This window comes from Pseudomonas sp. HD6515 (assembly GCF_024971855.1).
Lineage (GTDB): Bacteria > Pseudomonadota > Gammaproteobacteria > Pseudomonadales > Pseudomonadaceae > Aquipseudomonas > Aquipseudomonas alloputida.
Map to the genome: position 1 here is coordinate 4,767,393 of NZ_CP079827.1, position 57,671 is coordinate 4,825,063.

Here is a 57,671-nt window from a genome sequence, read left to right on the forward strand (position 1 = left end):
GGCTTTCTTCCTGAGGCACTTCCTCGAAGTATTTCAGGATGCCGCCCTTAAGATGATAGACCGACTCGAAGCCTTCACCGAGCATGTAGCTGGAGGCTTTTTCGCAACGGATGCCGCCGGTGCAGAACATGGCGACCTTCTTGTGCTTGCTCGGGTCGAAATTGGCCTTGATGTACTCCGGGAACTCACGGAACGTTTCGGTCTTCGGGTCGATGGCGCCCTTGAACGTACCGATGGCCACTTCGTAGTCGTTGCGGGTGTCGATCAACAGCACTTCCGGGTCGCTGATCAGGGCGTTCCAGTCCTTGGGCTCGACATAGGTACCAACGGCCTGGTTGGGGTCTACGCCCGGCACGCCGAGGGTGACGATCTCTTTCTTGAGCTTGACCTTGGTGCGGTAGAACGGCTGTTCGTCGCAGTACGACTCTTTATGGTCGACATCGACAAGGCGCGGGTCGTTGCGCAGCCAGGCCAGCAGACCATCGATGCCTTCGCGGGTGGCCGATACGGTGCCGTTGATGCCCTCGTGGGCCAGCAGCAGGGTGCCTTTGACGTTGTTGTCGAGCATGGTCTTGAGCAGCGGCTCACGCAGCTCGACGTAGTCTTCCAGGGTGACGAACTTGTACAGCGCCGCGACGACGATGGCTTGAGACATGTAACGGAATCTCCAGGTGGTTGCCCTCGTAAGGGGCGGACCGGGTTTGACGGTATAGAAAAGCATGGGGGCGCTTTGCGCCCCTTTCGCGACACAAGGCCGCTCCCACAGGGGACCGCGTAACCTGATGGCTAGTGCGGTTTTTGTGGGAGCGGCCTTGTGTCGCGAAAGGGCCGCAAAGCGGCCCCCGGATTTTGCAGGATTCTACCAGAACAACAGAAAGGTTTCAGTGCCCGCCGCCGGCGCACACCGGCGAGGCCGGTGCAACGCCGACCTTGGCCCACTCTTCGGCGGTGTAGGTGTGGATGGCCAGGGCGTGAATCTCGCCCATCAGCTCACCCATGGTGGCGTACACCTTCTGGTGGCGCTTGACGCTGTTCAACCCGGCGAACTGCTCGCTGACGATCACGGCCTTGTAGTGGGTCTCCTGACCACGACTGTGCATGTGACTTTCGTTGAGCACTTGCAGGTATTGCGGCGCCAGCGCGGCCAGTTGCTGTTCGATACGTTGTTGCATGATCATTGCGGCGTACTCACTTCTTCGCGGGTGCGGCGGCCTTGCCTGCGTTCGGGTCCAGCTCTTTGGTCATGTCTTCCAGCAGCTTGTTCACCACCGGTACTGCGGGCTCCAGGCTCTGCTGGGTCAGCTGTGCCGACTGCTGAGTGACCTTGGGCATTTCACGCAGCACTTTCTTGCCCAGCGGCGATTCGTAGAACTTGACCAGGTCTTTCAGCTCCTGCTCGGTGAAGGTCTGGGTGTACAGGTCGACCATCTTCGGCTTCAGCTTGTTCCAGCCGATGGCATTGTCCAGGGCGGCATTGGCCTTGGCCTGGTAGCTTTCGAGTACGGGCTGCTTGGCGGCCGGGGCCTTGGTCTGGGCGAAACGCTGGGCGAACATCTGCTGCACTTGCATGTACACCGGGGTGCCCAGCTTGTCGGCGTTGGCCAGGGTCAGGAATTTCTCGGCAGCAGCGTTGTGGCTGGCGGTGGCAGCGAGTACCTGGCCGCTGGCGCAAACCAGGGCAACGGCGGCACAAAGGACACGGAGACGGGTCATTGCATTTCCTTCAAAGAGAGGGAGGCGGGCACCTCAGAGTAGAGCATTCTGCGCCGTGGTGGCGATGTGCTCAAGTGGCACGACGAGCGACGGAACCGCTCGGTCGAATCAGGGCCTAAACTGCGATTTCGAACTACACAGGAGTGAGTACAGAATGAGCCGTATCGAGACAGACAGCCTGGGCCCGGTCGAAGTTCCGGAGGACGCCTACTGGGGTGCGCAGACCCAGCGTTCGCTGATCAACTTCGCCATTGGCAAGGAACGCATGCCCCTCGCGGTGTTGCACGCCCTGGCACTGATCAAGAAGGCCGCGGCGCGCGTCAACGACCGCAATGGCGACCTGCCGGCCGACATCGCCCGGCTGATCGAACAGGCCGCCGATGAAGTGCTGGATGGCCAGCACGACGATCAGTTCCCGCTCGTCGTCTGGCAGACGGGCAGTGGCACCCAGAGCAACATGAACGTCAACGAGGTGATTGCCGGACGCGCCAACGAACTGGCCGGCAAAGGCCGTGGCGGCAAGGCGCCGGTGCACCCCAATGACCACGTCAACCGCTCGCAGAGCTCCAACGACTGCTTCCCCACCGCCATGCACATTGCGGCAGCCCAGGCGGTGCAGGAAAAGCTGCTGCCGGCCGTGACCGAACTGTCTTCAGGGCTGGCCGAGCTGTCGATGCGTCACCACCAGCTGGTAAAAACCGGTCGCACACACATGATGGACGCCACGCCGATCACCTTCGGCCAGGAAGTGTCGGCCTTCGTCGCCCAGCTCGATTACGCCCAGCGCGCCATCCGCGCCACCCTGCCGGCGGTGTGCGAACTGGCCCAGGGCGGCACTGCCGTGGGTACCGGGCTGAACGCCCCGCAGGGGTTTGCCGAGGCCATCGCTGCCGAGCTGGCGGCGCTGTCCGGCCTGCCGTTCATCACCGCGCCGAACAAGTTCGCCGCCCTCGCCGGCCACGAGCCGCTGACCAGCCTGGCGGGCGCCCTGAAAACCCTGGCCGTGGCCTTGATGAAAATTGCCAACGACCTGCGCCTGCTGGGTTCCGGCCCGCGCGCCGGGCTGGCCGAGGTGCGCCTGCCGGCCAACGAGCCCGGCAGCTCGATCATGCCGGGCAAGGTCAACCCCACCCAGTGCGAGGCGCTGTCGATGCTGGCCTGCCAGGTGCTGGGCAACGACGCGGCCATTGGCTTTGCCGCCAGCCAGGGGCATTTGCAGCTGAACGTGTTCAAGCCGGTGATCATTCATAACCTGCTGCAATCCATCGAGTTGCTGGCGGATGGTTGCCGCAACTTCCAGCAGCATTGCGTGGCGGGTATCGAGCCGGATGCCGAGCAGATGGCCGCGCACCTGGAGCGCGGGTTGATGCTGGTGACGGCGCTGAACCCGCATATTGGCTATGACAAGGCGGCGGAAATTGCCAAAAAGGCTTACAGCGAGGGCAAGACCTTGCGCGAGGCGGCCTTGGCGTTGAAGTACCTGACCAATGAGCAGTTCGACCAGTGGGTGCGGCCGGAGAACATGCTGGCGCCGGGCGGCAAGGGCTGACTGCTCTGTAGCCTGTACCGGCCCTTTCGCGGGTGAACCCGCTCCTACGACGAGCGGCGATCCATGGTAGGAGCGGGTTCACCCGCGAAAGGGCCGGTACAGGCAATCGACAGACCTAGTGTGGTGTTTTGCAAATACGGCCAATAACTCGCGAGCGATTTTTGCGCTCAAGCAAGGCGTCGCGACGAGTCGTAGCCCAGCCACGGCGAGGAGCGACAACGCCGCATGAGCGCAAAAAGCGCCGCGCGTTATGGTCGTTATTTGTGAAACACCACACTAGGCCAACCGCGCCCGGCGCGCCCGCCACCCGGCCACCAGCGACGGCCCCAGCGCCACCAGCGCCGAACCGAACACCACCGTGACCGCCCCCAAATAGCCAAGGGCATTGATGTCCTCGGCATGCACATACTCAGGCCACACCCATGCTGCCAGCGCTACCGCAACAAAGGTCACCAGCGGGGTCAGCGCCAACGTGGCACTTACCCGCGACGCCTCCCAGTGCGCCAGCGCTTCGGCGAACGCGCCATAAGCCACCAGGGTGTTCAGGCAACAGGCCAGCAGCAGCCAGCCTTGCACCGGGGTCAGTTGCAAGGCCTCCAGCGGGTGCACCCAAGGTGTCAGCAACGCAGCGCAGCTGAGGTAGATCACCATCATCACCTGCTGCGAGTGCCACACGGTCAGCAACTGCTTTTGGCTCAGGGCGTAGAACACCCAGATGCTGGTCGCCAGCAAGATGGTCAACACGCCGGTGGTGTAGGTACCCAGTGAAGTCAGTAGCTCTTCCAGGCGCTGGTTGAAGAACAGGCCAAACCCTGCCAGCAGCACCAACAGGCCCATGCCCTGCCCCACACTGAAGCGCTCGCGGAACACGAACACGCTGGCCACCAGCAACAGCACCGGGCCGATCTGTACCACCAGTTGTGCGGTGCCTGGGCTAAGCAGTTTGAGACCGATCAGGTAGAGCACGTAGTTGCCCATCAGGCCGAGCACGGCCACCAGCACCAGGCCCTTGCCCTTGGGCGCCAGTTTACGCATGGACGGCAAACGCCGCTGAGCCGCCAGCCAGGCGAACAGCAGGCTGCCGGAAACCAGCAGGCGGTACCAGGTGACAGTGATCGGGTCGACCACTTGCAATACCTGCTTGAGCTTGATCGGCAAGATGCCCCAGAGCAGCGCCGTCAGAAGTGCCAGGAACAGCCCATAGCCCCAGCGGCCAGAAGTGGTGTGCATAAAATCCTCGATCAAGCCCGTGGTGGGGGTTGTTGAATTCTACGGGGTTGGAGGACGGGGACGGTGGAGAGTGCCGAGAAAAGAATTCATCAGGTCATTCTTTTGGGGCATGGCTGGGGGGAGGTGTTGCCTGTGCTGGCCCTTTCGCGGGTAAACCCGCTCCTACGGGAGGGTGAGCTGCGCCCCGGTGTTGGATTTTTTGTCCAACATCCGGGGCGCAGCTCAGCGCGCGATCCCTTGTAGGAGCGGGTTTACCCGCGAAAGGGCCAGCACAGGCAACATCACCGTCGGCTATTTTTTTTGCTTGGCAAACGCCGCTTCCAGCGCCTGGTTGATGGTGCGCACCACCTTCACCCGCGCCCAGCGCTTGTCATTGGCCTCCACCAGCGTCCAAGGGGCAATCTCGCTGCTGGTGCGGTCGACCATGTCGCCCACCGCCTGGGAGTATTCGTCCCACTTGTCGCGGTTGCGCCAGTCATCCTCGGTGATCTTGTAGCGTTTGAACGGAATTTGCTCACGCTCTTCGAAGCGCTCCAGTTGGGTCTGCTGGTCGATCGCCAGCCAGAACTTGACCACCACCACGCCGGCATCCACCAACTGCTCTTCAAAGTCGTTGATCTCGCTGTAGGCACGCATCCAGTCAGCGGGGCTGCAGAAGCCTTCCACCCGCTCCACCAGCACCCGGCCATACCAGGAACGGTCGAAGATGGTGAACTTGCTCCGTGCCGGGATGTGCCGCCAGAACCGCCACAGGTACGGCTGGGCGCGCTCTTCTTCGGTAGGCGCAGCAATCGGCACGATACGGTACTGCCGCGGGTCCAGCGCCGCCGCCACGCGGCGGATGGCGCCCCCCTTGCCGGCGGCGTCGTTGCCTTCGAACACCGCCACCAGGGCATGCCGGCGCATGCGCTTGTCACGCAGCAGGCCGGCCAGACGGGCCTGTTCGGTGATCAACTGTTCCTGATAGTCGGCCTTGTCCAGGCGCAAGGTCATGTCCAGGGCGCCAAGCAGGCTGCGGTCGTCGATGCTGTGGCCCAGCGGGGCCACGTTGCCCTGGTGCTTGCCCTTGGGATTATTGGCCAGCGCGGCTTGCAGGCTTTCCAGCAGAATGCGCCCCACCGCCAGGCTGCGGTAATTCGGGTCTACCCCTTCGATGATGTGCCATGGCGCATAGTCGCGGCTGGTGCGGCGCAGCACGCGCTCACCAAAGCGCACGAAGCGGTCGTAGGTTTGCGACTGCTGCCAATCCAGCGGGCTGATCTTCCAGCTGTGCAGCGGGTCGTCCTTGAGCGATTTCAGCCGTGCCTTCATCTGCTTCTTGGACAGGTGGAACCAGAACTTGATGATCAGCGCACCTTCATCGCAAAGCATCTGCTCCAGGCGCTCGGCACCGGTAATGGCCTGATCGAGCACGGCATCCTTGAACACCCCGTGCACCCGCCCCTGCAGCATCTGGCTGTACCAGTTGCCAAAGAACACACCCATCCGCCCCTTGGGTGGCAAGGCCCGCCAATAGCGCCAGGCGGGTGGGCGGGCCAGCTCTTCGTCGGTCTGCTGGTCGAAGGTGAGCACATCGATCATGCGCGGGTCCATCCACTCGTTGAGCAGTTTTACCGTCTCACCCTTGCCGGCGCCTTCAATGCCGTTGATCAGCACGATCACCGGAAACCGCGCCTGCTGCTTGAGTTCGTACTGGGCTTCGAGCAGGGCCTCGCGTAAAGCGGGTACCTCGGCGTCGTAAGCCTCCTTGTCGATGCTGTGGCCGATTTCGGCAGATTCGAACATGCACTGGCTCCTTCAATGGATAAGCAAGACTAGCGGATTTCATTTCGGCCTGTATTGACCTCTTCACCAATGAACGCGCTCCCACAGCTCAGCCGGATGGCATAAAATCCCGCCATCCGCTGCAACCGAGCCCACCATGCCCACCCTCCTCCAGCACGCCCAGATCGACTGGGACGACCAGGGCCGCCCCCATTCGCGGCACTATGACGACGTCTATTTCGCAGTCAACGAAGGCATCGAAGAAACCAAGCACGTGTTCCTCGGACAGACCCGCCTGGCCGAACGTTTTGCCAACCTGGCGCCGCACGCCTGCACGGTGATCGGCGAAACCGGTTTTGGCACCGGCATGAATTTTTTCTGCGCCTGGCAGCTGTTCGACCAGCACGCACACAGCGACGCGCGCCTGCACTTCGTCAGCGTCGAAAAGTACCCCCTCGACCACGCCGACATGGCCCGCGCAGTGCGCCTGTGGCCTGAACTGGCCGCCTATACCGAGCCGCTGCTGGAGCAATACGTGGCGGTGCACCCGGGCTTTCAGCAGTTCACCTTCGCCGGTGGCAGGGTCACCCTGACCCTGTTGATAGGCGATGTGCTGGAACAGCTGCCGCAACTCGATGCGCAGATCGATGTGTGGTTCCTCGACGGCTTCGCCCCCGCCAAGAACCCCGACATGTGGACCCCGGAGCTGTTTGCGCAACTGGCGCGGCTATCGCATCCGGGCACGGTGCTGGGCACCTTCACCACCACCGGCTGGGTACGCCGCAGCCTGGTGGAAGCCGGCTTCGCCATGAAGAAGGTGCCAGGCATCGGCAAGAAGTGGGAGGTGATGAGCGGCGCCTACGTCGGCCTCCGGCCCGGCCCATGCGCGCCTTGGTACGCGCGCCCCGCGGTGACACAGGGGCCGCACGAGGCGCTGGTGATCGGTGCCGGACTTGCCGGCAGCAGCAGCGCCGCCAGCCTGGCCCGGCGCGGCTGGCAGGTAACCGTGCTGGAGCGCCACGAAGCCCCGGCCCAGGAAGCGTCAGGCAACCCGCAAGGGGTGCTGTACCTCAAGCTGTCTGCCCATGGCACCGCGCTGTCGCAGATGATCCTGTCCGGGTTCGGCTACACCCGGCGTCAGCTGCAGCGCTTGCAGCGTGGCCGTGACTGGGATGCCTGCGGGGTGCTGCAACTGGCCTTCGACAGCAAGGAGGCCGAACGCCAGGGCAAGCTGGCTGCCGCCTTCGACCATGGCTTGCTGCACTGCCTGGCGCGCGCCGAGGCCGAAGCCATCGCCGGTGTGGCGTTGCCTGGCGGCGGGTTGTTCTACCCCGAAGGTGGCTGGGTGCACCCGCCAGCGCTGTGCCAACAGCAGTTGCAGCAACCTGGTATTCGCGTGGTGACCCACCAGGACGTGCTCGAACTGCGCAAAGTGGATGAGCATTGGCAAGCCTGGGCTGGCGACCAGCTGTTAGCCCGCGCTCCAGTGGTGGTCCTGGCCGGTGCGGCGGATGTGCTGCGCTTCGAACCTTGCGCGCAGTTACCACTCAAGCGCATCCGTGGGCAGATCACCCGCTTGCCGGCCACCGCCAGCAGCCAGGCGCTGCGCACCGTGGTGTGCGCGGAGGGCTATGTGGCACCGCCGCGCGAGGGTGAACATACACTGGGCGCCAGTTTTGACTTCCACAGCGAAGACCTTGCACCGACGGTGGCCGAGCACCAGGGCAACCTGGCGCTGCTGGACGAAATTTCCGTCGATCTGGCGCAACGGCTGGCTGTGGCTGAACTGGACCCCGAGCAATTGCAGGGACGTGCTGCGTTCCGTTGCACCAGCCCGGATTACCTGCCGATCGTCGGGCCCATTGCCGACGCGCAGGCGTTTACCGAAGCCTATGCAGTACTGGGCCGGGATGTGCGGCAAGTACCGGATGTGCCCTGCCCTTGGCTGGGCGGGTTGTATGTGAACAGCGGGCATGGCTCACGCGGGCTGATCACGGCGCCGTTGAGTGGCGAGCTGGTGGCGGCCTGGGTATGTGGGGAACCGCTGCCATTGCCGCGGGCGGTGGCGGAGGCTTGCCATCCGAACCGGTTTGGATTGCGCCGGTTGATCCGGGGGAAATGATGGCATCGGGTTGCCTGCCCGGCGTCATATAACCAAACATTCTAAAACTCTCGAAAAGCACATAGGTCAGTTCCTTAAGGTGCCCTAATCCGGGGCATCACCTCCCCAACGGAAAAACCGGTAAGGACTTATGTGCGGATTAGCAGGAGAGTTACGTTTCACCCCCATCGACCAAGCCCCTCGCCCAGCCGACCTGGCTGCGGTAGAGCGCATTACCCATCACCTGGCCCCGCGAGGCCCGGATGCCTGGGGCTTCCATAGCCAGGGGCCGATTGCCCTTGGCCACCGGCGGTTGAAGATCATGGACCTGTCGGACGGCTCGGCGCAGCCGATGGTCGACAACACCCTGGGCCTGTCGCTGGCCTTCAACGGCGCCATCTACAACTTCCCCGAACTGCGCGAGGAACTGCAGGCGCTGGGCTACAGCTTCTGGTCCGATGGCGACACCGAGGTGCTGCTCAAGGGCTACCACGCCTGGGGCGCGGCGCTGCTGCCCAAGCTCAACGGCATGTTTGCCCTGGCCATCTGGGAGCGCGACAACCAGCGCCTGTTCCTGGCCCGCGACCGCCTGGGCGTCAAACCCCTGTACCTGTCGCGCAACGGCGAGCGCCTGCGCTTTGCCTCGACCCTGCCGGCACTGCTCAAGGGCGGCGACATCGACCCGATGCTCGACCCGGTGGCCCTCAACCACTACCTGAACTTCCACGCCGTGGTACCGGCACCGCGCACCCTGCTGGCCAATGTGCAGAAGCTGGAGCCCGGCACCTGGATGCGCATCGACCGCCATGGCGAAGTGGAACGCCAGACCTGGTGGCAGCTGAAGTACGGCCCCAACCCGGACGAGCGTGAACTGGACCTGGAAGGCTGGACCACCCGCGTACTCGACGCCACCCGCGACGCCGTAGCCATCCGCCAGCGGGCAGCCGTCGATGTGGGTGTGTTGCTGTCCGGCGGCGTCGATTCCAGCCTGCTGGTCGGCTTGCTGCGCGAAGTGGGCGTTGACGACCTGTCGACCTTCTCCATCGGCTTTGAAGATGCCGGCGGCGAGCGCGGCGACGAGTTCCAGTATTCGGACCTGATCGCCAAACACTACGGCACCCATCACCACCAGTTGCGCATTGCCGAACACGAAATCATCGACCAACTGCCGGCCGCCTTCCGCGCCATGAGCGAGCCGATGGTCAGCCACGACTGCATCGCGTTCTACCTGCTGTCGCGGGAAGTGGCCAAACACTGCAAAGGCGTACAGAGCGGCCAGGGTGCCGATGAGCTGTTCGCCGGTTACCACTGGTACCCGCAGGTGGACGGCGCCGACGATGCCTATGCGGCCTACCGTGACGCCTTCTTCGACCGCAGCCACGCCGAATACCGCGACACCGTGCAGGCCCCCTGGCTGCTGGAAACCGACGCCGCCGGCGACTTCGTGCGCGAACACTTCGCGCGCCCCGGCGCACCGGCTGCCGTGGACAAGGCCCTGCGCCTGGACAGCACCGTGATGCTGGTCGACGACCCGGTCAAGCGGGTGGACAACATGACCATGGCCTGGGGCCTGGAGGCGCGGACGCCGTTCCTCGATTACCGCCTGGTGGAACTGTCGGCACGCATTCCCGCACGTTTCAAGCTGCCCGACGGCGGCAAGCAGGTGCTCAAGCAGGCAGCGCGACGGGTGATCCCGCATGAGGTGATCGACCGCAAGAAGGGTTACTTCCCGGTACCGGGCCTGAAGCATCTGGAAGGTGCCACCTTGGGCTGGGTACGCGAACTGTTGACCGACCCCAGCCAGGACCGAGGGTTGTTCAACCCGGCCATGCTCGACCGCCTGCTGAGCAACCCACACGGCCAGCTGACGCCATTGCGCGGCTCCAAGCTGTGGCAACTGGCGGCGCTGAACCTGTGGCTGAGCGAACAAGGAATCTGACCGATGAAAGCCCATGAAATCGCTTATGGTCAGCGCCTGCTGCGCGGCCAGGCGCCGTCCTACGAGCGCCTGCAGGCGCGCCTGGCCGGCGACGGCAGCCAGCCACACGACCAGCCGCGTGCCGTGCACTGCGGCTGGGGCCGGCTGTTGATAGGCCACACCTACCCCGACCCGGCTTCCTTGGCCGAGGATCTGCTCGACGAGCACCCGGGCGAACGCGACATCGCCCTGTACGTGGCCGCACCGCAGCAGGTGCTGGCCCAGGCCCCCCAGCAGCTGTTCCTCGACCCGTCCGACACCCTGCGCCTGTGGTTCACCGACTACCGCCCGGCGCAGCGTGTATTTCGCGGTTTCCGCGTGCGCCGGGCACAGAACCCCGCCGACTGGCAGGCGATCAACACGCTGTACCAGGCGCGCGGGATGCTCCCCGTCGACGCCGAGCTGCTTACCCCCCGGCACTTGGGTGGCCCGGTGTATTGGCTGGCCGAGGACGAAGACAGCGGCGCGATTATCGGCAGCGTCATGGGCCTGAACCACACCAAGGCGTTCGATGACCCCGAGCATGGCAGCAGCCTGTGGTGCCTGGCGGTGGACCCACACTGCACCCGCCCCGGCGTGGGTGAAGTGCTGGTGCGCCACCTGATCGAACACTTCATGAGCCGTGGCCTGGCTTACCTGGACCTGTCAGTGCTGCACGACAACCGCCAGGCCAAGCGCCTTTACCAGAAACTGGGTTTTCGCAACCTGCCCACCTTCGCAGTCAAGCGCAAGAACGGTATCAACGAGCAACTGTTCCTCGGGCCTGGCCCGCAAGCCGACCTCAACCCCTACGCTCGCATCATCGTCGACGAGGCGCTACGCCGGGGCATCGAAGTACAGGTCGATGACGCCGCTGGCGGCCTGTTCACCCTGAGCCTGGGCGGGCGGCGCATTCGCTGCCGGGAATCGCTCAGCGACCTGACCAGTGCCGTGACCATGACCCTGTGCCAGGACAAACGCCTGACCCAGCACGCCCTGCACAACGCCGGGCTGCAGGTGCCCGCTCAACAGCTGGCGGGCAATGCCGATGACAACCTGGCGTTTCTCGAAGAGCATGGCGCGGTGGTGGTCAAGCCGGTCGATGGCGAGCAAGGCCAGGGCGTGGCGGTGAACCTGACCTGCATCGACGACATCACCCGCGCCGTGGCACACGCCCGCCAGTTCGACAGCCGCGTGCTGCTGGAAAGCTTCCATGCCGGGTTCGACCTGCGCATCGTGGTGATCGGCTACGAGGTGGTGGCCGCGGCCATCCGCCACCCAGCGCAGGTGCTGGGCGACGGTAAGCACAGTGTGCGCCAGTTGATCGAAGCCCAGAGCCGTCGCCGCCAGGCCGCCACCGGTGGCGAAAGCCGCATTCCGCTGGACGACGAAACCGAGCGCACCTTGCGCGCAGCGGGCGTTGGCTATGACGACGTGTTGCCGGCCGGCCAGCGCCTGGCCGTGCGGCGCACGGCCAACCTGCACACCGGCGGCACCCTGGAAGACGTCACCGATCGCCTGCACCCGGTGCTGGCCGATGCTGCCGTGCGGGCGGCACGGGCACTGGAAATTCCGGTGGTTGGGCTGGACTTCATGGTGCGCGATGCCGGGCAGCCGGAGTACGTGATCATCGAGGCCAACGAACGTGCTGGCCTGGCCAACCATGAACCGCAGCCCACGGCCGAGCGTTTTATCGACCTGCTGTTTCCCCATAGCCGGCCGTTGGCCTGACAACTGCTCGGCTTTTTGTGGGAGCGGCCTTGTGTCGCGAATGGGGTGCGAAGCGCCCCTAGGATCTCAGCTTCGCTGCCGATATTGCCGGGGCCGCTTTGCGGCCCTTTCGCGACACAAGGCCGCTCCCACAAAGTGGACTGCCCCCCAAAAGTTGGACAGTTTTAAGCTGCAGCCTGAGCCCTGTACTCCACAGGGCTCAGGCCATTGAGCCTCAGCTTGATGCGATCATGGTTGTAGTAGTGAATGTACTCATCCAGACCCGCTCTCAGCTCATCAATGCTCTCGAAACGCTTCAGGTAGAAAAACTCAGACTTGAGCGTGCCGAAGAAGCTTTCCATGGCCGCGTTGTCCAGGCAATTGCCTTTTCGAGACATGCTCTGCTTTACCCCACATTCGCTTAGCTTACGGCGGTATTGCGCCTGCTGGTAATGCCATCCCTGATCCGAATGCAGCACGAGCTTCGGTTTCTCTCCCAGGCAATCGAGCGCTTTGCCAAGCATGTTCCCAACCAGGCTATAGCACGGGCGGCTGGCCATTTCGTAGGCCACGATTTCGCCGTTGTACAAATCCATCACGGGCGACAGATAGAGCTTCTGTTGAGCTACTTTGAACTCGGTTACGTCAGTCACCCACTTTTGGTTTGGGCGTTGAGCGATAAAATTTCGCTCCAGTACATTCGCTGCCACTTTACCGACGGTACCTCGATAGGAGCGATATTTCTTGGGGCGCACTACTGATTTCAATCCCTGCTCAGCCATCAGCCGTTCAATGACCTTCTTGTTCACCCGCTTTTCCTTCCTGATTACGAGTGCGATACGGCGATAACCATAAAGCCCTTTCTGCTCGTGGTAGACGCGATGCACCAATGCCTTGAGCTCAGCATGCCGATCTGGCTTCTGCTGAGCTTTGAGCTGGTAGTAGAAGGTGCTGCGCGCCAGCTCGACCAACTGAAGGAGGTCAGGCAAAGGAAACCTGCGCTTGAGTTTGGAAACGATCAGGACTTTTTCCCGCGTGTTCGTTCCTTTTCCTCGCGCAGAGCCTTGAGCTCCTTTAGGACAGCATTCTCCATGCGCAGGTACTCAAGTTCAGCCATCAGCTGATCTCGAGACTTCTGATCATCATTGGTATCGGTGGGTTTGGCAGGCTTGATCTTCTTCGACACGTCGATTGGCTTTCTTGGCTTGATGGCAGTAGAGGGTGCAGGACTGCCACTGTAGTACTGCCGCTGCCAAATGCCTATCTGAGAAGACTGCCCAAGACCAAAGTGGGCAGCGGTCTGGCGCAGCGAAAGCCGATGCTCGTGCATATAGCTAAGCACCTGCTGTTTGAAATCACTGGTATAGCGCCGCCCATGCGAGCCTGGACCAATGCCATTATTGGCCTGATAACTGGCCACCCAGCGTCGAAGCAGGCTGAAATCGATACCTAAGTGTTGAGCCACCTTTCGGAAACCGTTGCTGCCATCCAGGTAGGCTGTGATCGCTGTGAGCTTGAATTGCTCGGTGTACTTACCCATAGATCCCCCAAGGGTTGGATTGGTGTCCAACTTCTTGGGGGCAGTCCAAAGACTGCGAAATTTTAACCCGACCGGAGGCCTGGACATGTCCGAACGACTCCCTGAACCCGATCTCGACTACCTCAAACGCGTGCTGCTGGAAATGCTCGCCATCCCCAGCCCCACCGGCTTCACCGACACCATCGTGCGCTACGTGGCCGAACGCCTGGATGAGTTGGGCATCCCCTTCGAGCTGACCCGCCGCGGCACCATCCGCGCCACGCTGAAGGGCCGGCAGACCTCGCCCGACCGCGCCGTCTCTGCCCACCTGGATACCATCGGCGCCAGCGTGCGCCAATTGCAGGACAATGGCCGCCTGGCCTTGGCGCCCGTCGGCTGCTGGTCCAGCCGCTTTGCCGAAGGTAGCCGGGTCAGCGTATTCACCGACACCGGCGTATTCCGTGGCAGCGTGCTGCCGCTGATGGCCAGCGGGCATGCCTTCAATACCGCCATCGATCAGATGCCGGTGAGCTGGGAGCATGTGGAAGTGCGTCTGGATGCCTACTGCGCCACCCGCGCCGACTGTGAGGCACTGGGTATCAGCATTGGTGACTTCGTAGCCTTCGACCCATTGCCCGAGTTCACCGAAAGCGGCCACATCAGCGCCCGTCACCTGGACGACAAGGCTGGCGTAGCCGCATTGCTGGCGGCATTGAAGGCCGTGGTGGAAAGCGGTCGCCAGCCACTGATCGACTGCCACCCGCTGTTCACCATCACCGAGGAAACCGGCTCGGGCGCAGCTGGCGCCCTGCCCTGGGACGTCAGCGAGTTCGTCGGCATCGACATCGCCCCGGTGGCGCCTGGGCAAGCTTCCAGCGAGCATGCGGTCAGTGTGGCGATGCAGGACTCGTCGGGGCCTTACGACTACCACCTGTCCCGGCACCTGCTGAAACTGGCCGGCGACCATGACTTGCCGGTGCGGCGCGACCTGTTCCGCTACTACTTCAGCGATGCCCATTCGGCGGTGACTGCCGGGCACGATATTCGTACCGCGCTGGTGGCGTTCGGTTGCGATGCCACCCATGGTTACGAACGCACGCATATCGACAGCCTGGCGGCGCTGAGCCGGTTGTTGTCGGCGTACCTGCTGAGCCCGCCTGTGTTTGCCAGTGATTCGCAGCCGGCCAATGCATCGTTGGAACGCTTCAGCCACCAGCTGGAGCACGATGCGCAGATGGAGAGCGACACGCGGGTGCCAGCAGTGGACAGCCTGGTGGGTAACAAGGGCTGAGGGCTTCGGGGCCGCCATGCGGCCCCAAATTCCCCAAGGTTTCGCGTAGCATGCCTGCACCAATACCAAGACGCCGCCCACCATGCTGATCCCCTACGACCAACTGCAAGCTGAAACCCTGACCCGCCTGATCGAGGACTTCGTTACCCGCGACGGCACCGACAATGGCGACGACACCCCGCTGGAAACCCGTGTGCTGCGGGTACGCCAGGCATTGGCCAAGGGGCAGGCGTTCATATTGTTCGACCTGGAGAGCCAGCAGTGCCAGTTGCTGGCCAAGCACGATGTGCCCCGCGAATTGCTCGACTAGCAGGCTCGGCCCCCTTCGCGGGCAAGACTGCGTAGGGATGCTGATGGCAACATCAGGCCTCGCCTTGCTTGGCCTCCTTTATGCGCTTGTACACCTCGGCCCGGTGCACCGGCACCGAGCGCGGGGCGTCCACGCCAAAACGCACCACGCCCTCCCGGACATCCGCCACCATGATGCGGATGTTATCGCCAATCACGATGATTTCCCCCACCTCACGCCCGATTACCAACATGTGCCGATCCTCCTGCCAAATGGAAAACCGGAGACTGCCTGCCAGGCATTCGGCTACTCAATAGTTCCCCTGCAATTCAGAAGAGCCCTACATTTCAGAGTAACTTCTCCTACAGACCATTCCTCTTGAATGGGGCTGAGCGCGCATTTTCACGAGCATATCGGCCTTGTGCTGCGAAGAGGCCGGTACACGCGATACACCAATGGAATCTTTCGCAAGCGGCGCCGGTCCGATTTAACAAGAGGCCTGCAATTCGAGGCCCTTGCCCCTCAACCACGCAAGGACTCCACCATGACCACGATCCTTATCATCATCCTGATTCTGCTGCTGATCGGTGGCTTACCGGTCTTCCCCCACTCGCGTAGTTGGGGCTATGGCCCATCCGGCATTATTGGCGTGGTATTGGTGATTCTGCTGGTCTTGCTGTTGCTCGGGATGATATGACCCGATGCGGACAGCCACTTCAGGCAACTGCTGAAGGCGCATGGCAGGCGGGTAGCAACACCCGCTTGTCATCCTAAAGGTCCGCATCGAACACGATCGTCACCACGGCCTGATACTCGGTACCAGGCAACATATCCTGATCCGGGGCGTGGCCGCGAGGGTACACATGAAAATGCAACTGCCCTTGGCTACCGGTCACACCTTCAGGCGGGACTTCCAGGCTGATTGCGTTCCCAGCCCCGCCAAAGGCCATTGCCTGCCGGTAGAGCGAGCGACCGTTGTAGGTAACACCTGGCAAGGTCATTGCCATCGACAGCGGTATGCCATGGCCTTTGGCCGACCGTAGATTGCACGTGCTTCCCAACCCGGTGCTGCACAGGGCCCAAACTTTGAATGGCCCGCTGGCAGTCAGGCTGAACGCCACGTCCTTTTCCAGTCTGTCTGCATTGCCCTGCCCTCGGCGGCCTTGTCCACGGGCCTGAGGCGGTTCCAGCGCCACCTGCTCGGAACCCGGCTCGAAACGCACCTCAAGGTCATGCACCACCTCAAGTGTAACGTTGATCGCGACTGAATCTGCGCTGAGCCCGGAGACCGTTCGGCTCGAGCCAAGGCCTATATCCCTGTCAGGGCCTACCGAATAGACCACCCGCCCGCGGTATACGCCCGACTTCAAGCTCGCCGGCAAAGGCGTCTTCAGCCGATAACCCAGCGTAAGGTGGCTGACATGGTACGTGCCTGCATTCGCTGCGTTGAGGTCGGCCCAACACCCACTGCTGGCCACCGACCACAGAAACAATCGATGCGCCGCGCTCGCCAACGCAACCTGGCAACCACTCGAGTCCAGGCCCGAGCGCGCCGCAAGCGTGGGCGCCCCATCGTCCGAACTCACTGTGCCGCCCAGGTGGGTAATGGCAAAGTCCATGCTGACCTGCTCACCGGTCTGATCACGGACCATCAGCAGCGGCGTCGGCTGAACAGGTGCCGAGAGGTAGAAACCGTCGGCGCCTTCGCCATCGACTGTTTTGGAATATTCAACATTCACATCCAGCAAGCTCTGCAGTGGATCAGCACAAAGCTGCGGCAGCTGGGTGCAAACAGGGGACGACCGCGGTGCCAGGTTTTCGAACTGCCTGGTGTCGCCGCGATAACGCAGGTCAAGCGTGATCTCGGCAGCCTGCGCCCACGATGCGCCAAAGCCGCCGACCAGCAGCGCCAGCATTGCACATTTACCAGCCATGCCTGGACCTCTCACCCTGCTTTCAAATCGATGGCTTTGCGCGCATCGCCTTCCACCAGCTCGAAGCGGTATTCGACACCGGTTTTTTCGATGAACTCGCGCGTACGCCCAGGGCGAATATGGTGCTTGGCCGGGTGATCACAGTCGTCGTCGCCCCGCACACAGGTCTGGACATTGTCGAGCAGCACCGTGGCATTGCCCTCGTTGCGCACGGTCCACTTTCCGCCCGCTCGCTCGATCGAGGTCTGATACTGCGTGGCAGTAGGCTTGGCGATCAGGATGGTGCCGTAGCCGGCCAGAAACTGCACACCGGCATTGAGTTCATTGCGGTAAGCCTCAAGCTCCGCATCGTCCAGTGCAAAGCTGTCATCCTGTTCCGGTAGTACTGGCACGAAACGCAGCCGGTAGTAACGCTCTTGAGCCCGCTCACCGCGATACAGCAACCGGACTGCCTGCATGCCACGTGCCGGGATGATCATCCGCGCAGGGCTGGCAACAACGCTGCGCTGGTCGAAGGGCAACTCATCGACGTCTACTTCACGCGGCTCGCCTTCGCCGTCGTACACCAGCTCCAGCACGCTGACCTTGACGAACGCGGTACTGTCCCCACGGTTGTAGATGCGTTTGGCATAGGTGCCCTTGCCCGGCTCGAGGTAGTCATACAAGGCCCCGACATCCAGCTGTGGCCCGGCCTTGGCAAACCCTGGCAGCAGCAGCACGGCGAACAACAAGCGTGATAAGTAAAATGTGAACCTTTGCATCTTCAACCTCTGTTTGCACAACATCCAATCCTGGCCCGGGATCAGGCCCTCTAAAGCGACAGGCTGAAAGCCGGTTCAGCCCATACGCGGTACACAGCGCTGATCACCGACGATCAGCAAGTCATCGTCGCGGTCAAAGTTGTCCGGCGGTAATGTCAGAAGGCAGCTGCCTGCCGTGCCATGGCGAATTTCCAGGGTGGGCCGTGCCTCACTCATTTCGACGCTGAAATAGCCATCCACCTCGACCACCGTGCGGCCGGCGTCATTGATCACATGTGCGCCTTGCAGCGGCTGGCCATGGCCGTCGAGCAGCCGGCCAAACACAGTGACCGTTCGCATGACTTTCACCGCGTGATAGCCCACCCCACCGCGGTTGAGGTGATAGTCGACAGCAAGGGGCTGGATCTGCGCTGGCGGCATGTCCTTCGCGTCGAAGTCGAAGCGCACATGACCAGACTTGAACGCCGTCACCGGCACGATATTGCGCCCGGGGTGGAGCATTGCACTCATGCCCTGGCCATCGTTGGCGCGTAGCTTCACACCTTGCAGGTCGCTTTCGACATCGATGATCAGGCCGGCATCGAGCGGTAGGTTTTGGCCCCCCATGGCCAGCTTCCCGGCGCCCAGCGCCAAGGTGCTTTCCAGGTTGAGGCCACCGCTGAGGTTATCGTTGAACGATGAAGTCTGGGCATAGGCATCGCCCTGCAATGCCTGGCTGTGAAAGCGCCCATTGGCGGCAAGGCTGGTGCCATAGCCGTCGAGCGTTGCGCTGCCCCCCAGGCTATGCACTGGGCCCAGGTCGACGTCCTGCCTGTACCACAGCGAAGCGTACGGGTCGTTCCCCCCCTCACGCGAGGCGCGGCTACCGACATCGACCCCAAGCTGCTTGCCGTCGCGCTCAAGCTTCATGCTGACAGCGACGTTAACGCCGCGGCTGCGAACACCGGCGCTGCTGCGCGTGCCGGGCCTGTCGAACAGTGACAGGCGAACACTGCTCTGATGCCCCCGCAGTTTTCCGTAGAACGCCCAGCTGAGGTCGGCTCCCAGCCCGCTGGCCGAGCCCGCACTGTGTTCCAGGCGCAGTGTCGCCGAACTGCGCGAGGTTACCCGCTGGTTGATCGAAAAGGCGGTGCGGCTGCGCACCTGCCGCTGTGAACGATCGTCGCGCTCCTGACCGCTGGGCTCGAGCCAGGTCTGGTTGTGGCTTAGCAACAATGAGCCCGAGGGATGGGTATAGGTCAACTGCAGATCACCCCCATTGCCCAGACCTTGGGTTTGATTAAGGCTGGCGTACAGCTTGAACCGCTCATGGACATCCCAGTCCAGCGAGGTACCCAATTGCAGATCAGCGCCGACCTGTTGCATCGACAATCCCAGCACCGCAGCGGGGTGCAGCAGATAATTGGTAAGGGCCCCGAGCGCCAGGCCCTGTTCACGATGGCTATCCCAGTTACTCAGCAACTCGAGCTGCTGGCCCAAGTACACGTTGTAGCGCCAGCGGCTATCGATGTTCTGCCATCGGCTGGGCTTGTAGATGGACGCTTCGCTACGCGAGGTCTCCAGGCCGTCTTCAAGCAAGCGCAGCTCGACATCGTAGATGCCGCCGGGCAACACCCGCGTGTCGAGTGCCTGTAAACCAGGCTGTACCGGCTGACTGTTGATCAGTGAACCATTGCGATAGATTTCGACGATACCCGGGCGGTTCGGCGTGACGTAGACAGGGATGGCGCTGGCTTGGCCATTGTCGACCAGCAGGCTGTCACTGCTGCCCAGCATCAAACCAAGCGTGCTGTCAGGGCGACGCCCCAGGAGCGTTGGCTGGCGCACCAGGCCTTCTGCGCCAGTAGAGAAGTAGCCCAGCCGAAAGAATTGCTCTTCGTGCATGCGCTCTGCGTAAAGCTGGTTCATGCGGTAACGCACATCGCCTTGCTCAGCTGGGCTACGATCCGCGCGCGCCTCGGCCAGCGTGGTCCAGTTATGCAGATTGCCCTGGCCGAGCAGGCCGATTCTGCCCGTGGTCTGATTACCATCATTCACCAGATTCAGTTGATTACGCAGCAGCAACCCAGTGCTGCCCTGCTCTGGGAGACGGTGATAGCGCGCGTCCTGCTCCAGTTTCTCGGCATCGGAGGTGAGCAGCGACAGCTGCGAATTGGCCAGGCTGTAATGGATAGCCTGCAACCCGTCCGGGCAGTTTTGCAGGCAGTCGCCCAGCATGCGCCCGCCCTCCAGCCGTTGAAGCCATAACTGGCGCAATGTGGCGGGCTCTGTGCTCTGCTCGGTGTCGGTAAATGCCAGCATTTGCACACGGTTATCACGGCTCAGCACGACCATGGCATCACCCAGGTAGCGCTGATCCAGCTCAACTCGCACCGCAAGTGGCACCTCGAAGAAGTGCGCCTCGAAGTCTTCAGGCAAACGCCCGAACGTGTTCAGGCCGTTAGCATCGGGCTCGCGTTCAGCCAACACTTCGACAGGGAAGAGGCAAGCAGCACCCAGCAACCAGGCAGCGAGTGCACGGCCGGGTGCAGCAAACTGGAACATGATTCAATCCACATCAACACCTGCCCACCGCTGGACAACATCCGACAGGGTGGAGGCAGGCGGCACTGCATCGATCAAAGGCTGGTGGAGGACGTCTCAAACAACACTTTCACAACCCCGTTATAATCACCCTTCACGAAACCGCCCTCAGGCTTTACAGCCTCAAAGGCAATAGGAAGTTCTTTACCGCCTTTGGCATCTTCGGCGTCCATGACTTCCTGAGGCGCGAGCGACAACGGCTTATCCCCTACCGTAATGACCAGCGCAATCTTCTGGCCAACGTTACTCTGCTCTTGCAACTCTGCGGCTTGCAGCAACTTCGCCTGAATGGCACCGACATCACTCTGGGCCATAAAATTTTCAGTCACTTCTGTGAATTGCTCAGCCTGCGGCTGATACTCAAGCGTCACGCCATCTCGAACCCAATCACCGACAGGTTCCACGGAAAAGTCATTGCCGGGAATGACTGCCGTTACAGAAATGTCATGGCTGATCGGCTCAGGAGCGGCGGCGACAGCGGCACCGGCAAACATCGCAAAGAATGGAATAGCCAATACAGAGGATTTCATATCAAATTTCCTTCAACGGTTGCACATTATCAATAGCAGGCGCGCGGGAGCGACCGCATAAAACGACTATCAGGGCGCACCCGTTTCAAACATCAGAGTGGCGTGGGTGGTGTAGGTACCGGGCATGCGAACCGTGGATCCCTCTCCCATGGGGTAGAACCTGAATTCAATGGTTTTCCCCTGAGCGGCGTCAGCAGCACTGACGATTTCGACCGGCGCCGTGCCCATGACAACGCGATTCAGCGAGATATAGTAACGGCGCTGAAATTCCGCACCGCCTACCCGTGTAAACCGGTAATAGGGACTGTCCGTTTTCGCATAGATCGGCCCATAGGTACTTTTTACAAACACATCTTTTTTAATTTGCTTGAAGACGAGCCGGCTCGGGTCATATTCCGCCCGAAGTTCGTCGTCCCACCAATTACCCACCGAAGTCACTTGAAATTCAGGTGTCGAAACGACAGCCTGAACACTGACGTCCTGAGGTATTTCCTTCGCCCCTACGGCCCCCGCCGTCAGCAGCAGGGCGCAGGCGGTAAAACAACGTAACTTCATTGAGCAGTCCCCGAATATGCCGGCATTTATCGATGCCCGTATGACAGGCGGGCACTTTACGAATGGGGCATCAATGCGTATGTAGGTGTTTTCTGAGTGACTGCGAAAAATGAAAACGCCCCGACAGTCGGGGCGTTTTGAAATGCTGCGGCTTAACGCATCAGCTGGTGTGGTCTTGTCGGTAGCAGGCCTGTACCCCCTTGCCCCCGGTCAGTGCGTCTACAGAACATTCATCGCGAAGGAGCCTTTGCGCGCATTTTTACCGCCATATCGGCCATCTCGTCATACAGCCGCTCAGGCGCCTGGCGTTTCAGCTGCCAGGCCTGGCGCCCGGCCTCATGGGGCAAAATCAGGAACTCGCCCGCAGCGACCTGCTGGTGGATGTATCCGGCAATCTCGGCGGCGCTGATGGGCGAGCCCTCCAGCAGCTTGCCCACCTGCGCCTTCATCGCCGGGTTCGGCCCACGGAAGGAGTCCAGCAGGTTGGTCTGAAAGAACGACGGGCACACCACGTGCACCGACACCTCCTGCTGGCGTAACTCCACCAGCAGGCTTTCCGAAAGCGCCAGCACGCCAGCCTTGGCGACGTTGTAGTTGCTCATGCCAGGGCCCTGCATCAGTGCGGCCATCGAAGCCACGTTGATGATCCGGCCCTTGCTGCGCTCCAGCAGCGGCAAAAAGGCCTTGCAGCCCTTGACCACGCCCATCAGGTTGACCGCGATCTGCCAGTCCCAGTCTTCCAGGGACAGTTCGGCGAAAAAACCGCCAGACGCGACGCCGGCGTTGTTGACGATCACGTCGATGCCGCCGAACTGCTCGGTGCATGCCTGGGCCAGGGCGGTGAGCTGGCTGTAATCGCGCACATCGCAGCGCTGGATGAAGCCATCGCCGCCGGCGGCCCGGGCCAGTTCCAGGGTTTCGCGCAGGCCGTTTTCGTTGACATCGGCCAGCGCCAGGCGCCAGCCCTCGCGCGCCCAGCGCAGGGCGATCTCGCGACCGAGGCCTGACCCGGCGCCGGTGATCATGATGCGGTTATGCATGGTGGCTGGCCTTGTTCTGGCAGGTAGTACAGCGAGTCTAATCAAGGGCAAGGGGGCTGGGAGGATTCATCAGGGTAGTGAATGGGCAGACATGACTGTGTGGTCAGTACCGCCCTGGCGGCGGGGAGCATGCTCCCCGAGGTAGCTGGCAAGCCAGCGGTCCAGGCGCAGCATGGTCTCCTCCAGCGCTCTGGCTGCCTGGCGCACCTGTGACGTATCCGCCGGCCGTTGCGTACACTGCGCTTCAAGCCGTTCACATGACGCCACCAACGCTTGTGCCCGCACAATGCGTGCGCCGCCTTTCACCCTGTGCGCCACTTCAACGAGCGCCGAGGGGTTGTCGCTCGAGTATCTGAGCTGTGCCAAATCCGCCAGGTTACTGCTGGCCAGATCGGCCAGCAGGGCCACCAACACAGCCTGGTCATCGCAAACCAGCTTACGCAAATGGGCCAGATCAACGGCAGGCAGTTGCTCGCCTGGCTCACGGCTGACGTACTGGAAAGCTTGCAACGTTTGCATGAGGGTATCCAGGTTCAGCGGCTTGAACAGGCAGTGGTCCATACCCGCAAGCCTCGCGCGACGGCGCTCCTCTTGCAGGGCACTGGCGGTCAGCCCCACCACCCGACAGCGAGGCCTGGCCCGGCGCCGTTCGTGTTCGCGGATTGCCCGGGCCAAGGCAAAACCGCCAAGCCTGGGCATGTTGCAATCGCTGATGACGACGTCGAACGTTTGCTGCAACCAGAGGCGCAAGGCCTGATCGCCATCTTCGGCAACTTGCACCTGGTGACCGAGAAACGCCAACTGGTGCGCGAGCAGCAAGCGGTTGGCCGGGTAGTCATCGACCACCAGCACGCGCAGGGCAGCCAGCCTGGGAGGGTCGCCCTGCGGCGTTGCCGGCTTGGCCAGCACTGGCCGGGCTGCCAGCGCCAGGTCCAGGCGGATTTCAATCCGCGTACCTTGGCCCAGCACGCTGTGCAAGCGTAATTGCCCGCCAAGCATTTCACACAAGCTGCGGCTGATCCCCAGCCCCAGCCCGGCACTGCTGCGTGGCGACTGGCGCTGATTGCTGGCCTGGCGAAAAGGTTGCCCGAGGCTTTCCAGCTCGGCCTGGGCAATGCCTATGCCGGTGTCTGCGACTTCGAGCAATACACTTGCCCGCCCGGCTGCAGCCTGCATATTCAGGCTGACCAGGACCTTGCCCTGCGCGGTGAACTTGATTGCATTGCTGACCAGGTTGGCCAGCACCTGCTTGAAACGCACCGGGTCAAGCATCACCCAGTTTTCCACCGCCCCCTTGCACACCATGTCCAGGGCCAGCCCCTTGCCGCGTGCCTGTTGCTCGAACAGCTGAACCACCCGGGCGACTTGCTCGCGCAGGCTCACTGGCACCAGTGCCAGTTGCAAATGGCCGGTTTCGATGCGTGTGATGTCGAGTACATCGCCGATCAACTCCTGCAGCCCGATAGCGGCATCCGCCGCCACTTCGATGGCCAGATGGTCCAGTTCGCCCTGCCCTGCCTTGCGTCGGGCAAGCTCCAACATGCCCAGCACAGCATGCAGCGGCGTGCGGATTTCATGGCTCATGGCCGCGAGAAACTGCGTCTTGGCCTGGTTGGCCGCCTCGGCCTCGCGCTTTGCACGATGCAGTTGCACCTGCATCCGCCGCAGGTAACGAACCCACAGCAGGGACAGCAACAGCAGGCTGCATGCCAAGGCGATGCCCGCCAGCATGCGCCCGCCATAACGGCGCCATAACCCGTCGCCAACGATCATCGGGTTACGCCAGCGTCGCAGCATGGTCTCCATTTCTGCCGGGGGCAGCGCGAGCAAGGCTTTGTCGAGAATACCCAGCAGCTCTTCGTCGGCATGGCTACTGGCAAAGGCGAAGTGCATCGGTGGCAGCGCCAGGCTGGCAGCGATCCGCAGCCTGCCGGGAAAGTGACGTGCAACCAGCGAGCACGCCTGGTCCAGTGGCAGCACGGCGGCGCCTGCCTTGCCTTGCTCCAGCGCCTGCAGAGCAGCCAATGGATGAGGCACGAGCCGCTGACGGATCCCCGGGTAAGACTTGGCCAGCGTCTGCGCCTGGGCGCTGCCACGCACCAGCGCCAGCGGCCGCCTGCCGAGCTGCGCCAGGCTGCTGGGGGCCACGGTCTCGTTGCGCGTTACCAGGACCAGCGGCAAGCTCAGAAAACTGCGGCTGAAACGCAGTTGCCTGGCGTGTGCCGGGCTGTACACCAGCCCGGCAATCAGATCGGCCTGGCCCTGGCGCACTCGCTCGATCATGTGCTGTATGTCTGTGCCCCCCTGCACCTCGAAGTGCAAGCCGGTGAGGCGGCTGATGCGTTGCAGCACGTCCATGCTCAAGCCGCGCACCTGGCCATGCTCATCGCGGTAGCTCAACGGTAGCTGGTGCTCACCGAGCAATACCTTGACCACGGGGTTTTCCGCTATCCAGCGCTGCTGGGCTTCGCTGAGTTCAACCAGGCCGGGTTTGACGGGGCTGGCAGGCTGTGGGCTCCAGTGCCCGCGAAGGCGGGCATGTTGCTGTTCGGTCAGGCCTTGCAGCACGGCATCGACCAACCTGGGTAATGGGCCGTGGTCCCCGAGCATGGCAAAGCCCAGGGGCTGGGCTGCAAAATCGGGCTGGTCGACCCATTCAAGGTCTGGCAGTTGCCCTCGGGCCAACAGATAGCGGCTGCTCAGGGCATTGCCTAGAAACAACTCAGCTTCACCGAGCTGCAACGCCGCCAAGGCGCTGTAGGGGGTGGGGTGCAGCTGGATCCGTGCGTTGGGATAGTTGTGCTGAAGCAGGGCCAACGGTCGATACCCCTCGACCGCCAGCAGCCGAGGGCTTGCGCTGTTGCCACTGACGAACCGCTCACTGGCCAGCAGCAATGGCTGGTCAACGATGTAGGGGCTGGACAGGCGCAGCTTGGCGTCCTGCGCCTGCTGTGCTGTTACCGAGCTGACCAGGTCGACAGTACCCTTGCGCAAGGACGCGAAAGCCGCGTCGTAGGTCTCGAACAGGCTCAGGCGTACTTCCAGGCCCAGCTTCTCGGCCAGCACACTGGCGTACTCGGCGCTGATGCCTTCGTAGGCCTGGCCGGTGCCGAGCATGTCGAAGGGCGGGTTGTCGCGGCCGACTACCCCTAGGTTCAAATGGCGCTTCTCCCACAGCCAGCGCAGGTCGGCGGGGGCCAGCGCCAGCGCAGGCCCCGTTTCCACGCCCCGGGTGTAGAGCTGCGGTGCGGCCAAAACGGGTAGCGGGTTCAGGCAATACAGCAGCCACAGCAGCAGGACGCGGATTGGCACGGGTAGCGACTAGATAAGCGCATTGCGACGGGCGAAGTCCGCCAGGTCGATCAACGAGTTGACCCGCAGTTTTTCCATGAGCCGGGTTTTGTAGGTGCTGATGGTCTTGTTGCTCAGCAGCATGGCTTCGCCGATCGCCTTGTTGCTCAGCCCGCGGGCGAGCTGCTGCAGGATCATCAGCTCACGGTCGGTCAGTGAGGCGATGCATTGCGCGTCTGTGAACTTCAGGTCCTGCTTGTGCACCGAACTCAGCGCCACTTCAGGGAAGTACGTATAACCCGACAATGTTGCGCGCACCGCCTTGCCAAGCTCGTCCAGCTCATCGGTCTTGGCCACGAAGCCCATTGCACCGGCCTGCATGCAGCGTAGCGAATAGGCCTCGGGCAATTGCGACGTCAGCACCAGAACCTTGGGCGGCTGCGTCATGGCCTTGATGCGGGCGATTACCTCAAGGCCATCGAGCCCGGGCATGGCGATATCGAGGATGACCAGGTCCGGGCCCAACTCACGCGCCAGCCGCACCGCGTCAATACCATTGTCTGCCTGGCCGACGACATCGAGCCGTTCCTTGCGCAGCAGCATGCACACGGTGGCTCGGATGAACGGATGGTCGTCAACCACCACGACTTTGTACATAGGTTAACCTCGCGCATCATGGCGGTGGGCTAAAGCTCAGCGTCGAAAACGACGGTGACCTGGCCGGCATAGGTGGCGCCAGGGTGTCGAAGCATGGCCTGCACGTCGTTGCGCTCCACCTGGAAACGCAACTGGCCAGGGCGATTGAGCGTGGGCATCGCCGATTCGAACGCCAACGCAGCCGCCTGCCCGCTAGGCAACGCCAGTTGCTGAACCGGCCGGCCCTGGTGCTCGATACCTCCGGGCAAGGTAATGGCCACGGTCACAGGCACCTCGTGGCTGGCGTCGTTACGGATACCGCACGTACCTGCGGTGTAGTGCTGGCACAACTTGTAGGCTTTGAATGGGCCGGTGGACCATAGCCGGAACGGCAGGTCTCGGTAGATGAGCCCAGGGGCCTGGCCGCCGCCCAGCCAGGCCTGCCAACCATCCTTGGGCTCAAGCACGGCGCGCTCCGAGCCAGGCGGGAACTCAAAGATGAAAGCGTGCTGCACATCCAGTTCGAAGTTGATCACCAACGTATCGCCGCTCAGGCCGGTAACATTGTTGCCGAAATCAAAGTCGCCCCCAGGGCCTATGGTGTAAGTGAGGCTGCCACGGTACATACCGGCGCGCAGGCGATACGGCGGGGGGATGTCCAGCTCGAAGGAAATGCCCGTGTCCAATACCGTCGTGGTATCTACCTGATCATCCGGCACCCATGAGTAGCTGATCACGCAAGGGGTCGGGCTTTGCGGGTTGACCAACGAGGTGTGGTATCTGAAGCGGCTTTGGTTGCCGACAGAGTTCTTACCACGACAACCGCCGGAGAAGCTGCCGTTAAGCGGGTTGTAAGGGCTACCCAACACAGCTTCCTGGCTGATGGAGCGCACCTCGAAGGTCATCTGCCTGGGCTCACCCGTCTGTTGATGGCGTACCTCCACCTCACGACGCCCCGGCAGTTTCACGAAATATCGATCGCGCAGGTCGGGGGCAAGGTTGATGCTTGTCTTCTGGTAGCTAATTGGCAGGCTTACGGTGCCGGTACTGGCGCACAGGGCAGACCAAACCCTGCAAAATTCAGCAGGCGGCGTGGTGTTCTCGAAGCGCCCCGACCCACCGCCACGGTATTGCGCCGAAAGCGTCACCTCCAGTGCGCTGGCCAAGGGGGCGAATGCCAGCAAACCTGCGACCAGCCCGACGCGTAAGTGACGGATGCGGGCCAAGCGCCCTGTGCTACGACTCATCCTTCCACCACCATGCGCTTGCGCGCTTCGCCTTCATGCAACTCAAACTGATGAACCTTTGCCGCCTGCCCTTCGAATTGCCGTGTCCGCCCCGGCAACACATGATGTTTGGTGGCAGTCTCGCAGGCTACGCCAGCCGCCTGGCACTGCCGGAACTGATCCAGCACGACAGTGGCATTGCCCTGGTTGCTGACCGTAAGGCCACCGCCCTTGCGCTGCACAGACGTCTGAAACCGGGTTTCGCCAGGCCGAACGAACAGCAACGTGCCGTAGCCGGCCAGCAAGTTGACCCCAACCTTCAGGCTATTGCGGTACCGCTCAGCCTCGCCCTCGTCCACGGCAAACCCATCACCCAGCTCGGGCAGGACCGGGACGAAGCGCAAGCGGAAATAGCGTTCTGTATCGCGCTGCCCGCGGTACACCAGGCGCACCGCCTGCATGCCCTGCGCCGGCACGATCAGCCGCGCCGGGCTGGCCACCAGGCCGCGCTGCTCCAACGGCATGCCCTCGGTGTCGACCTCGCGGGCATTGCCATCGGTGTCGTACACCAGCTCAGCGACACTGACCTTGACGAACGCCGTGGTATCACCGCCGTTGCGCACCCGCTTGAGCAAGGTGCTTTTGCCGGAATCCAGGTAATCGTACAACGCGCCGACATTAAGCTCGGGCGCCCCAATGGCTGCCAGCGGGGTAACCAGACAGGCCAGGGCAAGCAGACGATGGATATTCACGTTTGAAGGTTCCTTGGATAAGTACAGCGATTGGCATACCGTAAAGCGGGAACAATCGCAGGATGTGTAGGAGCCGTCTGAAACGACGGTAGGGCCGCTCTGTTACCGACCCTGAGCTAGCTCTCAACACGCTCCCCCCCGCTATCAGCGGCCTTGGCCAGGCTTGCGGGCGTGCAACGCTGGTCGCCGGCCAACAGCACATCGTCTTCACGTACCAGCTGCGTAAGATTCAGCGTCAACAGGCATACGACCTGCCCTTGCTGACGCACCTCCAGGCTGGGTGTGGACTCGCTCATTTCCACGGCGAAGAACCCATCAGCCTCACTGACACTGCGACTGGCGTGGTTGATCACCTGCGCGCCCCGCAGCGGGCGACCCTGGCTGTCGAGCAGGCGGCCGATGACGGTCAGCGTGCGCAATACCCGAAGCTGGCGGTAGCCAATGCCGCCACGGTTCAGGTGGTAGTCCACACTGGAAGGCTGAATCACCGCTGCGGTGGCTTGCGCGCCTTCAAGGTCGAATTGCACATGGCCGGCCTTGTAGGCGGCCACCGGGACCAGGTTGCGCCCAGGCCGCAGATTGGCAGTACCGCCATGGCGGTCGTCAGCGCGTAGTTTCAAGCCTTGGATATCGGTTTCGACATCGACGATCAGCCCAGCCTGGTGAGGCAGGTACTGGCCGCTCACGGCCGCCTTGCCAGCCCCGACAGCCAGCATGCTTTCCAGGTTGAGGCCGCCGCTGAACTCACCGTTGTAGGAAGACCGCTGGAAATACGCATCACCGTGCAGCTGCTGGCTCTCGAACTGCGTGTCGCCACCCAGGCCGGCGCCATAGCGGTCGGCGCTGGCGGTCAGGCCAACGCTGCGCAGCGGGCCCAGGTCGACGTCCTGCTGATAGGCCACTGCGGCATTGAGGTCGCGCCCGCCATCGCGCGCTGTGCGGCTGCCGACGCTGGCCGACAGGCGCCGGCCACTCGTGCCGCCCAAGCTCATGCTCAGGCTCAAGTTGACGCCGCGGCTGCGGGCCTCACCAGTACCCGCGTTGCCCGGTCGGTCGAACAGCGACAGGCGCCAGTTGGCCTGCGACCCCAGTAGCTGGCCGAAGTACGACCAGCCCAAATCCACCCCCGTACCGGCGCTGGCCCCACTGCTGTGCGACACACGCACGCTGGCGGTATTGCGCGGGTCGAGGCGATGGTTGTAAGACACCGACGTCTGGGTTTGCCGCGCCTGCCAGTGGCTCGGCTGACGGTCATCACGCAGTGATTCGGGGCGGGTCAGCCAGGTGCTGCTCTGGCTGGCCACCAATGAGCTGTTTTCACCGGCGTGGATCAATTGCAGGTCGTAGCCGTTGCCGTAGCCCTGGGCCCGGAACAGGTTGCCGTACAGTTTGAAGCGGTCGAGCACATCCCAGTCCAGCGACGTGCCGTATTGCAGGGTTTGGTCGATGCGCTGTGCCGAAACGCCGACGATAGCCCGCGGGTGCACCAGGTAATTGGCCAGCACGCCTGCCGCCAGGCTGTCATCTGCGTCGCGCTGCCAGTTGCTCAACAGGCTGCTCTGCCGCCCCAGGTACAGGTTGTAGCGCCAGGGGGCATCGGTGCTGCGCCAGTTGCTGGGTTTGTAAATGAATGCCTGGCTGCGCGAGGTCACCTGGCCGTCCTCGACCAGGCGGATTTCCACTTCATAGATGCCCCCGGGTAACACTTTGCTGTCCAGCGTCTGCAGGCCGGGCTGCACCGGTTGGCTATTGATCAGTACGCCGTTGCGGTAGATTTCCGCCACGGCGGGGCGGTTGGGCGTGACATAGATGGGCGTCGCGCTGGGCGCACCATTGTCGATGGCCAGGCTGTCGCTGCTGCCGAACATCAGGCCCAGGGTGGTATCGGGGCTAGCCCCCATCAGCCGTGGCTGGCGGGTCAGGCCTTGGGCACTGGGGGTGAAATAGCCCAGGCGATAAAAGTGGTCCTGCGCCAGTCGCTCACCGTACAACTGCTCAACCCGGTAGCGCGTGCCCTGTTGACTGTCGCTGCCACGGTCGAGCTGGCCATCGGCCAGGGTCGTCCAGTTACCCAGGCTGCCCTGCCCTTGCAATGCATAGCGGCCGCTGGTGACTCGGCCATCATTGACCAGGTTGAGTTGGTTACGCACCAGCAGGCCGTAGCTGCCCTGTTCGGGAAGCCGGTGATAACGCTCGCCGGCCGTTGACGCTTCGGCCTGGTCGGTAAGCAGTGACAACTGCGAATTGGCCAAGCTGTAGTGCACTGCGCGCAGGCCATCTGGGCAGTTTGCCTGGCAGTCACCCAGCGGGCGCCCCTCGACCAGGCGTTCGCGCCAGCGCCGCCTCAGGCTTTCTGGTTCACGGCTGTCGACGGTTTCGGTGAATTCCAGCAGTTGCACGCGCTGATCCCGGCTGAGCACGACCATGGCATCACCCAGATAGCGGCCATCCAAGTCTACCCTCACGGCCAACGGCACTTCATAAAAGTGCGCTTCAAACTCACTGGGCAGACCTTCGATGCCACCCAGCGCTGCGGTCGCAGCGTGGCCCGTCACTGGCACTGCGGCCAGGCAGGCTGCCAACGGCAAGCTCAGGTACAGCGCGGAAAGGGGAAATTGTAGGGTCATGGGCGTCGCTTGCGGGCAATACCTGCCCGCCCCGCGGCAAGCGCCGAGGGCAGGAACAGGCAACAACGAATGAACGATGGGGGGGGTGAATCAAGGCGTGCCAGTTTCGAAGATCATGCTCACCAGGCCTTGGTAGTTGCCTGGCTCATAACCCGCGGCTGGGGCAGGCTGGGCTGCAATTTCGAAGCCGACGATCGCCCCCGGTGCGGCTTGGGTGGCGCTGACCACTTCGACTGGGGTGGTCTGCAACACGGTGTCGCCAACCTTCACATCCAGGCCAATGTTGTGGGAACCGCTGGCAATGACTGCGGGCGAGACCAGGTAGGCGTTGATAGCGCCAACGGTGCTCTTGACCTGCAGCTCCTTGCGGACAGGGTCGAGCTTGGCCTGATTGGGGTTCCAACCCAGCTCTTGCGGGTCGTTCATCCAGTTGCCGCCCACCGGCTCGACGAAGAACGCATCGGTCGGCACCTGGGCAGTGACCTGCACTTGCTTTTCGATCGGGTCCAAGGCGTGGGCGGCACCGGCAAACAGCATGGCCAGAGGGAGGGCAAGCAGCATACGTTTCACGATCAAATCTCCTTGAGGGAATCACTGGCTGAGGGGCGACTGCCCGATCAGTAGTGGCGATTATTCGTGAACGCTGGCGATTGGAAGTTAGGACCGTTCCGAGCGGATTTAGGAAATTTCCCAAGGGATGCAGTTTGCCAGTATTGCCTGGAGCAACCCCTGAATGCACAACGCCCCGGCTAGCGGGGCGTTGTGCATTTCAGCGCGTTATGGCTACAGCTTCAGTGGGAAACCGCCCCGCTGGCACCCAGGCCAGTCTGCGAACGCACGAACTGCGGGAAGAACAGCGCGCGCTCATCCTCAGCCGCCTTGGACTTGTCGGTGACCGAGAAGAACCAGATGCTGACGAAGGCAATGGCCATCGAGAACAGCGCCGGGTACTCGTACGGGTAGATGGCCTTCTCGTGGCCGAGAATCTGTACCCAGATGGTCGGGCCAAGGATCATCAGCGTCACCGCACTCACCAGGCCCAGCCAGCCGCCGATCATGGCGCCGCGGGTGGTCAGCTTCTTCCAGTACATCGAAAGCAGCAGCACCGGGAAGTTGCAGCTGGCCGCAATGGAGAACGCCAGGCCGACCATGAAGGCGATGTTCTGCTTCTCGAACAGAATCCCCAGGCCGATCGCCAGCACACCCAGGGCGACAGTGGTGATCTTCGATACGCGGATCTCGTCCTTGTCGTTAGCTTTGCCCTTGCGCCAGACGCTGGCGTACAGGTCGTGGGACACCGCCGAGGCACCGGCCAGGGTCAGGCCAGCCACCACCGCCAGGATGGTGGCAAAGGCCACCGCCGAGATGAAGCCGAGGAACACACTGCCACCCACCGCATTGGCCAGGTGCACCGCAGCCATGTTGTTGCCACCCAGCAGAGCGCCTGCGGCGTCCTTGAATTCCGGGTTGGTGCTGACCAGCAGGATCGCGCCAAAGCCAATGATGAAGGTGAGGATGTAGAAGTAGCCGATGAAGCCGGTGGCATACAGCACGCTCTTGCGCGCTTCCTTGGCGTCACTGACGGTGAAGAAGCGCATCAGGATGTGCGGCAGGCCGGCAGTACCGAACATCAGTGCCAGGCCCAGGGAGAATGCCGAGATCGGGTCCTTGACCAGGCCGCCGGGGCTCATGATCGCCTCGCCCTTGGCGTGTACCTTGATGGCTTCGGAGAACAGCGTGTTGAAGTCAAAGCCCACGTGCTTCATGACCATCAGCGCCATGAAACTGGCACCGGACAGCAGCAGCACAGCCTTGATGATCTGTACCCAGGTGGTGGCCAGCATGCCGCCGAACAGCACGTACAGGCACATCAGGATACCCACCAGGATCACCGCCACATGGTAGTCCAGGCCGAACAGCAGCTCGATCAGCTTGCCGGCGCCGACCATTTGCGCGATCAGGTAGAACGCCACCACCACCAGCGAACCGGAGGCCGAAAGGGTGCGAATTTCCTTTTGCCCGAGGCGGTACGAGGCCACGTCGGCGAAGGTGTACTTGCCCAGGTTGCGCAGGCGTTCGGCAATCAGGAAAAGAATGATCGGCCAGCCAACCAAAAAGCCGATCGAGTAGATAAGGCCGTCATAACCCGAAGTGAACACCAGCGCGGAAATACCCAGGAACGAGGCGGCCGACATGTAGTCGCCAGCAATCGCCAGGCCGTTCTGGAAGCCGGTGATCTTGCCACCGGCAGCGTAGTAGTCCGATGCCGACTTGTTGCGTTTGGAGGCCCAGTAGGTGATGCCGAGGGTGAAGGCGACGAAGGCCACGAACATGGCGATGGCGGAAACGTTCAGCGGTTGTTTCTGCACCTCGCCGGTCAGGGCATCGGCGGCCCACACGGCGGGTGCGAAGGCTCCGCAGGCCAATACGGCCAGGGCTTTGACTTGGCGAATCATTGTTGCGCCTCCTTCAGGATTTCCTTGTTCAGCTCATCGAATTCGCCGTTGGCGCGGCGCACGTAGATGGCGGTCAGGACGAATGCCGAAACGATCAGACCGACGCCCAGGGGAATGCCCCAGGTAATCGATGACTCAGGGCTGAGCTTGGCGCCCAGCAAATGAGGACCGTAGGCGATCAGGAGGATGAAGGCGCAGTACAGGCCGAGCATGATCGCCGAGAGAATCCAGGCGAACCGTTCGCGTTTGGTGACCAGCTCCTTGAAACGGGGGCTGTTTTGTATCGAGAGGTAAATGCTGTCGTTCATTGTTTTTGTCCTAGCAGCACAGATACGGGATGGAACCCACACCCTTACTTTATGCTGCCGATGGACGCCAACCAGACGACCTTAGTCTTAGATGCAACGGTGTTTTACCGATTGCGTAACAAAGTGATGAGCCGTTCGCGGGTGTACCCGCTCCTGTAGGAGCGGGTACACCCGCGAAGAAACCCTATTGGCCCTGGAAGGTGATTACTTGCCAGTCCACTCCTTCACACGATCAGGGTGCTTGGCGACCCAGTCCTTGGCGGCCGCTTCAGGCTTGGCCCCTTCCTGAATCGCCAGCATCACCTCGCCAATCTCGTCCTTGGACTGCCAGTTGAACTTCTTCAGGAACTCCGCCACTTCCGGTGCCTTGGTGGCCAGTTCCTTGCTGCCGATGCTGTTCACGGTTTCTGCCGCGCCATATACGCCTTTCGGGTCTTCGAGGAACTTCAGCTTCCACTTGGCGAACATCCAGTGCGGAACCCAACCGGTCACCGCAATCGACTGCTGCTTGGCATAGGCACGGCCCAGTTCCGCCGTCATCGCCGCACCCGAGCTGGCCTGCAACTTGTAACTGGTCAGGCCATAGTCCTTGATCGCCTGGTCGGTCTTGAGCATCACACCGGAGCCTGCGTCAATGCCGACAATCCTGTCCTTGAAGCTGTTATCGGTCTTGAGGTCGGCGATGCTCACTGCCTTGACGTACTCGGGGACGATCAGGCCGATCTTGGCGTCCTTGAAGTTCGGGCCGTAGTCGACCACGTTGTCCTTGTTCTTGGCCCAGTACTCACCATGGGTCACCGGCAACCAGGCCGACAACATGGCATCGAGCTTGCCAGTTGCCACACCCTGCCACATGATCCCCGTGGCCACGGCCTGCAACTTCACGTCATAGCCGAGTTTTTGCTTGATTACTTCGGCGGCCACGTTGGTGGTCGCCACGCTGTCGGCCCAACCATCCACGTAACCAATGCTTACTTCTTTGGCCATAGCCTGTGCAGCGCTCATGGCCATTACCAGGGCGGTGCCCACGCCCAGGAAACGTCGCATTTTCTTCAAAGTTGCCATCAAAGCATCCCCTCGTCAGGTCTTGGAGATTGCATCATCTTCCTGCAACACAAGTCGACCTGATCCAGCTGCGACCTGCACCCGCCCCATATGCGACAGCACTATGCCATTAGCGCCATCGGCCTACCTCGGCCTGCGCGATCCTTGCATGCCAAAGGTTTGGCGCCGGGCTACTATCTAACCTTTTGTGCCAGACGATGGACCGCCACATGCCCAGTTGTAGCCGCTTGTCATTGCCGTTGTACCTGCTTGCCTGCCTGCTGGCCCTGCTCGGGCTGGGGGGGCTCTGGTACGGGCTGGGCAAGCCTGTGCACCTGCCCGATGCGGCCAGCCCTGCGCACAAGCTGCAATGCGCTTCGTACACGCCGTTCGACAAAGACCAATCGCCTTACGACCAGCCGTTTCGCCTGCGCCCAGCGCGGATGGACGCCGACCTGGCGTTACTGGCCGAGCGGTTCCAGTGCATCCGTACCTATTCCATGAGCGGTCTTGAGGCAATCCCCGCGCTGGCACGCAAGCATGGGCTGAAGGTAATGCTGGGCGCCTGGGTGAACGCCCACCCGGCCGACACCGAGAGGGAAATCAACCTGCTGATCGCTGCTGCCAACGCCAACCCTGACGTGGTCAGCGCGGTGATCGTCGGCAATGAGACACTGTTGCGCAAGGAGGTGACCGGTGCCCACCTGGCCAAATTGATCGCGCGGGTGAAGCGCCAGGTCAAGGTGCCGGTGACCTACGCCGATGTCTGGGAGTTCTGGCTGCAGCACCCGCAGGTGGCCCCGGCAGTGGACTTTCTCACCATCCATCTGCTGCCCTACTGGGAGGACGATCCGCGTGGCATCGACGATGCCTTGGCCCACGTTGCCGATGTGCGCCGGGTGTTCGGCACACGCTTTGCGCCCAAGGACATACTGATTGGCGAAACCGGCTGGCCCAGCGAAGGCCGCCAACGCGAAACGGCGGTGCCCAGCCGGGTCAATGAGGCGCGCTTCATCCGTGGCTTCGTGGCCATGGCCGAGCGCAATGGCTGGCACTACAACCTGATCGAAGCCTTCGATCAGCCCTGGAAACGCGCCAATGAGGGCGCAGTGGGTGGCTACTGGGGGCTGTACGACGCGGACCGGCAGGACAAGGGTGTGCTCGAAGGGCCCGTGAGCAACCTGCATGACTGGCCGCAGTGGTTGCTGGCCAGCACCGTGCTGATGGTGATCATGCTGGTGCTGGCCGGGCGCCCCGCTACACCGTTGGCCGCCTTCCTGCTGCCACTGCTGGCAGCGTTTGGCGCCGCTTGCCTGGGCCTGTGGGGTGAGTTGATGCGTACCCATGCGCGCTTTGCCGGGGAATGGTTGTGGGCACTGATGCTGGCCGGACTGAACCTGCTGGTACTGGCCCACGCGCTATTGGCGCTGGCGCGGCGGGCCGGCTGGCGTGAGCGCTTGTTCGCCTGGCTACAGGTGCGAGCCGGCTGGCTGTTGCTGGCGGCGGGCTTCGCTGCGGCGGTAAGCATGCTGGCAATGGTGTTCGACCCGCGCTACCGCAGCTTCCCCAGCGCGGCGCTGGCGTTGCCGGCGCTGGTGTATGTGCTGTGGCCGGTGCGGGCGCGACGGGCGGAGGTGGCGTTGCTGGCGTTCATCGTCGGCGCCGGGGTGGCGCCGCAGTTGTTCGTCGAAGGGCTGGAGAACCAGCAGGCCTGGGGCTGGGCGGTGGTGAGTGTGCTGATGACAGCGGCGTTGTGGCGAAGCTTGCGGATGCGACAGGCTTGATACTGCATAGTCCTCGAGCCCGGCGCGTACCTTGTGTGAGTAAACTGTCTTGCTCAATTTCCAAAAGCTGGCGCGATCCCTGTGGGAGCGGCCTTGTGTCGCGATAGGACCGCGCAGCGGCCCCAGGATCTCGGCATCATGTATAGATTGCTGGGGCCGCTTTGCGGCCCTATCGCGACACAAGGCCGCTCCCACAGGCTGGTGCTCAGCCTCAGCCCAGCGCGGTATCGAGAAACATCATCACCGCAAAACCACCCATCAACCCCAGGGTCGCCATTGTTGCCCACAGGTATGAACTGCAGATGATCATGGTGGGGCAGCCGGACATGGCACGGGTAATGGAACTGGGGGCAGTGCTGGGCATCAAGGTCGAACCGGCGCTGGAAGCCCTGAAAGTCGCCTTCCACATCTAAAGCCTGGCGCAGTCCCTGTGGGAGCGCCAGCTTTTGGAAATTGAGCAGGACAGTTGCTCCCACAAGGTACGCGCAGCTGCTTACAATGGGGGTTGCCTGACCAGGCGCAACCCCGCCAGTACCAGCGCAAACACCGCAATGCTGGCGGTGTACAGCACCAGCGCCGGCACCGCGAACACCAGTGCCAACACTGCCAGCCACCAGCCGGCACGCGCGGAAACGAACTGGGCCAGAAGCGCCAGGCCCAATCCGCCCCAGGCCATGATTTGATGGTGAATGCCCAACCCCAGCAGCGAACGCACCTCGCACTGCCAGTACGCCGTCGGCACTGCGCACAGCCCTACCCACTGGCCATCCTCCATCAGGCCGTAACGCACACCATAGCTGGCCGCGAGCCAAAGCCCCAGAAACAGCACCAGCAGCACCGTCGGCAGCGAACGAGACATCCTGTTCTCCAATAGCGGTAATCGAAAGCATCCATGATCGCTTATGCCCGTTTCTAAGGCAAAATCACACCCCGGCGGCTATGTTGCAGATAGCAAGTACGCCAAAGGCCACCGCAGCGGGCAACTTTGCCCGCCTGGCTGTGGTCCTAGCCTGCACACTGCTCGACCTTGCGTTCTTTTGGGGGATTACATGCTTCGATCTTTGCGCCTCGCTGCCCTGCTCGGCAGCTTGCTCATGGCTGTGGCCGCTTCAGCGCGGGACATCGACGCTGCCAGCTATGGCTACCCTCTTACCAACCCGTTCGAGGCCACCATCGCCACCACGCCGCCGGACAAGCGCCCTGAGCTGCCCAGCGACGATGACATCAATCAGTCCGACTACAGCCTGAACTTGCGCCCGGAACGTGAGTTCACGTTGCCCGACAACTTCTGGGCAGTGAAGAAGCTCAAGTACCGCCTGGCCCGCCAGGATCGCGAAGCGCCGCTGATCTTCATCATCGCCGGCACCGGTGCGCCCTACAGCAGCAGCATCAATGAATACCTGAAAAAGCTGTTCTACCAGGCCGGCTTCCACGTGGTGCAACTGTCATCGCCCACCAGCTATGACTTCATGAGTGCAGCCTCGCGCTTTGCTACCCCCGGCATCAGCCAGGAAGACGCCGAAGACATGTACCGGGTCATGCAGGCCGTGCGCGCCCAGCATCCACGCCTGCCGGTCAGTGATTTCTACCTCACCGGTTACAGCCTGGGTGCGCTCGACGCCGCCTTCGTCAGCCACCTGGACGAAACCCGCCGCAGCTTCAACTTCAAACGTGTGCTGCTGCTCAACCCACCGGTCAACCTCTACACCTCGATCAACAACCTCGACAAGCTGGTGCAAACCCAGGTCAAGGGCATCGACCGCAGCACCACGTTCTACGAGCTGATGCTGGAAAAACTCACCCGCTACTTCCAGGACAAGGGCTACATCGACCTGAACGACGCCCTGCTGTACGACTTCCAGCAGTCGCGCCAGCACCTGTCCAACGAGCAGATGGCCATGCTGATCGGCACTTCGTTCCGCTTCTCGGCAGCCGACATCGCCTTCACTTCCGACCTGATCAACCGCCGAGGCCTGATCATTCCGCCGAAGTTCCCGATCACCGAAGGCAGCAGCCTGACACCGTTCTTCAAGCGCGCCCTGCAGTGCGACTTCGACTGCTACATGACCGAGCAGGTGATTCCGATGTGGCGCGCCCGCACCGACGGCAACAGCATCCTGCAGTTGGTCAACCAGGTCAGCCTGTATGCCCTGGAAGACTACCTGCGCAGCAGTGACAAGATCGCTGTGATGCACAACGCCGACGACGTCATTCTCGGCCCGGGCGACATTGGCTTCCTGCGCAAGGTGTTCGGTGAACGGCTGACCCTCTACCCCCATGGCGGCCATTGCGGCAACCTCAACTACCGCGTCAACAGTGACGCCATGCTGGAGTTCTTCCGTGGTTAACAAACTCCTCTTCGCCACTGCCCTGCTTGCCGCTGGCCACACCCTGGCCGACGAAACCGCACCCAGAGCCAGCGTGGTCGAGGCCGACCCGCAGGTGATCGGCACCGCGCCACTGGCGCCCGAAGCCGATGGCTTCCTCGACCCGCTGCGTGAGCTGAAATTCAACCCGGGGCTGGACCAGCGCGAGTTCGAGCGCTCAACCCTGCAGGCGCTGAACGTGTACGACCCGCTGGAGTCGATCAACCGGCGCATCTACCACTTCAACTACCGATTGGACCAATGGGTGCTGCTGCCGCTGGTGAGTGGCTATCAGTATGTAACCCCAAAGTTCGTGCGCACAGGGGTGAGCAACTTCTTCAACAACCTTGGCGATGTGCCGAACCTGTTCAACAGCGTGTTGCAGCTCAAAGCCAAGCGCTCGGCAGAAATCACTGCGCGACTGATGTTCAACACGATTATCGGCGTGGGTGGGCTGTGGGACCCGGCGACCAGCATGGGCCTGCCGCGCCAGAGCGAGGACTTTGGCCAGACCCTGGGCTTCTATGGCGTGCCGGATGGGCCGTACCTGATGCTGCCGGTGCTAGGCCCATCGAACCTGCGCGATACTACAGGGCTGGTGGTGGACTATGCGGGAGAGCAGGCGGTCAACTACCTGAACGTGGCCGAAGCCAGCACCGATCACCCGGAAATCTTCGCCCTGCGTGTGGTGGACAAGCGCTACACCACCAACTTCCGTTACGGCCAGCTGAATTCGCCGTTCGAGTATGAAAAGGTGCGGTATGTGTATACCCAGGCGCGCAAGTTGCAGATAGCCGAGTAAGCCTGCTGCGGCCCTTTCGCGGGTGAACCCGCGCCTACACAGGTATTGGAGCAACCCCTTGTCGCGAAAGGGCCCGCACAGGCAACATCAAATCCCCAGGAATTCGCAAAGCTCGCGCTTCTTGGCAAGGGCATCGCGCCGCCCCAGTTCGATCAGTTCACTGCAATAGCTGGCCTCGAACAGCAAATAGCTCAACACCCCCGCCCCGCTGGTGCGCGTCGCCCCCGGCCCCCGTAAAAACAGGCGTAACGCCGCCGGCAACTCGCGGCGGTGCCGAGCGGCAATCTCATCCAGCGGCTGGCTGGGCGCCACCACCAACACGTCGATCGGTGCCAGCCCCAGGCGCCGGGCATCCAGGTGCGCCGGCAACAGCCCGCTCAAGTGGTTGAGGCGCTGCAGCAGTTCGATATCGTCTTCCAGGCTGTCAATGAACGTACTGTTGAGCAGGTGCCCGCCGATCTGCGCCAGGCTCGGCTGCTGCCCGCTGAACACACGCTGGGGCGGCACCGGTGGCGCTGGCCGCTGCGGGTTTCCGCTGACCCCGACCACCAGCACCCGGCTGGCGCCCAGGTGCAAGGCCGGGCTGATCGGCGCCGACTGGCGCACTGCACCGTCGCCGTAATACTCGCCGCCCAGTTGCACCGGGGCGAACAACAGCGGGATCGCCGCACTGGCCAGCAAGTGGTCGATGGTCAACGGTGCGGGTACGCCGATACGCCGGTGGCGCAGCCAGGCCTCGATGGTGCCGCGGCCCTGGTAGAAGGTCACCGCCTGGCCAGACTCGTAGCCAAAGGCGGTCACCGCCACGGCGCGCAGTTGCTCGGCGGCCAAGGCGTGGCCGATGCCATCCAGGTTCAGGTGCGTTTGCAGCAGGCTGCGCAATGGGCTGCTGTCGAGCAACGCCACGGGGGCCTGGCCGCCCAGCCCCAGCAGGCTGTGGCCGACGAAGCGGCTGGCCTGGTGCACGACCCCGGGCCAGTCGCTGCGGATGACCAGATGGCTGCGAAAATTCTGCCAGAAGGCAGTGAGCCGTTGCACGGCCTCGTTGAAGTGCACGGCACCACTGGCCAGGGTGACGGCGTTGATGGCCCCGGCGGAGGTGCCGACAATGACCGGGAACGGGTTGTGCGCGCCGGCGGGCAGCAACTCGGCGATGCCCGCCAGCACGCCGACCTGGTAGGCAGCGCGGGCGCCGCCGCCAGAAAGGATAAGACCGGTTACCGGGGGTGGAGCCATGGCGTCCTTCCTGGGGTCAAGGTGCTTTCATGCCCGGCCTCTTCGCGGGTGAACCCGCTCCCACAGGGCCCCGCAATATGCAGAACCCGTGGTAATCCTGCAGGAGCGGGTTTACCCGCGAAGAGGCCAGGCCTGCTTACAAGGTTCAGCGCTTTTTCTTGTCATACAGCCGCGGCGCCCCTTCGGGCCGCGACTTGAACCGCCGGTGCGCCCACAGGTATTGCTCGGGGCACTCGCGCAACACACGTTCAACCCACTGGTTGATGCGCAGGCAGTCGGCTTCCTCGCTCTCGCCGGGGAAGTCCGTCAGCGGCGGGTGGATGACCAGACGATAGCCGCTGCCATCCTCCAGGCGCTTCTGGGTGAACGGAATCACCTGCGCCTTGCCCAGCCGGGCAAACTTGGTGGTAGCGGTGACCGTCGCTGCGGGGATGCCAAACAACGGTACGAAGATGCTCTGTTTGGCGCCGTAGTCCTGGTCCGGTGCGTACCAGATCGCCCGGCCCGAACGCAGCAGTTTGAGCATGCCACGCACGTCCTCGCGCTCCACCGCCAGCGAATCAAGGTTGTGACGCTCGCGGCCGCTGCGCTGGATGAAGTCGAACAGTGCATTGCCGTGTTCGCGGTACATGCCGTCGATCGTGTGCTGCTGGCCGAGCAGCGCGGCGCCAATTTCCAGGGTAGTGAAGTGCACCGCCATGAGGATCGCGCCCTGCCCCGCCTGCTGGGCGGCCTGCAGGTGCTCAAGGCCCTCGATATGAGCCAGGCGCGCCAGCCTGGCCTTGGGCCACCACCAGCTCATGGCCATTTCGAAGAAGGCGATGCCGGTAGAGGCGAAGTTGGCCTTGAGCAAACGCTGCCGTTCGTCGATCGACAGCTCCGGGAAGCACAGCTCCAGGTTGCGCGCGGCGATGCGCCGACGTTCACCGGCAAAGCGATACATGACGGCGCCCAGCGCGGCACCGATCTTCAGCAGCACCCGGTACGGCAACTGGACCACCAGCCACAGCAGGCCCAGGCCCAGCCACAGGCCCCAGAACTTGGGGTGAAGGTAATAGGGACGAAAACGCGGGCGTTCCATTGAAGCATCCGGAAAGACAAAGGCCGCGCATTCTACAACGGATCAGCGCATGTTGCGGGCAACCGGTGTTCTCGTTATAAGTCAGGGCACTTTTTTCGCAACAAGCCGTCTATGCAGACCATGAGCCCAAACCACACACCCGACACCGCCTCCGTGTTCCAGCTCAAGGGCAGCATGCTCGCCATTACGGTACTGGAACTGGCGCGCAATGACCTTGAAGCCCTCGACCGCCAATTGGCGGCCAAAGTCGCCCAGGCCCCGAACTTCTTCAGCAATACACCGCTGGTGCTGGCGCTGGACAAGCTGCCGGCCGACGAAGGGGCAATCGACCTGCCCGGCTTGATGCGGATCTGCCGACACCACGGCCTGCGTACCCTGGCCATCCGTGCCAACCGCATCGAGGACATCGCCGCCGCCATCGCCATCGACCTGCCGGTGCTGCCGCCGTCGGGGGCCCGCGAACGGCCGCTGGAGCCCGAGCCCGAGGTAGTCAAAAAACCCGAACCGGCCCCGGCGCCAGCACCTGCCCCCGAACCCGAGGTGCGCCCGACCCGCATCATTACTTCGCCAGTACGCGGCGGCCAACAGATCTATGCTCAGGGCGGTGATCTGGTTGTGACGGGTTCGGTCAGCCCAGGTGCGGAACTTCTGGCCGATGGCAACATCCATGTGTACGGCGCCATGCGCGGCCGCGCCCTGGCCGGCATCAAAGGCAACACCAAGGCGCGTATCTTCTGCCAGCAGATGACCGCCGAAATGGTCTCGATCGCCGGCCAGTACAAAGTCTGCGAAGACCTGCGCCGGGATCCGCTGTGGGGGACCAGCGTGCAAGTCAGCCTGTCTGGTGACGTGTTGAACATCACCCGTCTTTAACGGATACTTGCCAGCATTTTTAGAGCAACTTTTTTACCGTTGCCTTTATTTAGCTATTTCAGTTTTTTGCAGGGACAAGTGTCCCGACTATTTTTAGGGGTGAAACACCTTGGCCAAGATTCTCGTGGTTACTTCCGGCAAGGGGGGTGTGGGCAAGACCACTACCAGCGCCGCCATTGGTACCGGCCTCGCACTGCGCGGCCACAAGACCGTCATTGTCGACTTCGACGTGGGCCTGCGTAACCTCGACCTGATCATGGGCTGCGAACGCCGCGTGGTGTACGACTTCGTCAACGTGGTCAACGGCGAAGCCAACCTGCAACAGGCCCTGATCAAGGACAAGCGCCTCGAGAACCTGTACGTGCTGGCCGCCAGCCAGACCCGTGACAAGGACGCGCTGACCCAGGAAGGCGTGGAAAAGGTACTGATGGACCTGAAGAAGGACTTCGAGTACGTCATCTGCGACTCGCCGGCCGGTATCGAAAAAGGTGCTCACCTGGCCATGTACTTCGCTGACGAAGCCATCGTGGTGACCAACCCGGAGGTTTCGTCGGTACGTGACTCCGACCGCATGCTGGGTATTCTGTCGAGCAAGTCGCGCCGCTCCGAAAACGGTGAAGAGCCGATCAAGGAGCATTTGCTGATCACCCGCTACCACCCGGAGCGCGTCGTCAAAGGCGAAATGCTGAGCGTGGCCGACGTGGAAGAAATCCTGTCGATCAAACTCAAGGGTGTGATCCCGGAATCGCAGGCCGTCCTCAAGGCGTCCAACCAAGGTATCCCGGTCATTCTCGATGACCAGAGCGATGCCGGCCAGGCCTACAGTGATGCGGTCGACCGCCTGCTGGGCAAAGAGAAGCCGATGCGCTTCATCGATGTACAGAAGAAGGGATTCTTCGAGCGCATTTTCGGGAGCAAATAAACCATGAACCTTTTTGACTTCTTTCGTGGCAGACAGAAACAGACCAGCGCGTCGGTAGCGAAAGAGCGTCTACAGATCATCGTGGCGCACGAGCGCGGCCAACGCAGCGAACCGGACTACCTGCCCGCGCTGCAGAAAGAACTGCTGGAAGTGATCCGCAAATATGTGAACATCGGCAACGATGATGTGCATATCGAGCTGGAAAACCAGGGCAGCTGCTCGATTCTGGAGCTGAACATCACCCTGCCGGATCGCTGATCCGCGTAGTCGACAATTTGGGGCTGCCTTGCAGCCCTTCGCGGGCAAGCCCGCTCCTACAGGGGAATGCATAGCCTTTGTAGGAGCGGGCTTGCCCGCGAAGGGCCGCAAAGCGGCCCCAGCGTTTACTGCTATTTTCGTGAGACCTGTAATGCCGCTGTCGAATGTCCAGATCCTCTTCGAAGACGCCGCCATCCTGGTGATCAACAAACCGACCCTGCTGCTGTCGGTACCTGGCCGTGCCGAGGACAACAAGGACTGCCTGATCACCCGCCTGCAGGAAAACGGCTACCCCGATGCGCTGATCGTGCACCGTCTGGACTGGGAAACCTCCGGCATCATCCTGCTGGCCCGCGATGCCGACAGCCACCGCGAGCTGTCGCGCCAGTTTCACGACCGTGAAACCGAAAAAGCCTACACCGCGCTGTGCTGGGGCCAGCCGGCGCTGGACAGCGGCAGCATCGACCTGCCACTGCGCTACGACCCACCGACCAAACCACGGCATGTGGTGGACCACGAGCAGGGCAAACACGCCCTGACCTTCTGGCGTATCGTCGAACGCTGCGGCGATTACTGTCGGGTGGAGCTGACGCCGATTACCGGGCGTTCGCACCAGCTGCGCGTGCACATGCTGTCGATCGGGCACCCGCTGCTGGGTGATCGGCTGTACGCCAACCCGCAAGCCCTGGCGGCCCATGAGCGGCTGTGCCTGCATGCCTCGATGCTGAGCTTTACCCACCCGGTGTCCGGGCAGCGGTTGAAGTTCGAGTGCCCGGCACCGTTCTGATTTCGCAGGGCCTGTACCGGCCTCTTCGCGGCTAAAGCCACCCCCACAGGGACCGCGCTGCGCTCAGGGGCTGTGTAATACCTGTGGGAGCGGCGTTAGCCGCGAAGATGCAGACACAAATTGTCGACATTCTGCGTTAAACTCGCGCCACTGCTGTCTGGAGTGAGCTATGCGCGACGCACTGAATACCGGCCTCATCGATTTTCTCAAGGCCTCCCCCACGCCCTTCCATGCCACCGCCAGCCTGGTCCAGCGCCTTGAGGCGGCCGGCTACAAGCGCCTGGACGAGCGCGACAGTTGGGACCCCGAGACTGGCGGCCGCTACTACGTCACCCGCAACGATTCTTCAATCATCGCCATCAAACTGGGCAAGCAGTCGCCGCTGCTCAATGGCATCCGTATGGTCGGCGCCCACACTGACAGCCCGTGCTTGCGGGTCAAGCCTCAGCCCGAGCTGCAGCGCCAGGGTTTCCTGCAACTGGGCGTGGAAGTGTATGGCGGCGCGTTGCTGGCACCCTGGTTCGACCGCGACCTGTCGCTGGCCGGCCGCGTCACCTACCGCCGTGACGGCAAGGTCGAAAGCCAGCTGATCGACTTCAAGCTGCCAATCGCGATCATCCCAAACCTGGCGATCCACCTGAACCGTACCGCCAACGAAGGCTGGGCGATCAACCCGCAGAACGAACTGCCCCCTATCCTCGCCCAAGTGGCCGGTGACGAACGCATCGACTTCCGCGCCCTGCTCACCGAGCAACTGGCCCGCGAGCACGAGCTGATCGCCGACGTGGTGCTGGACTACGAGCTGAGCTTCTATGACACGCAAGACGCCGCGCTGATCGGTCTGAATGGCGACTTCATCGCCGGCGCCCGCCTGGACAACCTGCTGTCGTGCTACGCCGGTTTGCAGGCCCTGCTGGCCGCCGACAGCGACGAGACCTGTGTGCTGGTGTGCAACGACCACGAAGAAGTCGGCAGTTGCTCGGCCTGTGGTGCCGATGGCCCGATGCTGGAGCAGACCCTGCAGCGCCTGCTACCCGATGGCGACGCCTATGTGCGCACCCTCCAGCGCTCGCTGATGGTATCGGCCGACAACGCCCACGGCGTGCACCCCAACTATGCCGACAAGCATGACGGCAACCACGGGCCGAAGCTCAACGCCGGGCCCGTGATCAAAGTGAACAACAACCAGCGTTACGCCACCAACAGCGAGACTGCCGGGTTCTTCCGCCACTTGTGCATGGCCGAGGAAGTCCCGGTGCAGAGCTTTGTGGTGCGCAGCGACATGGGCTGTGGCTCGACCATCGGGCCGATCACCGCCAGCCACCTGGGTGTGCGCACGGTAGACATCGGTTTGCCGACCTTTGCCATGCACTCCATTCGCGAGCTGTGCGGCAGCCATGACCTGGCGCACCTGGTGAAGGTACTGACCGCGTTCTACCGTAGCCGCGAACTGCCTTGATCTAAGCAGGCCCGGCCTATTCGCGGCGTCGAACCGCCGCGAATAGGCCGAGCCTGCTTACACATGCTCAAGGTCAATCACGCCTCGCTTGCCAAGCGCTATGCTTGTTACATGGCCCCACTGCAAAAGGATTGCTGTCCATGTCCCCGTTCCTGTCACTGTTCGTCCCGGTGTTCCTGTTCCTGATGCTGCTGACCATCGGCTTCAGCATGCGCGAACGCAACATCGGTGTACTGATGATGTGGGTCGGCACCTTGGGTATTTTCGGCCTCACCTGCTGGAAGATCCTCGAGAAACTGCCGACATAAACCTCTACACTCGGTCAATCGTTTGACCTGAGGTAGATTTGCCAGTGCCTGCCCTCCTGCGTTACCTGTTCCTGTTGCTTTTGCTGTTCATCGCCCCGGTACAAGCGGCGGGCTTGCCTGGCCTGCTGGGCGGCAGCGCGCCCGCGCAGCCAGAAGCCACCGAGCCGCTGGGCAAGTCGCTGGACGAGGTGATCAAGAACCTCGAAAACGACCAGCAACGGGCCAAGCTGCTGGCCGACCTGAAAAAACTGCGCGACGCCACCCGGCAATCGCAACCCAGCGTTGAACAGGGCGTGCTCGGCCTGATCGGCGGTGCCCTGCATGACTTTGAAAAACAGTTCAGCGGCGATGCCAGTCCATTCCACCGCTGGGCCGCGGAAATCGAACAAGCCCAGGCCGAACTGACCGAGCTGGTGGTGCCCGTGCACCAGTGGCCGCCAATCCTGTTCGGTTTTGCTGCAGTGATTGTCGTGTGGAGTGTGCTGGCCTACGCCTTCAACTGGGTCGGCCATCGGGTACGCCTGCGCTTTGGCCTGAGCGAAGAACTGCCACAGCACCCGCGTACCTGGGACCTGGTGCGCTTTGCCTTGCGCAAGCTCGGCCCCTGGCTGGTAGCGCTGGTGTTCACGGTGTACCTGAGTTTCGTGCTGCCGCCATCGCTGGGCAAATCCCTGGCCATGGTGCTGGCCTACGCACTGGTGGTCGGCACCTGCTTTTCGGCCATTTGCGTCATCGCCTTTTCCTTGCTGGACGGCCCACACCGCCACCGCGCCCTGCACATCCTGCGGCGCCAGGCGTTTCGCCCGTTGTGGCTGATCGGCAGCTTCGCCGCGTTTGGCGAGGCGATGAGCGATCCACGCATGCTGGTTGCCCTCGGTACCCACCTGGCCCACGCCCTGGCTACCCTGGCCAATGTGATTGCGGCACTGTGCACCGGGCTGTTCATCCTGCGCTTCCGCCGGCCGATCGCCCACCTGATCCGCAACCAGCCACTGTCGCGGCGCCTGACCCGACGCACCCTCAGCGATACCATCGAGATCCTCGGCAGCTTCTGGTTCATTCCGGCGCTGATCCTGGTGGCCATTTCGCTGTTCGCCACCTTCGTCTCCGCCGGCGACACCAGCACCGCACTGCGGCAGTCGCTGATGTGCACGGTGCTGGTGGTGGTGTGCATGGTGCTCAACGGCCTGGTGCGCCGCCATGCCGCCAACCCCAAGCGGGCCGGCAAGCGCCAGGCGGTGTACACCGAGCGCCTGCGCAACTTCGGCTACCTGCTGGTGCACCTGTTCATCTGGCTGGTGTTCATCGAGTTGGGCCTGCGCGTGTGGGGCGTGTCGATGATCAGCTTCGCCGAGGGCGACGGCCATGACATCAGCCTGCGCCTGCTGGGCCTGGCCGGCACACTGATCGTGGCCTGGCTGGTGTGGATCCTTGCCGACACCGCCGTACACCATGCCCTGGTGCGCTCGCGCCGGGGGCTGGCCAACGCCCGTGCGCAAACCATGATGCCGTTGATCCGCAACGTGATGTTCGTGGTTATCTTCATCATTGCGGTCATCGTCGCCCTGGCCAACATGGGCATGAACGTCACCCCGCTGCTGGCCGGTGCCGGTGTGATCGGCCTGGCCATCGGTTTTGGCGCGCAGTCGCTGGTGGCCGACCTGATCACCGGCCTGTTCATCATCATCGAAGATTCGCTGGCCATCGACGACTACGTGGATGTCGGCGGCCACCTGGGCACGGTGGAAGGGTTGACCATTCGTACCGTGCGCCTGCGCGACATCGACGGCATTGTGCATACCATCCCGTTCAGCGAAATCAAGAGCATCAAGAACTACTCGCGGGAGTTCGGCTACGCGATCTTCCGCGTGGCAATCCCGCACAGCATGAACATCGACCAGGCGATCACGCTGGTTCGCGAAGTGGGGCAGAAGCTGCGCAATGACCCGCTGATGCGCCGCAATATCTGGTCGCCGCTGGAGCTACAGGGGGTGGAGAGCTTCGAGTCAGGGTCGGCGATCTTGCGGGCGCGGTTCAAGACCGCGCCGATCAAGCAGTGGGAGGTGTCGCGGGCGTTCAACCTGGCCTTGAAGCGGCAGCTGGATGAAGCCGGGCTGGACCTGGCGACGCCGCGGTTGTCGGTGCAGGTGGTGACAGCCGGTGGGGGTGGGATGACAGAGGCCCGCTCGTAGGAGCGGGTTTACCCGCGAAGAAGGCAACACCTCATCCAGCCTGGGCACGAATGCGGATCGCATCATGCCGCCAATACTCGAGGTCACAGTCGATCAAGTGCCCATGCTGGTCGCTGTTGACCCGGGTAATGTGCAACCCCGGGCTGCCCGCCGACACTTTCAAAGCGCTTGCCGCCTCCACCGGCAACGCTGTCGGCAGGATCTCGAAGCACACCTGCCCGTACTCGATGCCATACACCCGCCCATAAATCTCGGTCAGTGACTGCGCCAGGTCGTGTTCGAGAATGCCTGGAAAGTACCGGGGATTGAGGTAATGCTCGGCATACAGCACCGCCCGCCCGTCAATCCGCCGTAACCGGCAGACGCGCACCACGCTGGACAACGCCGGCAGCTGCAAGCGTGCACAGATGGCCGCCGATGCCGGCTGCAGCCTCGCCGACAGCAGTTCGGTACTGGCCACCCGCCCCTGATCGCGCACCATGGCATGGAAATGGCTGCGCTCAATGAGGTCGTAGGTCAAGCGCTGCGGCGCAACGAACCAGCCTCGGCGCTCTTCGCGGTAGATCAAGCCTTGGGCCTCCAGCTGCACCAACGCCTCACGCAGGGTAATGCGCGTGGTGTCGAACACCTCGCTGAGCCGCCGCTCGGCCGGCAGCTTGCCGCCCGGCGCCAGCAGGCCATGCTCGATCTGCTCCTGCAGGGCATGGCAGATGGCTGTTACCGCACGCGGGGGCGTCGACTGCATCGAAAGGTTACCTATCTGGACTAGTCCAGCCCCATCACAGGGCAGGTTGAGAATAGTGCAAGCCTAGGCAGGGCTGATGAACATCCTGTGACAAAGCGTGGGCCAGGCACTGCCAGAAACGCGCCAAGCCAGCAGAACCGGGGCGATTACCTGGTCTACGCTGTAGCTTCAGGGCCCTTGCCGGCCCCCTCCCTACATCAAACTGTCACGCAAGCGGCCTACCTTGGCTCAAGGTTTGCTGACCTAGACCAAAGGTGCCAGTCAAAGGCTTGCAACGGCTTTACCCAGAACAACGATCGCAAAGGCACCCACCCAAAGGAGCTTCGGATGAAAAAGTTCTTCATGGCGTCACTGCTTGGTTCGGCCATCGCGTTGTGCACCACGGCCATGGCCGCCGGCACTGACCTCAAGGCCCTGGAAGACGCCGCCCGCAAGGAAGGCACTGTCAACAGCGTGGGCATGCCCGACGCCTGGGCCAACTGGAAAGGCACCTGGGAAGACCTGGCCAGCAAGTACGGTCTCAAACACAGCGACACCGACATGAGCTCGGCCCAGGAACTGGCCAAGTTCGAAGCCGAGAAGGACAACGCCAGCGCCGACATCGGTGACGTGGGTGCGGCCTTCGGCCCGATCGCGGTGACCAAGGGCGTCAGCCAGCCTTACAAGCCAAGCACCTGGGACCAGGTGCCAGAATGGGCCAAGGACAAGGACGGCCACTGGGCGCTGGCCTATACCGGCACCATCGCTTTCATCATCAACAAGGACCTGGTCAAGGAAGGCGACCGCCCGAAAACCTGGCATGACCTGGAAAAAGGCAAGTACAAGGTCGCTATTGGCGACGTCGGCACAGCAGCCCAGGCCGCCAACGGTGTGCTGGCTGCGGCCATCGCCTACAAAGGTGACGAGACCAACGTGGCGCCAGGCCTGCAACTGTTTACCAAGCTGGCGCAGCAGAAGCGCCTGTCGCTGGCCAACCCGACCATCCAGACACTGGAGAAGGGCGAGGTGGAAGTTGGCGTGGTGTGGGACTTCAACGGCCTGAGCTACCGTGAACAGATCGACCCAAAACGTTTTGAAGTGCTGATCCCCTCGGACGGCTCAGTGATTTCCGGCTATACCACGGTCATCAACAAGTACGCCAAGCACCCCAACGCGGCCAAGCTGACCCGTGAATACATCTTCAGCGACGCCGGGCAGATCAACCTGGCCAAGGGCCATGCACGGCCGATCCGGGCCGAGCACCTGAAGCTGCCGGCAGATGTGCAGGCCAAGCTGCTGCCCAACGACCAGTACGGTGCCGCCCAGCCGATCAAGAATGCCGAAGCCTGGGAAGCCACCTCGAAGAAACTGCCGCAGATGTGGCAGGAGCAGGTGATCATCGAGATGGAGTAAGGGGCTGAGCTTTGTAGCGCCTGATCCGGCCTTTCGCGGGTAAACCCGCTCCTACACAGGGATACGCGATACCTGTAGGAGCGGGTTTACCCGCGAAGGTGCCTACGCGGTTCATGACTGGAGAAAACATGCAACACAACGTCATCCTGGTCCTGCTTGACGGCCTCAACTACCAGGTCGCCCACCATGCGATGGGCCACCTGCACGCCTACGTCGAAGCAGATCGCGCCGCGCTGTACCGCGTGGAATGCGAGCTGCCATCGCTGTCGCGGCCGCTGTACGAATGCATCCTCACCGGCGTGCCACCGATCGACAGCGGCATCGTGCACAACAACATCAACCGCTTGTCCAACCAACGCAGCGTGTTTCACTATGCCCGCGAGGCCAACCTGGGCACCGCAGCGGCGGCTTATCACTGGATGAGCGAGCTGTACAACCGCTCGCCCTTCGACCCGCAGCGTGACCGCCACACCCACGCGCCGAAGCTGCCGATCCAGCACGGGCTGTTCTACTGGGACGACCGCTACCCCGATTCGCACCTTCTGGCCGATGGCGAGTACCTGCGCCGCCGTCACGCCCCCAACTTCCTGCTGGTGCACCCGATGAGCGTTGACGACGTGGGTCACCGCCACGGCCTGGACAGCAGCCAGTATCGCAACGCTGCGCGCAGCGTCGACATTCTGCTGGCCGACTACCTGCCTGGCTGGCTCGAAGAGGGCTATCAGGTATTGGTCACCGCCGACCACGGCATGAACAACGACCGCTCGCACAACGGCCTGCTGGCTGAAGAACGTGAAGTGCCGCTGTTCGTCTTCGGCGACGCCTTCAGCCTGGACCCGGCCGCCAAGCCGCTGCAAACCGAACTGTGCGGCACCATCTGCGAGCTGCTGGGCGCCGCGCACGACAAGACGGTTTGCCGGGAGTTGCTGAAGTGAATGGCGGCATGCGTGGCCGCTACCTGGCCCTGCTCTGCCTGCTGCCGTTCGCCGTGTTCTTCGTCATTTTCCAGGTCGCCCCGCTGGCCTGGGTGGCGATCAACAGCCTGCAATCGGAGGCCGGCTGGGGCATCGACAACTTCAGCAAGGTGTTCGCCTCCAAGTTCTACCTGCAGGCGTTGCAACGCAGCCTTGAAATCAGCTTCTGGTCGAGCGTGTTCGGCATCGTCATCGCTACCCTCGGCGCCTACTCGCTGCGCCAGGTGGACTCGAAGCTGCGCGATTTCGTCAGCGCCTTCGCCAACATGACCAGCAACTTTGCCGGCGTACCGCTGGCCTTTGCCTTCATCATCCTGCTTGGCTTCAACGGCGCGTTGACGCTGCTGCTGAAGCAGGTCGGCCTGCTGGAAGACTTCAGTATCTATTCCAAAAGCGGGTTGATCCTGGTGTACACCTACTTCCAGATCCCGCTGGGCGTATTGCTGCTGTACCCCGCCTTCGACGCCCTGCGCGAAGACTGGCGCGAGTCAGCCGCGCTGCTGGGCGCCAACCACTGGCAGTACTGGCGACACATCGGCCTGCCGGTGCTGGCCCCGGCACTGCTGGGCACCTTCGTCATCCTGCTGGCCAACGCCCTGGGCGCCTACGCCACCGTGTACGCACTGACCACCGGCAACTTCAACGTACTGCCGATCCGCATCGCCGGCCTGGTGGCGGGCGACATCAGCCTCGATCCGAACCTGGCCAGCGCCTTGGCGATGGTGCTGGTGGGGCTGATGACGCTGGTCACGGTGGTGCATCAATGGCTGCTGAAAAGGAGCTACCATGCGCGCTGACATCCGCTCCGGCGGCTGGTACCACCGCCTCGTGGTCTACCTGCTGTTCCTGATCCTGCTGCTGCCCCTGGCCGGCACCCTGCTCTACTCGCTGGCCACCAGCTGGTCGGCAAGCCTGCTGCCCAGTGGCCTGACCCTGAAGTGGTATGCGGCGCTGTGGAGCGAGCCGCGTTTCCTTGCCGCGTTCGGCCAGTCGCTGCTGGTGTGCGTAGGCGCACTGCTGCTGTCGGTGGTGCTGATCTTGCCACTGCTGTTCGTGGTGCATTACCACTTCCCGCGGCTCGACGCGCTGATGAACATCCTCATCCTGCTGCCATTCGCGGTCCCGCCGGTGGTGTCGTCGGTGGGGCTGCTGCAGCTGTATGGCAGCGGGCCGATGGCCATGGTCGGCACACCGTGGATCCTGATCGGCTGCTACTTCACCATCGCCCTGCCGTTCATGTACCGGGCCATCACCAACAACCTGCAGGCCATCAACCTGCGCGACCTGATGGACGCCGCGCAACTGCTCGGCGCCAGCACCTGGCAGGCCGCACTGCTGGTGGTGCTGCCGAACCTGCGCCAGGGCCTGATGGTGGCAGTGCTGCTGTCGTTCTCGTTCCTGTTCGGCGAATTCGTGTTTGCCAACCTGCTGGTCGGCACCCGCTACGAGACCCTGCAGGTGTACCTGAACAACATGCGCAACAGCAGCGGCCACTTCAACAGCGCGCTGGTCATCTCCTACTTCGCCTTCGTGCTGGTACTGACCTGGGTCGCCAACCGCCTGAACAAGGACAAGACCTGACATGAGCTTCGTCAGCGTACAGAAACTGCAGAAAAGCTACGCCGGCAGCCCGGTGTTCGAGCGCATCGACTGCCACATCGAACGCGGCGAATTCGTCACCCTGCTCGGCCCGTCCGGCTGCGGCAAGTCCACCCTGCTGCGCTGCATTGCCGGGCTGACCTCGGTGGACAGCGGGCAGATACTGCTCGACGGCCACGACATCGTGCCGCTAAGCCCGCAAAAGCGTGGCATCGGCATGGTGTTCCAGAGCTACGCGCTGTTCCCTAACATGACCGTGGAGCAGAATGTCGCCTTCGGCCTGCGCATGCAGAAGGTCAAGGCCGATGAAAGCCAGCTGCGGGTACGCGAGGTGCTGGAGTTGGTGGAGCTGGGCAAGTTCGCCGGGCGCTACCCGCACCAGCTTTCCGGTGGCCAGTGCCAGCGCGTGGCCCTGGCACGCTCACTGGTCACCCGCCCGCGCCTGCTGCTGCTCGACGAACCGTTGTCGGCGCTGGATGCGCGTATCCGCAAGCACCTGCGCGAGCAGATTCGCGCCATCCAGCGCGAACTGGGGCTGACCACCATATTCGTCACTCACGATCAGGAGGAAGCGCTGACCATGTCCGACCGCATCTTCCTGATGAACCAGGGGCGCATCGTCCAGAGCGGCGATGCCGAAACCCTCTACACCGCCCCCGTGGACCTGTTTGCCGCAGGTTTCATCGGCAATTACAACCTGCTCGACGCCGACAGCGCCAGCCGCCTGCTGCAGCGCCCGGTGGCCAGCCGCCTGGCGATCCGCCCGGAGTCGATCACCCTTGGCGAGCATGGCGAGCTGGACGCCGAGGTGCGCAGCCACAGCCTGCTGGGCAACGTGATCCGCTACCGGGTGCGGGTGCGCGACGTGGAGCTGGTGGTCGATGTGCTCAACCGCTCGCCGGCCGACTTGCATGCAGACGGAAAACGGGTAAGCGTGTCGATCGACCCCACTGCGCTGCGGGAAGTGGCTTAAGGAGACTCAACACAATGGCACTGGCAATTTTCGATCTGGATGAAACCCTGATCCACGGCGACTGCGCATCACTGTGGAGCGAGCAAATGGCCCGGTTGGGCTGGGTCGACGGCAAGGATTTCCTGCGCCGCGACCATGAACTGATGGAAGCCTATGGCAGGGGCCACCTGCAGATGGAGGACTACATGGCCTTCAGCCTGGAGCCGATTGCCGGGCGTACCCTGGAAGAAGTCGAGCACCTGGTGGCACCGTGGGTCGAAGAAGTGATCGAGCCGATCATCTACGGTGACGCCTGCCGCTGCATTGCCGAGCACCGCAAGCGTGGGGATCGCATCCTGATCATTTCCGCTTCGGGGACGCACCTGGTCGGGCCGATTGCCGCGAGACTGGGCGTGGATGAATACCTGGCTATCGAGCTGGAGGCTGTGAACGGGGTGTACACCGGCAAGACCCACGGGGTGCTGACCTATCGTGAGGGCAAGATCACGCGGTTGCTGGAATGGCTGGATCAGGAGCAGGAGAACCTGGAGGGCGCGAGTTTCTATTCCGATTCGAGGAATGACTTGCCGTTGTTGTTGAGAGTGGATCACCCGCATGTGGTGAACCCGGATGCGGTGTTGCGCGAGCATGCCGAGATCAATGGGTGGCCGATTCTGAGCTGGAGCTGAAGGTTTTTATGGGCTGTACCGGCCCCTTCGCGGGTAAACCCGCTCCTACATCGCACAGTGTTCAAATTGTGGCGATCCCGATGTAGGAGCGGGTTTACCCGCGAAGGGGCCAGGCCTGCTTACACCAGGCTAGGGTCGATCACCATCACCAGCTTGCCCGACACCTGGTTGGTCTCCAGCTCGGCATACGCCGCCTGGGCAAACTCCACCGGGTAGGTATCGACCAGCTGCGGCGACAACCGCCCCTCGGCGAACAGCGGCCATACTTGCTGCTGCAGTTCGCGCAGCAACTCGGCCTTGAAGCCGTCATCACGGTTGCGCAGGGTGGAGCCGGTAATTTCCAGACGCTTGCCCAGCACTTGGGCCAGGTCCAGCTCGAACTTGCGTCCGCCCATCAGACCGATGATTACCCAGCGCCCGTCACGGGCCAGCAGCTTGAGGTTCAGCTCACCGTAGCCAGCGCCTACCGGGTCGAGAATCACATCGAACGGGCCGAAACCTTCCAGCGCGTCCAGGTTCTCGTTACGTACCACACCCCCCGCAGCGCCCAGCGCCTGGCAGTAGGCCAGGCGTTCCTGCGAACCGACGCTGACCCATACCGGGCTGCCGAACGCCTTGCACAGCTGGATGGCGGCCGAGCCAACGCCACTGGCGCCGGCGTGCACAAGCACCTTCTCGCCAGCCTTCACTGCACCGAGCTGGAAGATGTTCAGCCAAGCGGTGGCATACACCTCCGGCAACGCTGCCGCCTCATGCAGGCCAAGGCCTTCGGGTACCGGCAATACGTGACGGGCATCGACCACCACTTCCTCGGCCATGGCGCCGCTGGCCAGCAGGGCGCAAACGCGGTCACCCACGCGCCAGGCGGCACCAGCCCCCACCTCTTCAACCACCCCGGAACACTCCAGCCCCATGTATGGGCTGGCACCTGGTGGTGGCGGGTACAAACCTTTCATCTGCAGCAGGTCGGCGCGGTTCAGCCCCGCAGCGGCCACGCGAATGCGCACTTGGCCCGCGTCACAGGTCGGGCGTTCGGCCTCGACCCACTCCACATGTCCGTCAACGCCTTGCAATGCCTTCACAGTGCCTCCATAGTTGAATCATGACTGGGCCTGAGGTCGCTTACCTCAGGCCTTTTGCAGTATTTGCCCGGCTCCATGGAACCGGCAACGGAAAAGACGGCCTACTATGCGTGATCAATTGCCTCCACGTCGAATCAGCATGAAGCATTTCCTTCCAAGCACCGCACTGGCTGTGATGATCGGCCTGGGCAGCCTCACGCTCGGCGGCAATGCGGCGGCCGCCAACAAGTGGGACAGCCTGCAGCCGGACCGCGACGAGATCGTCGCCAGCCTCAACGTGGTGGAATTGCTCAAGCGCCACCACTACAGCAAGCCACCCCTGGACGATGCCCGTTCGGCCATTATCTACGACAGCTACATCAAGCTGCTGGACCCGGCGCGCAGCTACTTCACCGCTGCCGACATTGCCGAATTCGATAAATGGAAAACGCAATTCGACGATTTCCTCAAGAGCGGCAACCTGGACCCAGGTTTTACCATCTACAAACGCTACCTCGACCGCGTCAAGCAACGCCTGGACTTCGCCCTGGCCGAGCTGAACAATGGCGTGGACAAGATTGACTTCACCACCAAGGAAACCTTGCTGATCGACCGCAAGGACGCGCCGTGGATGAAGAACCAGGCCGAGCTCGACGACTTGTGGCGCAAACGCGTCAAAGACGAAGTGCTGCGCCAGAAGATCGCCGGCAAGGAACCCAAGCAGATCCAGGAAACCCTGATCAAGCGCTACAAGAACCAGCTCGCGCGCCTGGACCAGACCCGTGCCGAGGACATCTTCCAGGCCTACATCAACACCTTTGCCCAGTCCTACGACCCACACACCAACTACCTGTCGCCGGACAACGCCGAAAACTTCGACATCAACATGAGCCTGTCGCTCGAAGGCATTGGTGCAGTGCTGCAAAGCGACAACGACCAGGTCAAGATCGTGCGCCTGGTGCCAGCAGGCCCGGCAGCCAAGACCAAGCAGGTGGCCCCGGCTGACAAGATCATCGGCGTGGCCCAGGGCAACAAGGAAATGGTCGACGTGGTGGGCTGGCGCCTGGACGAAGTGGTCAAGCTGATCCGCGGCCCGAAAGGCTCGGTGGTGCGCCTGGAAATCATCCCGGCCAGCAATGCGCCTAGCGACCAGACCAGCAAGATTGTGTCGATCACCCGTGAAGCGGTGAAGCTTGAAGAACAGGCGGCGAAGAAGTCGGTGCTCAAGCTCAAGCAGGACGGGCGTGACTACAAGCTGGGCATCATCGAGATCCCGGCCTTCTACCTGGACTTCAAGGCCTACCGCGCTGGCGACCCGGAGTACA

The 57,671-nt window shown here is 62.6% G+C and carries 51 protein-coding genes (2 of these 51 cut by a window edge); 24 read left to right on the plus strand and 27 right to left on the minus strand.

Going from position 1 to position 57,671, the window contains the following annotated elements; translation table 11 throughout:
• The 3 genes from KW568_RS22085 to KW568_RS22095 form a co-directional block, all read right to left on the minus strand.
• Positions 1–655, minus strand: partial view of a rhodanese-related sulfurtransferase gene (locus KW568_RS22085; RefSeq protein ID WP_003252646.1) — the 5' portion only. The gene continues 278 nt to the left of window position 1, outside the view; the window shows 655 of its 933 coding nt (coding positions 1–655); its start codon is at positions 653–655; the stop codon falls past the left edge of the window.
• A gap of 226 nt (positions 656–881) precedes the next feature.
• Positions 882–1,178 (minus strand): BolA family transcriptional regulator, encoded by a 297-nt coding sequence (locus tag KW568_RS22090; RefSeq protein ID WP_259536805.1) that lies wholly within the window; start codon positions 1,176–1,178, stop codon positions 882–884.
• Positions 1,179–1,188: 10 nt separating this feature from the next.
• A complete protein-coding gene (locus KW568_RS22095) occupies positions 1,189–1,713 on the minus strand; it encodes a DUF2059 domain-containing protein (RefSeq protein WP_003252642.1) in 525 nt (174 codons plus the stop codon).
• Positions 1,714–1,867: 154 nt separating this feature from the next.
• Here KW568_RS22095 and KW568_RS22100 point away from each other — a divergent pair, with 154 nt between their 5' ends.
• Positions 1,868–3,262 (plus strand): class II fumarate hydratase, encoded by a 1,395-nt coding sequence (locus tag KW568_RS22100; protein ID WP_014754193.1) that lies wholly within the window; start codon positions 1,868–1,870, stop codon positions 3,260–3,262.
• Positions 3,263–3,538: 276 nt separating this feature from the next.
• On the opposite strand, the gene KW568_RS22105 is transcribed toward KW568_RS22100, so the two are convergent.
• Both KW568_RS22105 and pap read right to left on the minus strand, forming a co-directional pair.
• Positions 3,539–4,492 carry a DMT family transporter gene (locus tag KW568_RS22105; protein WP_259536810.1) on the minus strand — a complete coding sequence of 318 codons (954 nt, stop codon included), beginning with the start codon at positions 4,490–4,492 and terminating at the stop codon, positions 3,539–3,541.
• Positions 4,493–4,783: 291 nt separating this feature from the next.
• Positions 4,784–6,277, minus strand: coding sequence for a polyphosphate:AMP phosphotransferase (pap, locus tag KW568_RS22110; protein WP_064614009.1), 1,494 nt, complete (start codon positions 6,275–6,277; stop codon positions 4,784–4,786).
• 136 nt (positions 6,278–6,413) lie between these two features.
• Between pap and mnmC the strand changes: the two genes are divergently transcribed.
• The 3 genes from mnmC to ngg all read left to right on the plus strand — a co-directional run bounded on the left by mnmC (position 6,414) and on the right by ngg (position 12,045).
• A complete protein-coding gene (mnmC, locus tag KW568_RS22115) occupies positions 6,414–8,378 on the plus strand; it encodes a bifunctional tRNA (5-methylaminomethyl-2-thiouridine)(34)-methyltransferase MnmD/FAD-dependent 5-carboxymethylaminomethyl-2-thiouridine(34) oxidoreductase MnmC (protein ID WP_259536813.1) in 1,965 nt (654 codons plus the stop codon).
• Positions 8,379–8,508: 130 nt separating this feature from the next.
• Positions 8,509–10,296 (plus strand): N-acetylglutaminylglutamine amidotransferase, encoded by a 1,788-nt coding sequence (locus tag KW568_RS22120; RefSeq protein ID WP_259536815.1) that lies wholly within the window; start codon positions 8,509–8,511, stop codon positions 10,294–10,296.
• A 3-nt stretch (positions 10,297–10,299) separates the two neighbouring features.
• Positions 10,300–12,045, plus strand: coding sequence for an N-acetylglutaminylglutamine synthetase (ngg, locus tag KW568_RS22125; protein ID WP_070095916.1), 1,746 nt, complete (start codon positions 10,300–10,302; stop codon positions 12,043–12,045).
• A 164-nt stretch (positions 12,046–12,209) separates the two neighbouring features.
• Here the strand turns inward: ngg and KW568_RS22130 are convergent.
• Positions 12,210–13,564, minus strand: a protein-coding gene (locus KW568_RS22130; RefSeq protein WP_085983016.1) for an IS3 family transposase whose coding sequence is annotated in 2 segments (ribosomal slippage) — positions 12,210–13,088 and positions 13,091–13,564 — 1,353 coding nt in all. Because the reading frame shifts where the segments join, the coding sequence is not laid out codon by codon here.
• Positions 13,565–13,649: 85 nt separating this feature from the next.
• Here KW568_RS22130 and KW568_RS22135 point away from each other — a divergent pair.
• Both KW568_RS22135 and KW568_RS22140 read left to right on the plus strand, forming a co-directional pair.
• The gene (locus KW568_RS22135) at positions 13,650–14,834 is read left to right on the plus strand and encodes an osmoprotectant NAGGN system M42 family peptidase (protein ID WP_003252630.1); all 1,185 of its coding nucleotides are present in this window, start codon (positions 13,650–13,652) and stop codon (positions 14,832–14,834) included.
• Positions 14,835–14,916: 82 nt separating this feature from the next.
• The gene (locus KW568_RS22140; RefSeq protein WP_003252629.1) at positions 14,917–15,144 is read left to right on the plus strand and encodes a YheU family protein; all 228 of its coding nucleotides are present in this window, start codon (positions 14,917–14,919) and stop codon (positions 15,142–15,144) included.
• 52 nt (positions 15,145–15,196) lie between these two features.
• On the opposite strand, the gene csrA is transcribed toward KW568_RS22140, so the two are convergent.
• Entirely contained in the window at positions 15,197–15,376 is a 180-nt protein-coding gene (gene csrA, locus KW568_RS22145) for a carbon storage regulator CsrA (RefSeq protein WP_003252626.1), read from the minus strand.
• A gap of 291 nt (positions 15,377–15,667) precedes the next feature.
• Here csrA and KW568_RS22150 point away from each other — a divergent pair, with 291 nt between their 5' ends.
• Entirely contained in the window at positions 15,668–15,820 is a 153-nt protein-coding gene (locus tag KW568_RS22150) for a DUF3309 family protein (RefSeq protein WP_003252624.1), read from the plus strand.
• A gap of 73 nt (positions 15,821–15,893) precedes the next feature.
• On the opposite strand, the gene KW568_RS22155 is transcribed toward KW568_RS22150, so the two are convergent.
• The 15 genes from KW568_RS22155 to KW568_RS22225 all read right to left on the minus strand — a co-directional run bounded on the left by KW568_RS22155 (position 15,894) and on the right by KW568_RS22225 (position 34,887).
• Positions 15,894–17,057 (minus strand): hypothetical protein, encoded by a 1,164-nt coding sequence (locus KW568_RS22155; protein WP_033725795.1) that lies wholly within the window; start codon positions 17,055–17,057, stop codon positions 15,894–15,896.
• A gap of 11 nt (positions 17,058–17,068) precedes the next feature.
• Complete coding sequence (locus tag KW568_RS22160; RefSeq protein WP_050562065.1) at positions 17,069–17,842, minus strand: pilus assembly protein; 774 nt, start codon at positions 17,840–17,842, stop codon at positions 17,069–17,071.
• A 51-nt stretch (positions 17,843–17,893) separates the two neighbouring features.
• Positions 17,894–20,362 (minus strand): TcfC E-set like domain-containing protein, encoded by a 2,469-nt coding sequence (locus tag KW568_RS22165; protein WP_070095918.1) that lies wholly within the window; start codon positions 20,360–20,362, stop codon positions 17,894–17,896.
• Positions 20,363–20,436: 74 nt separating this feature from the next.
• Positions 20,437–20,931 carry a fimbrial protein gene (locus KW568_RS22170; RefSeq protein ID WP_259536819.1) on the minus strand — a complete coding sequence of 165 codons (495 nt, stop codon included), beginning with the start codon at positions 20,929–20,931 and terminating at the stop codon, positions 20,437–20,439.
• 69 nt (positions 20,932–21,000) lie between these two features.
• Positions 21,001–21,486, minus strand: coding sequence for a hypothetical protein (locus tag KW568_RS22175; RefSeq protein WP_003252611.1), 486 nt, complete (start codon positions 21,484–21,486; stop codon positions 21,001–21,003).
• A 230-nt stretch (positions 21,487–21,716) separates the two neighbouring features.
• A complete protein-coding gene (locus KW568_RS22180) occupies positions 21,717–22,526 on the minus strand; it encodes an SDR family oxidoreductase (RefSeq protein WP_003252608.1) in 810 nt (269 codons plus the stop codon).
• 69 nt (positions 22,527–22,595) lie between these two features.
• Complete coding sequence (locus tag KW568_RS22185; RefSeq protein ID WP_232863072.1) at positions 22,596–25,838, minus strand: transporter substrate-binding domain-containing protein; 3,243 nt, start codon at positions 25,836–25,838, stop codon at positions 22,596–22,598.
• Between the two features lie 9 nt (positions 25,839–25,847).
• On the minus strand, positions 25,848–26,474 hold the full coding sequence (locus tag KW568_RS22190; RefSeq protein WP_003252604.1) for a response regulator transcription factor: 627 nt from the start codon (positions 26,472–26,474) through the stop codon (positions 25,848–25,850).
• 29 nt (positions 26,475–26,503) lie between these two features.
• Complete coding sequence (locus KW568_RS22195; RefSeq protein ID WP_003252602.1) at positions 26,504–27,700, minus strand: hypothetical protein; 1,197 nt, start codon at positions 27,698–27,700, stop codon at positions 26,504–26,506.
• Positions 27,697–28,431, minus strand: coding sequence for a hypothetical protein (locus tag KW568_RS22200; protein WP_003252600.1), 735 nt, complete (start codon positions 28,429–28,431; stop codon positions 27,697–27,699). Before KW568_RS22200 ends, KW568_RS22195 begins: the two co-directional genes overlap by 4 nt.
• Before the next feature lie 116 nt (positions 28,432–28,547).
• Positions 28,548–31,058, minus strand: a complete 2,511-nt coding sequence (locus tag KW568_RS22205) for a CS1-pili formation C-terminal domain-containing protein (protein ID WP_054888729.1) — start codon at positions 31,056–31,058, stop codon at positions 28,548–28,550.
• A 90-nt stretch (positions 31,059–31,148) separates the two neighbouring features.
• On the minus strand, positions 31,149–31,628 hold the full coding sequence (locus KW568_RS22210) for a CS1 type fimbrial major subunit (RefSeq protein WP_033725791.1): 480 nt from the start codon (positions 31,626–31,628) through the stop codon (positions 31,149–31,151).
• A gap of 221 nt (positions 31,629–31,849) precedes the next feature.
• A complete protein-coding gene (locus tag KW568_RS22215; RefSeq protein WP_003252593.1) occupies positions 31,850–33,514 on the minus strand; it encodes a cation acetate symporter in 1,665 nt (554 codons plus the stop codon).
• The gene (locus tag KW568_RS22220) at positions 33,511–33,822 is read right to left on the minus strand and encodes a DUF485 domain-containing protein (protein WP_003252591.1); all 312 of its coding nucleotides are present in this window, start codon (positions 33,820–33,822) and stop codon (positions 33,511–33,513) included. Before KW568_RS22220 ends, KW568_RS22215 begins: the two co-directional genes overlap by 4 nt.
• Positions 33,823–34,026: 204 nt before the next feature.
• A complete protein-coding gene (locus tag KW568_RS22225) occupies positions 34,027–34,887 on the minus strand; it encodes a glycine betaine ABC transporter substrate-binding protein (RefSeq protein WP_003252589.1) in 861 nt (286 codons plus the stop codon).
• Between the two features lie 197 nt (positions 34,888–35,084).
• Here KW568_RS22225 and KW568_RS22230 point away from each other — a divergent pair, with 197 nt between their 5' ends.
• Positions 35,085–36,650: a hypothetical protein gene (locus KW568_RS22230; protein ID WP_003252588.1), complete on the plus strand. Its 1,566-nt coding sequence runs from the start codon at positions 35,085–35,087 to the stop codon at positions 36,648–36,650.
• 493 nt (positions 36,651–37,143) lie between these two features.
• Here the strand turns inward: KW568_RS22230 and KW568_RS22235 are convergent, their stop codons facing one another.
• The gene (locus KW568_RS22235; RefSeq protein WP_047605297.1) at positions 37,144–37,509 is read right to left on the minus strand and encodes a hypothetical protein; all 366 of its coding nucleotides are present in this window, start codon (positions 37,507–37,509) and stop codon (positions 37,144–37,146) included.
• A gap of 190 nt (positions 37,510–37,699) precedes the next feature.
• Between KW568_RS22235 and KW568_RS22240 the strand changes: the two genes are divergently transcribed.
• Positions 37,700–38,998, plus strand: coding sequence for a serine protein kinase PrkA (locus KW568_RS22240; RefSeq protein WP_003252583.1), 1,299 nt, complete (start codon positions 37,700–37,702; stop codon positions 38,996–38,998).
• On the plus strand, positions 38,991–39,818 hold the full coding sequence (locus KW568_RS22245; RefSeq protein ID WP_098089255.1) for a VacJ family lipoprotein: 828 nt from the start codon (positions 38,991–38,993) through the stop codon (positions 39,816–39,818). Before KW568_RS22240 ends, KW568_RS22245 begins: the two co-directional genes overlap by 8 nt.
• A gap of 87 nt (positions 39,819–39,905) precedes the next feature.
• Here the strand turns inward: KW568_RS22245 and KW568_RS22250 are convergent, their stop codons facing one another.
• Positions 39,906–41,054, minus strand: a complete 1,149-nt coding sequence (locus tag KW568_RS22250; RefSeq protein WP_259536829.1) for a patatin-like phospholipase family protein — start codon at positions 41,052–41,054, stop codon at positions 39,906–39,908.
• Positions 41,055–41,199: 145 nt separating this feature from the next.
• On the minus strand, positions 41,200–42,135 hold the full coding sequence (locus KW568_RS22255) for a lipid A biosynthesis lauroyl acyltransferase (RefSeq protein WP_054888724.1): 936 nt from the start codon (positions 42,133–42,135) through the stop codon (positions 41,200–41,202).
• Between the two features lie 111 nt (positions 42,136–42,246).
• Here KW568_RS22255 and minC point away from each other — a divergent pair, with 111 nt between their 5' ends.
• The 7 genes from minC (at position 42,247) to KW568_RS22290 (ending at position 48,934) form a co-directional block, all read left to right on the plus strand.
• The gene (gene minC / locus KW568_RS22260; protein WP_060539004.1) at positions 42,247–43,008 is read left to right on the plus strand and encodes a septum site-determining protein MinC; all 762 of its coding nucleotides are present in this window, start codon (positions 42,247–42,249) and stop codon (positions 43,006–43,008) included.
• A 109-nt stretch (positions 43,009–43,117) separates the two neighbouring features.
• The gene (minD, locus tag KW568_RS22265; protein WP_003252574.1) at positions 43,118–43,930 is read left to right on the plus strand and encodes a septum site-determining protein MinD; all 813 of its coding nucleotides are present in this window, start codon (positions 43,118–43,120) and stop codon (positions 43,928–43,930) included.
• Between the two features lie 3 nt (positions 43,931–43,933).
• A complete protein-coding gene (gene minE / locus KW568_RS22270; RefSeq protein ID WP_003252572.1) occupies positions 43,934–44,188 on the plus strand; it encodes a cell division topological specificity factor MinE in 255 nt (84 codons plus the stop codon).
• A gap of 151 nt (positions 44,189–44,339) precedes the next feature.
• The gene (locus tag KW568_RS22275) at positions 44,340–44,975 is read left to right on the plus strand and encodes an RluA family pseudouridine synthase (RefSeq protein ID WP_003252569.1); all 636 of its coding nucleotides are present in this window, start codon (positions 44,340–44,342) and stop codon (positions 44,973–44,975) included.
• A 169-nt stretch (positions 44,976–45,144) separates the two neighbouring features.
• Positions 45,145–46,434 carry a M18 family aminopeptidase gene (locus KW568_RS22280; RefSeq protein ID WP_259536833.1) on the plus strand — a complete coding sequence of 430 codons (1,290 nt, stop codon included), beginning with the start codon at positions 45,145–45,147 and terminating at the stop codon, positions 46,432–46,434.
• A 140-nt stretch (positions 46,435–46,574) separates the two neighbouring features.
• Positions 46,575–46,742, plus strand: coding sequence for a hypothetical protein (locus KW568_RS22285; protein ID WP_003252566.1), 168 nt, complete (start codon positions 46,575–46,577; stop codon positions 46,740–46,742).
• Between the two features lie 44 nt (positions 46,743–46,786).
• Positions 46,787–48,934 (plus strand): mechanosensitive ion channel family protein, encoded by a 2,148-nt coding sequence (locus KW568_RS22290; RefSeq protein ID WP_014860249.1) that lies wholly within the window; start codon positions 46,787–46,789, stop codon positions 48,932–48,934.
• A 31-nt stretch (positions 48,935–48,965) separates the two neighbouring features.
• Here the strand turns inward: KW568_RS22290 and KW568_RS22295 are convergent, their stop codons facing one another.
• Entirely contained in the window at positions 48,966–49,679 is a 714-nt protein-coding gene (locus KW568_RS22295; RefSeq protein WP_003252562.1) for a UTRA domain-containing protein, read from the minus strand.
• 327 nt (positions 49,680–50,006) lie between these two features.
• Here KW568_RS22295 and KW568_RS22300 point away from each other — a divergent pair, with 327 nt between their 5' ends.
• From KW568_RS22300 to KW568_RS22325, 6 genes are all read left to right on the plus strand, one after another.
• Entirely contained in the window at positions 50,007–51,071 is a 1,065-nt protein-coding gene (locus tag KW568_RS22300) for an ABC transporter substrate-binding protein (RefSeq protein WP_003252561.1), read from the plus strand.
• Positions 51,072–51,199: 128 nt separating this feature from the next.
• The gene (locus KW568_RS22305) at positions 51,200–52,006 is read left to right on the plus strand and encodes an alkaline phosphatase family protein (protein ID WP_003252558.1); all 807 of its coding nucleotides are present in this window, start codon (positions 51,200–51,202) and stop codon (positions 52,004–52,006) included.
• An 8-nt stretch (positions 52,007–52,014) separates the two neighbouring features.
• Positions 52,015–52,842: an ABC transporter permease subunit gene (locus tag KW568_RS22310; protein ID WP_012053417.1), complete on the plus strand. Its 828-nt coding sequence runs from the start codon at positions 52,015–52,017 to the stop codon at positions 52,840–52,842.
• Positions 52,832–53,626 (plus strand): ABC transporter permease, encoded by a 795-nt coding sequence (locus KW568_RS22315; protein WP_003252553.1) that lies wholly within the window; start codon positions 52,832–52,834, stop codon positions 53,624–53,626. The genes KW568_RS22310 and KW568_RS22315 overlap by 11 nt, the downstream gene beginning before the upstream one ends.
• A gap of 1 nt (position 53,627) precedes the next feature.
• The gene (locus KW568_RS22320; RefSeq protein WP_054888722.1) at positions 53,628–54,617 is read left to right on the plus strand and encodes an ABC transporter ATP-binding protein; all 990 of its coding nucleotides are present in this window, start codon (positions 53,628–53,630) and stop codon (positions 54,615–54,617) included.
• 14 nt (positions 54,618–54,631) lie between these two features.
• A complete protein-coding gene (locus KW568_RS22325) occupies positions 54,632–55,285 on the plus strand; it encodes an HAD family phosphatase (protein WP_003252546.1) in 654 nt (217 codons plus the stop codon).
• Between the two features lie 119 nt (positions 55,286–55,404).
• Here KW568_RS22325 and KW568_RS22330 read toward each other — a convergent pair whose 3' ends face one another.
• The gene (locus tag KW568_RS22330) at positions 55,405–56,367 is read right to left on the minus strand and encodes an NAD(P)H-quinone oxidoreductase (protein WP_232862795.1); all 963 of its coding nucleotides are present in this window, start codon (positions 56,365–56,367) and stop codon (positions 55,405–55,407) included.
• A 139-nt stretch (positions 56,368–56,506) separates the two neighbouring features.
• Between KW568_RS22330 and KW568_RS22335 the strand changes: the two genes are divergently transcribed.
• Positions 56,507–57,671: the 5' portion of a carboxy terminal-processing peptidase gene (locus KW568_RS22335; RefSeq protein ID WP_259536838.1), read on the plus strand. 917 nt of this gene lie beyond the right edge of the window; the window shows 1,165 of its 2,082 coding nt (coding positions 1–1,165); it begins with the start codon at positions 56,507–56,509; its stop codon lies off the right edge, out of view.

What these genes read in the sequence shown, in the direction of transcription:
- KW568_RS22190 (WP_003252604.1), bottom strand. Translation starts at nt 26,474, where the DNA reads ATGTACAAAGTCGTGGTGGTTGACGACCATCCGTTCATCCGAGCCACC.
- KW568_RS22175 (WP_003252611.1), bottom strand. Translation starts at nt 21,486, where the DNA reads ATGAAGTTACGTTGTTTTACCGCCTGCGCCCTGCTGCTGACGGCGGGG.
- KW568_RS22090 (WP_259536805.1), bottom strand. Translation starts at nt 1,178, where the DNA reads ATGATCATGCAACAACGTATCGAACAGCAACTGGCCGCGCTGGCGCCG.
- KW568_RS22250 (WP_259536829.1), bottom strand. Translation starts at nt 41,054, where the DNA reads ATGGCTCCACCCCCGGTAACCGGTCTTATCCTTTCTGGCGGCGGCGCC.
- KW568_RS22300 (WP_003252561.1), top strand. Translation starts at nt 50,007, where the DNA reads ATGAAAAAGTTCTTCATGGCGTCACTGCTTGGTTCGGCCATCGCGTTG.
- KW568_RS22220 (WP_003252591.1), bottom strand. Translation starts at nt 33,822, where the DNA reads ATGAACGACAGCATTTACCTCTCGATACAAAACAGCCCCCGTTTCAAG.
- KW568_RS22285 (WP_003252566.1), top strand. Translation starts at nt 46,575, where the DNA reads ATGTCCCCGTTCCTGTCACTGTTCGTCCCGGTGTTCCTGTTCCTGATG.
- KW568_RS22275 (WP_003252569.1), top strand. Translation starts at nt 44,340, where the DNA reads ATGCCGCTGTCGAATGTCCAGATCCTCTTCGAAGACGCCGCCATCCTG.
- KW568_RS22230 (WP_003252588.1), top strand. Translation starts at nt 35,085, where the DNA reads ATGGACCGCCACATGCCCAGTTGTAGCCGCTTGTCATTGCCGTTGTAC.
- minE (WP_003252572.1), top strand. Translation starts at nt 43,934, where the DNA reads ATGAACCTTTTTGACTTCTTTCGTGGCAGACAGAAACAGACCAGCGCG.
- KW568_RS22225 (WP_003252589.1), bottom strand. Translation starts at nt 34,887, where the DNA reads ATGGCAACTTTGAAGAAAATGCGACGTTTCCTGGGCGTGGGCACCGCC.
- KW568_RS22105 (WP_259536810.1), bottom strand. Translation starts at nt 4,492, where the DNA reads ATGCACACCACTTCTGGCCGCTGGGGCTATGGGCTGTTCCTGGCACTT.
- minC (WP_060539004.1), top strand. Translation starts at nt 42,247, where the DNA reads ATGCAGACCATGAGCCCAAACCACACACCCGACACCGCCTCCGTGTTC.
- KW568_RS22165 (WP_070095918.1), bottom strand. Translation starts at nt 20,362, where the DNA reads ATGTTCCAGTTTGCTGCACCCGGCCGTGCACTCGCTGCCTGGTTGCTG.
- KW568_RS22170 (WP_259536819.1), bottom strand. Translation starts at nt 20,931, where the DNA reads ATGAAATCCTCTGTATTGGCTATTCCATTCTTTGCGATGTTTGCCGGT.
- KW568_RS22320 (WP_054888722.1), top strand. Translation starts at nt 53,628, where the DNA reads ATGAGCTTCGTCAGCGTACAGAAACTGCAGAAAAGCTACGCCGGCAGC.
- KW568_RS22180 (WP_003252608.1), bottom strand. Translation starts at nt 22,526, where the DNA reads ATGCATAACCGCATCATGATCACCGGCGCCGGGTCAGGCCTCGGTCGC.
- KW568_RS22140 (WP_003252629.1), top strand. Translation starts at nt 14,917, where the DNA reads ATGCTGATCCCCTACGACCAACTGCAAGCTGAAACCCTGACCCGCCTG.
- KW568_RS22135 (WP_003252630.1), top strand. Translation starts at nt 13,650, where the DNA reads ATGTCCGAACGACTCCCTGAACCCGATCTCGACTACCTCAAACGCGTG.
- KW568_RS22150 (WP_003252624.1), top strand. Translation starts at nt 15,668, where the DNA reads ATGACCACGATCCTTATCATCATCCTGATTCTGCTGCTGATCGGTGGC.
- KW568_RS22240 (WP_003252583.1), top strand. Translation starts at nt 37,700, where the DNA reads ATGCTTCGATCTTTGCGCCTCGCTGCCCTGCTCGGCAGCTTGCTCATG.
- KW568_RS22095 (WP_003252642.1), bottom strand. Translation starts at nt 1,713, where the DNA reads ATGACCCGTCTCCGTGTCCTTTGTGCCGCCGTTGCCCTGGTTTGCGCC.
- KW568_RS22160 (WP_050562065.1), bottom strand. Translation starts at nt 17,842, where the DNA reads ATGTTGTGCAAACAGAGGTTGAAGATGCAAAGGTTCACATTTTACTTA.
- KW568_RS22255 (WP_054888724.1), bottom strand. Translation starts at nt 42,135, where the DNA reads ATGGAACGCCCGCGTTTTCGTCCCTATTACCTTCACCCCAAGTTCTGG.
- KW568_RS22215 (WP_003252593.1), bottom strand. Translation starts at nt 33,514, where the DNA reads ATGATTCGCCAAGTCAAAGCCCTGGCCGTATTGGCCTGCGGAGCCTTC.
- KW568_RS22205 (WP_054888729.1), bottom strand. Translation starts at nt 31,058, where the DNA reads ATGACCCTACAATTTCCCCTTTCCGCGCTGTACCTGAGCTTGCCGTTG.
- csrA (WP_003252626.1), bottom strand. Translation starts at nt 15,376, where the DNA reads ATGTTGGTAATCGGGCGTGAGGTGGGGGAAATCATCGTGATTGGCGAT.
- KW568_RS22235 (WP_047605297.1), bottom strand. Translation starts at nt 37,509, where the DNA reads ATGTCTCGTTCGCTGCCGACGGTGCTGCTGGTGCTGTTTCTGGGGCTT.
- KW568_RS22305 (WP_003252558.1), top strand. Translation starts at nt 51,200, where the DNA reads ATGCAACACAACGTCATCCTGGTCCTGCTTGACGGCCTCAACTACCAG.
- pap (WP_064614009.1), bottom strand. Translation starts at nt 6,277, where the DNA reads ATGTTCGAATCTGCCGAAATCGGCCACAGCATCGACAAGGAGGCTTAC.
- KW568_RS22100 (WP_014754193.1), top strand. Translation starts at nt 1,868, where the DNA reads ATGAGCCGTATCGAGACAGACAGCCTGGGCCCGGTCGAAGTTCCGGAG.
- KW568_RS22310 (WP_012053417.1), top strand. Translation starts at nt 52,015, where the DNA reads ATGCGTGGCCGCTACCTGGCCCTGCTCTGCCTGCTGCCGTTCGCCGTG.
- KW568_RS22295 (WP_003252562.1), bottom strand. Translation starts at nt 49,679, where the DNA reads ATGCAGTCGACGCCCCCGCGTGCGGTAACAGCCATCTGCCATGCCCTG.
- KW568_RS22195 (WP_003252602.1), bottom strand. Translation starts at nt 27,700, where the DNA reads ATGAGTCGTAGCACAGGGCGCTTGGCCCGCATCCGTCACTTACGCGTC.
- KW568_RS22315 (WP_003252553.1), top strand. Translation starts at nt 52,832, where the DNA reads ATGCGCGCTGACATCCGCTCCGGCGGCTGGTACCACCGCCTCGTGGTC.
- mnmC (WP_259536813.1), top strand. Translation starts at nt 6,414, where the DNA reads ATGCCCACCCTCCTCCAGCACGCCCAGATCGACTGGGACGACCAGGGC.
- KW568_RS22280 (WP_259536833.1), top strand. Translation starts at nt 45,145, where the DNA reads ATGCGCGACGCACTGAATACCGGCCTCATCGATTTTCTCAAGGCCTCC.
- KW568_RS22155 (WP_033725795.1), bottom strand. Translation starts at nt 17,057, where the DNA reads ATGGCTGGTAAATGTGCAATGCTGGCGCTGCTGGTCGGCGGCTTTGGC.
- KW568_RS22325 (WP_003252546.1), top strand. Translation starts at nt 54,632, where the DNA reads ATGGCACTGGCAATTTTCGATCTGGATGAAACCCTGATCCACGGCGAC.
- KW568_RS22120 (WP_259536815.1), top strand. Translation starts at nt 8,509, where the DNA reads ATGTGCGGATTAGCAGGAGAGTTACGTTTCACCCCCATCGACCAAGCC.
- ngg (WP_070095916.1), top strand. Translation starts at nt 10,300, where the DNA reads ATGAAAGCCCATGAAATCGCTTATGGTCAGCGCCTGCTGCGCGGCCAG.